A 57,671-nucleotide genomic window follows, 5' to 3' on the forward strand; every position below is an offset into this window, starting at 1 on the left:
CGATACGGCCTTCATACGGGCATCGAAATCTGCCGGACGAGTTGGGCGGCGCGCCAGAACGGCCTGGATGGTGTCGACGGTATAACCTTCGTCCTGATACCAGGCACGGAAACGGCCAAGCATAAAGTCGATAACGTCATCGACCACATTAGCGTTGGTCAGCTTATCGCCGTACAGACGCACCGCTTCTTCGGTTAGCGTTTGCAGATCGAGGTTCAGGTTCTTCTCGACGATAATACGCAACACGCCGAGTGCCGCACGACGCAGCGCAAACGGGTCTTTATCGCCTTTCGGATGCTGACCAATACCGAAGATACCAGCCAGAGTATCCATCTTGTCAGCGATCGCCAGCGCACAGGCCACCGGGTTAGACGGCAGAGAATCACCAGCAAAGCGCGGCTGATACTGCTCGTTCAGCGCGACAGCCACATCTTCCGCTTCGCCATCGTGGCGCGCGTAGTGCATACCCATCACGCCCTGAGTGTCAGTGAACTCGAAGACCATATTGGTCATCAGGTCACACTTGGACAGCAGCCCCGCACGGGTCGCGTGGTTGACGTCAGCACCAATCTGTTCAGCAATCCAGCCAGCCAGCGCCTGAATGCGGTCAGTCTTGTCGCGCAGCGTACCTAATTGTTGCTGGAACAGCACGGTTTGCAGACGCGGCAGGTTATCTTCCAGACGTTTTTTACGGTCGGTATTAAAGAAGAACTCTGCATCCGCCAGACGCGGGCGAACGACTTTTTCATTACCGGAGATAATTTGCTGCGGATCTTTTGATTCGATGTTGGCAACGAAGATAAAGTTCGGCAGCAATTTGCCGTCGTTCGCATACACCGGGAAGTATTTCTGGTCACCTTTCATGGTGTAAACCAGTGCTTCAGACGGCACCGCGAGGAATTTCTCTTCAAATTTCGCAGTCAGAACGACAGGCCATTCCACCAGCGAAGCCACTTCTTCCAGCAGGCTTTCGCTTAAGTCAGCGTTACCGCCAATCTTACGCGCGGCTTCTTCGGCATCGGCTTTAATCTTCGCCTTACGTTCTTCGTAATCAGCGATGACTTTACCGCGCTCACGCAGAATTTCCGGATATTGATCGGCATTATCGATAGTAATTTCCGGCTCGCCCATAAAGCGGTGGCCGCGAATCACGCGATCGGACTGAATACCCAGAATGGTTGCCGGAATGACTTTATCGCCCAGCAGCAAAGTCACAGTATGAACTGGACGCACGAAGTGTACGTCGCTTGCGCCCCAGCGCATCAGTTTCGGAATCGGCAATTTCGCAAGCGAAGTAGCTACCATGTTCGGTATCAGCGCTTCGGTGCTTTCGCCCTTCACGTGAGCGCGATACAGCAACCATTCACCTTTGTCAGTAGTCAGACGCTCAGCCTGGTCAACGGAGATCCCGCAACCACGCGCCCAACCTTCTGCAGCTTTGCTCGGTTTGCCTTCGGCGTCAAATGCCTGGGCAATTGCCGGGCCACGTTTTTCGATTTCACGATCAGGTTGTGCTTCCGCAAGGTTAGCCACTTTCAGCGCCAGACGACGCGGAGCAGCAAACCATTCAACAGTACCGTGTGCGAGACCGGCGTTATCCAGCTCCGCAGTAAAGTTCGCAGCAAAGGACTCTGCCAGGCTGCGCAGTGCTTTTGGTGGCAGCTCTTCAGTGCCAATTTCCACCAGAAAAGTTTTCTCAGACATGGCCGCCTCTTACTTGTCTTTGTTGCACATCGGGAAGCCGAGGGCTTCACGGGAAGCATAGTATGCTTCTGCCACTGCTTTGGTCAGGGTGCGAATGCGCAGAATGTAACGCTGACGCTCGGTGACAGAGATGGCTTTACGCGCATCCAGCAGGTTGAAGCTGTGGGCGGCTTTCAGAATACGCTCGTAGGCTGGCAACGGCAGCGGATTTTCCAGCGCCAGCAATTGCTGTGCTTCTTTCTCGTACTGCTCGAAGCAGGTGAACAGGAAGTCCACATCCGCGTATTCGAAGTTGTAGGTGGATTGCTCCACTTCGTTCTGATGGAAGACGTCACCGTAGGTGGTTTTACCCAGCGGGCCGTCGCACCAGACCAGGTCATAAACGCTATCTACGCCCTGAATATACATCGCCAGACGTTCCAGACCGTAGGTGATCTCACCGGTAACCGGTTTACACTCCAGACCACCAACCTGCTGGAAGTAAGTGAACTGCGTTACTTCCATGCCGTTCAGCCACACTTCCCAGCCCAGTCCCCAGGCACCCAGCGTCGGGTTTTCCCAGTTGTCTTCCACGAAACGGATATCGTGGATAGTCGGATCCATGCCCAGCTCTTTCAGAGAACCGAGGTACAGCTCCTGGATATTGTCCGGTGATGGCTTAATCACCACCTGGAACTGATAGTAGTGCTGTAAACGGTTGGGGTTTTCGCCGTAACGACCATCGGTCGGGCGACGAGAAGGCTGAACATAAGCAGCCGCCATCGGTTCTGGCCCCAGCGCGCGCAGACAGGTCATTGGGTGAGAGGTTCCCGCGCCGACTTCCATGTCCAATGGTTGAACAATGGTGCAGCCCTGGCGAGCCCAGTAATCCTGTAAGGTCAGGATCAAGCCCTGGAAGGTCCTGGTATCAAACTTTTGCATATTATTTCGTGCTGGATACGTGTGGATTTAAAGGAAGGGATCAGTATACCCGCTGGATGGAAGATATACAGTACGAAACGGGAAAAAGGCTGCGCTTAACGCATGGAAAGATGCAAAAAATGGCCATCCGCGTCAAAAGAACAGACAAACTGTTCTTTCCTGAAGGTATAACCGCGCATTTCATAGCTCCCCTGGAACTGTTCAAACGCGATGACGTCGTTTTTTTGCTCGCCAGTGTTATAACGTTTTGCCACCTGATCCTTGCACAAGATTTCCATATTCAACGAACGCAGCGGTTCAACCTTTACCCGTTGCGCTTTCTGTTCGGGTGGTGGTGCCGAACATCCCACTAACACAATGAGCGTCATTGCCGGAAAGAAATAGTTCATCATCGTTAAATTACCGTCTGGTTTGCAGGTGAGTCTTATTATTAATATCGGTATAGTGGCTGGATCTTATAAATTTTCTCAAGCATCTCTAAGATGTAGTGATCAAACTCAGATTATTCCAGTGCATCAGCCGAATGATTTATCGGTCAGACTTTTTTTAACCAGATACAGAGACACAGATGCAGCCCAAAATTTATTGGATTGATAACCTGCGAGGGATAGCTTGTTTAATGGTGGTGATGATTCATACCACTACCTGGTATGTGACCAATGCCCATAATGTTAGCCCTGTAACCTGGGATATCGCGAATGTTCTAAATTCGGCCTCTCGTGTCAGCGTGCCGCTATTTTTCATGATTTCCGGCTATCTCTTTTTTGGCGAACGTAGCGCCCAACCGCGTCATTTCTTGCGTATCGGCTTGTGTCTGCTGTTTTATAGCGTCGTCGCACTGCTCTACATTGCGCTGTTTACCTCCATCAATGTGGAGTTATCGCTGAAAAAACTGCTGCAAAAACCGGTGTTTTATCACTTATGGTTTTTCTTCGCGATTGCGGTGATTTATCTGGTTTCGCCACTGGTTCAGGTAAAAAACATCAGCAGTAAAATGTTGCTGGTGCTAATGGTGGTGATTGGCATCATCGCCAACCCAAACACAGTGCCCCAGAAGATCGACGGTTTTGAATGGTTACCAATTAACTTATATATCAATGGCGATACTTTTTACTACATCCTGTATGGCATGCTGGGCCGCGCCATTGGGATGATAAACACACAACATAAATCTCTATCGTGGATGAGTGCCGCACTGTTTATAGCGGGAGTATTTATTATCTCTCGTGGGACATTATATGAATTACAGTGGCGCGGAAACTTTGCCGATACCTGGTATCTTTACTGTGGACCGATGGTTTTTATCTGCGCAATCGCGTTACTGACTCTGGTAAAAAATACTCTGGATACGCACACTATTCGCGGGCTTGGGCTGATATCCCGTCATTCTTTAGGTATATACGGATTCCACGCGTTGATTATCCATGCGCTGCGTACCGGTGGTATTGAGCTTAAAAACTGGCCAATACTGGATATTATTTGGATCTTTTGCGCGACGCTGGCAGCAAGTTTGTTACTTTCTGTGCTGGTGCAACGAATCGACAAAAACAGATTAGTGAGTTAAGTAAAAACCCGGTCAGTGTGACCGGGCTTACGTGGGTTATTCGCTATATTCTTCCTGCACAGTCATCGTTTCTTTTGATGCGTTGATTCCGGCATCACGGATATTCTTCTGCACCGCTACCGTACCAAACAAGCTTAAAAAGAAGGCCAATCCATAAAAACCTTTTTCACTAAGTAATAACGTTGCATTCCACAGACCTACCATCAGTAAAGCGACAGAGATGATAAAGACCACCAGGCAGGTCATATAATAAATAGACGTAGTAGGAATGCCTTCATATTTATCCCGAACGGTCTTTTGATAGGAAGCTGCCGAAAACAGCCCTAACACCAACACGGCAAAATAATACCCTTTTTCATTTAACTGCATCTCTGCATTCCATAGCCCTAACAGATAGGTAACGATACCGCCTGCGAGAGCTATCCATGACACAATACCGAATGCTGGAGAATAGGTTGATATTTTGTTTTCCATCACAGATTTCCTTTCATTCCTGAATCATTAAGAGCTTTATGTCGATCATACCGTGCGGAACAAGCGCATTTGACCAAACAAGCAGACGAAAAAGGCGAGCGGATAGATCACCATCTCATACGCGTTAATGGGCGCATTTAAAACACCGATAAACAAAAGACCGATAGTGATTAACGCAACTAACTGGCAGACACGAATAAAGAATTCATCCAGTTGCCCAAGTTTTTCTGCGCGCAGATAGGCATAGTTGCCAAAAGTCCCCGTCATTAACACGCCAAGAAAATAGCCTTTGCCGCTTAACAATGGGCATGAGATCCATAGTCCTATCAGATAAACCAGCGCCCCGATAACAAATAATAGTTTTGCCACAGTCTTTGAGGTTTTCATAACGATCTCCATATCTACCTGCGATACATTACGAGTAACCAACAAAAGACAAAACTGAAAAACACCATTAACAAATGATTTTCAGAATAAATTCATATAAAAAATTAATAAATTATAAATATACATAGTTGTGAATTATCCCCCGTCACATAAGACAGGGGAAAATATTATGTCATCATCGGCAGAAGTTGCTGATAGAGACGACGGAAAGTTTCTCGTCGTGGCTGATAAGCAGCATAATGTTGTGCATCCGGCTGATGCGACTGTTCCAACGGCAGTTGTGGTAACAGTTCAGCGAGTGATTTATCTGGATTCATCGCAATCTGAGCCAGCCTCGCTGCGCCCAATGCAGGCCCCACATCGCCGCCTGTGCGGTAATCTAGTTGCTGACCACTGATATCCGCCAGCATCTGGCGCCAGTACTCGCTACGTGCGCCACCACCAATCAATGTAATACTTTGCGGTTGAATGCCGCAGGCATGTACGACATCCATACCATCGGCTAACGCATACCCCACGCCTTCCAGTACGGCACGCGCCAGTTCCGCGGGGCCGTGCTGATGGGTCAGACCGAAGAAAACGCCCTTTGCCTGTGGGTTATTGTGCGGCGTACGCTCGCCGGAAAGATAAGGTAAAAACCAGACAGGATCGACACTCTCATTAGCCTGCTGCGCTGCAGTAATTAAAGCGGGAACATCACCCATGCCGGTTAATTTCACCGCCCAGTCCAGACACGATGCCGCACTCAACATTACAGACATTAAATGCCAACGCTCCGGTAAAGCATGACAAAAGCTGTGTACAGCACTTTCCGGCTTGCTTAAGAACCCTTCGCTTACTGCAAAATAAACCCCCGAAGTTCCCAACGACAGCATTGCCTGGTTGGCATCCACCATACCCACACCAATCGCACCTGCCGCATTATCACCGCCGCCCGCGACAACTGGCACCGCCGCCATTCCCCACGCTTTTGCAACCTCGGGTAGCAAAGTGCCAGTAATATCGCTGCCTTCGTATAATGCTGGCATCTGATCACGAGATAGCTGGCAAGCCTCCAGCATGACATCACTCCAATCTCGCTTTGCGACATCCAACCACATGGTGCCAGCCGCATCAGACATATCACTAACAAACTCCCCCGTCATACGCAGACGCAAATAATCTTTCGGTAATAATACTTTGTCGATTTGATGGAATATCTCCGGCTCATGCCGCTGAACCCACAGCAATTTAGGCGCAGTAAATCCGGGCATCATAAGGTTGCCGGTAATCGTCCGCGATTGCGGAACTCGCGATTCCAGCAAAACGCACTCCTCTGCACAGCGCCCGTCGTTCCACAAAATGGCAGGACGTAGCACCCGCTGTTGAGCATCAAGTAAAGTTGCACCGTGCATTTGCCCGGCAATACCCAATGCTTTAACGTCTCGCAGAGAATGCTGCTCACCCAGGGTTCTCATCGCGCGATCAGTCACCTGCCACCACTGTTCCGGATCTTGCTCCGACCAGAGTGGATGCGGACGCGAAACGGTCAGTTTTTCCGTTTGCGAAGCGACCACCTCACCTTGCTCGTTGAGCAAAATAACTTTTACGCCCGATGTGCCAAGATCTATCCCGATATACATAGCGATCGTTCCTTAAAAAAATGCCCGGTATCGCTACCGATAACCGGGCTTGAGGCTGCGCAATTAGCCGTTATCTGTCGAACAGATAATGATTTACCAGGTTTTCCAACTGCTCCTGGCGTCCACTCTGATGCACCGGAGCCAGATTATGTTCCTGAGCATATTTTGCTAAATCCACCAGTGACATTTGGCCTTTCAGGATTTGCTGACCCAGTTCGCTATTCCAACCGGAATAACGTTGCGCTACGCGTTTATCCAATTCGCCGTCTTCAATCATGCGTGCTGCAATTTTCAATGCCAACGCCATCGTATCCATCGCCCCAATATGACCGTAGAACAGATCATACTTATCAGTACTCTGACGACGTACTTTGGCATCAAAGTTCAGACCGCCGGTCGTGAAACCGCCTGCTTTAAGGATTTCATACATTACCAGCGCGTTCTCTTCCACACTGTTCGGGAACTGGTCAGTATCCCAGCCAAGCTGCGCGTCGCCGCGGTTAGCATCGACTGAGCCGAACAGACCAAGCGCAATGGCGGTGGCAATTTCATGGTGGAAAGAGTGACCCGCCAGCGTCGCGTGGTTAGCTTCAATGTTCAGTTTAATTTCTTTTTCGAGACCAAACTGTTTCAGGAAGCCATAGACCGTCGCGGCATCGTAGTCATATTGATGTTTAGTCGGCTCTTGCGGTTTCGGTTCGATAAGTAATGTGCCCTGGAAGCCTATTTTATGTTTATGTTCAACAACCATCTGCATAAAGCGACCAAGCTGTTCACGTTCCTGACGCAGGTCAGTATTCAGTAAAGTTTCATAACCTTCACGACCGCCCCACAATACATAGTTTTCACCGCCCAACTTATGCGTCGCTTCCATCGCGGTAACGACCTGAGTTGCCGCCCAGCTAAAGACTTCGGGATCTGGATTCGTCGCCGCGCCCGCGCCATAGCGAGGATGAGTAAAGCAGTTAGCGGTTCCCCACAACAATTTCACACCGCTCTCTTCTTGTTTGCCAGCCAGCACATCAACCATTTGCGCAAAGTTATTGATGTACTCTTTTAACGACGCGCCTTCCGGAGAAACATCCACGTCATGGAAGCAATAAAATGGCACATGTAATTTGTGGAAGAACTCGAATGCGACATCAGCTTTACGCTTCGCCAGTGCCAATGCCTCGCCAGGTTGCTGCCACGGACGGTTAAACGCGCCTACACCAAACATATCCGCTCCGTTCCAGCAGAAGGTATGCCAGTAGCAGGCGGCAAAACGCAAGTGGTCTTCCATACGCTTGCCCAGCACCAGTTCGTCGGGGTTGTAATGACGGAATGCTAACGGGTTAGAGGATTTTGGACCTTCGTAACGAACGCGATCGAGCTGGTCAAAATAGGCTTGCATAATGAACTCCATAATCAGGTAATGCCGCGTGTGATGGTTGATGTCGTAATATTGGGCACTCCCTTTCAGTTGCTCAATTATGTTATTTCACACTGCTATTGAGATAATTCACAAGTGTGCGCTAGCTCGCAAAATAATATGGAATTATGAAACTGGGTAATTCCTCGAAGAGAAAAATGCAACAAGTACAATTAAGCAACAAAAGTAAGATCTCTGTCATAAATCAAGAAATAAACCAAAAATCGTAATCGAAAGATAAAAATCTGTAATTGTTTTCCCCTGTTTAGTTGCTAAAAATTGATTACGTTTATCGCGGTGATTGTTACTTATTAAAGCTGTCCTCTAACAAAAGAAGGCCTCTACACCATGAAAATAAAGAACATTTTACTCACCCTTTGCACCTCACTCCTGCTTACAAACGTCGCGGCGCACGCCAAAGAAGTCAAAATAGGAATGGCAATTGATGATCTCCGTCTTGAGCGCTGGCAAAAAGATCGTGATATCTTTGTGAAAAAAGCGGAATCTCTCGGTGCGAAAGTATTCGTGCAATCTGCAAATGGCAATGAAGAAACCCAAATGTCGCAGATTGAAAACATGATTAACCGGGGCGTCGATGTTCTCGTCATTATTCCATATAACGGTCAGGTATTAAGTAACGTTGTAAAAGAAGCCAAACAAGAAGGTATTAAAGTATTAGCTTACGATCGCATGATTAACGACGCGGATATCGATTTTTATATTTCTTTCGATAACGAAAAAGTCGGTGAACTGCAAGCAAAAGCCCTGGTCGATATCGTCCCGCAAGGAAATTATTTCCTGATGGGCGGCTCCCCGGTCGATAACAACGCCAAACTGTTCCGCGCCGGGCAAATGAAAGTATTAAAACCTTATGTTGATTCAGGAAAAATTAAAGTCGTTGGCGACCAATGGGTTGATGGCTGGTTACCAGAAAATGCGCTAAAAATTATGGAAAACGCGCTGACAGCTAACAATAACAAAATTGATGCAGTTGTCGCTTCAAACGATGCTACCGCCGGTGGGGCAATTCAGGCATTAAGCGCGCAAGGTTTATCAGGGAAAGTGGCTATTTCCGGCCAGGATGCGGATCTCGCGGGAGTTAAACGTATTGCCGCGGGAACGCAAACCATGACGGTGTATAAACCTATTACTTTGTTGGCAAATACCGCGGCAGAAATTGCCGTTGAGTTGGGCAATGGCCAGGAACCGAAAGCAGATACTACGTTAAATAATGGCTTGAAAGATGTTCCATCCCGCCTGCTGACACCTATCGATGTGAATAAAAACAACATCAAGGATACGGTAATTAAAGACGGATTCCACAAAGAGAGCGAGCTTTAAGCGTTACCTCCCCGGCGCTGGCCGGGGGTGTGATTTCTCTCCATGCCGCGTGAATTGATTGGCTTAGGTGGAGTCGTTATGTCTTATCTACTTGAAATGAAGAGCATTACCAAAACCTTTGGCACGGTGAAGGCAATTGATAACGTCAGTTTGCGGTTGAGCGTTGGCGAAATCGTCTCACTCTGTGGTGAGAACGGTTCGGGTAAATCAACATTAATGAAAGTGCTGTGCGGAATTTATCCTTTTGGTAGTTATGAAGGTGAAATTATTTTTGCAGGTGAAGTAATCCAGGCGAGCCATATTCGCGATACCGAACAAAAAGGTATCGCCATCATTCACCAGGAATTAGCGCTGGTGAAAGAATTGACCGTGCTGGAAAATATCTTTCTGGGCAATGAAATAACCCATAATGGTATTATGGATTATGACCTGATGACGCTACGCTGCCAGAAGCTATTAGCACAGGTCAGTTTATCCATTTCACCAGATACCCGCGTTGGCGACTTAGGGCTTGGGCAACAACAACTGGTTGAAATTGCCAAGGCGCTAAATAAACAGGTACGTTTGTTAATTCTCGATGAACCGACAGCCTCATTAACCGAGCTGGAAACTACGGTTTTACTGGATATTATTCGCGATCTGCAACAACACGGCATAGCCTGCATCTATATCTCGCACAAACTCAACGAAGTCAAAGCAATTTCCGACACGATTTGCGTTATTCGCGATGGTCAGCATATAGGAACCCGCGATGCAACAGGAATGAGCGAAGACGATATTATCACTATGATGGTAGGGCGAGAATTAACAGCGCTTTACCCTAACGAACCACATACCACTGGTGATGAAATATTACGCATTGAGCACTTGACGGCATGGCATCCGGTTAATCGTCATATTAAACGGGTTAACGATGTTTCTTTTTCTCTGAAACGCGGTGAAATACTGGGTATTGCAGGGTTAGTCGGCGCCGGGCGCACCGAGACCATCCAATGTCTGTTTGGCGTCTGGCCCGGACAGTGGGAAGGGAAAATATTTATCGATGGTGAACAGGTAGATATTCGTAATTGCCAACAAGCCATCGCTCAGGGTATTGCGATGGTGCCGGAAGACAGAAAGCGCGATGGTATCGTTCCGGTAATGGCAGTTGGCAAAAATATTACCCTCGCCGCACTCAACAAATTTACCAGTGGTATTAGCCAACTTGATGATGCTGCAGAACAAAAATGCATTCTGGAATCAATCCAGCAACTCAAAGTGAAAACGTCGTCACCGGAACTTGCTATTGGACGTTTGAGCGGCGGCAATCAACAAAAAGCGATCCTCGCACGCTGTCTGTTACTCAACCCGCGTATTCTCATTCTTGATGAACCCACCAGGGGTATCGATATTGGCGCGAAATACGAGATCTACAAATTAATTAACCAACTCGTCCAGCAAGGCATCGCCGTTATTGTCATCTCTTCTGAATTACCTGAAGTGCTTGGTCTTAGCGATCGTGTACTGGTGATGCATGAAGGAAAACTAAAAGCCAACCTGATAAATCATAACCTGACTCAGGAACAGGTGATGGAAGCCGCATTGAGGAGCGAACATCATGTCGAAAAGCAATCCGTCTGAAGTGAAATTAGCCGTACCGACATCCGGTGGCTTCTCTGTGCTGAAATCACTGAATTTACAAGTCTTCGTGATGATTGCTGCAATCATCGCCATCATGCTGTTCTTTACCTGGACTACTGACGGTGCCTATTTAAGCGCCCGTAACGTATCCAACTTGCTCCGTCAGACCGCGATTACTGGCATCCTCGCAGTAGGGATGGTGTTCGTCATTATTTCCGCTGAAATCGACCTCTCGGTCGGTTCCATGATGGGGTTGCTAGGTGGCGTCGCCGCTATCTGTGACGTCTGGTTAGGCTGGCCGCTGCCACTCACCATCATTGTTACGTTAGTACTGGGGCTGCTTCTCGGTGCCTGGAATGGTTGGTGGGTAGCTTATCGCAAAGTACCTTCTTTTATTGTCACCCTGGCGGGCATGTTGGCATTTCGCGGCATCCTTATTGGCATCACCAATGGTACGACCGTTTCACCCACCAGCGCCGCGATGTCACAAATTGGGCAAAGCTATCTACCAGCCAGCACCGGTTTCATCATCGGCGCGCTTGGCTTAATGGCTTTTGTCGGCTGGCAGTGGCGCGGAAGAATGCGCCGTCAGGCTTTGGGTTTGCAGTCCCCGGCATCTACAGCAGTAGTCGGTCGCCAGGCATTAACCGCCATTATCGTTTTAGGTGCAATCTGGATGCTGAATGATTACCGTGGCGTTCCCACACCTGTTCTGCTGCTGACGTTGCTGTTGCTCGGAGGAATGTTTATGGCAACACGAACAGCTTTTGGGAGACGCATTTACGCTATCGGTGGCAATCTGGAAGCCGCGCGACTCTCTGGAATTAACGTTGAACGCACCAAACTTGCCGTATTTGCTATCAACGGTTTGATGGTGGCCATCGCCGGGTTAATTCTTAGTTCGCGGCTTGGCGCTGGTTCACCTTCTGCGGGTAATATCGCTGAGCTGGACGCGATTGCAGCCTGCGTGATTGGCGGTACTAGTCTGGCAGGTGGTGTGGGGAGTGTTGCCGGTGCAGTAATGGGGGCATTCATCATGGCTTCACTGGATAACGGTATGAGTATGATGGATGTACCAACCTTCTGGCAGTATATCGTCAAAGGTGCGATTCTGTTGCTGGCAGTATGGATGGACTCCGCAACCAAACGCCGTTCCTGATTTTGATAAAAATTTTCTCAAAGCCGGTAACTTATTGCCGGTTTTGAGTTTTTTGCATGATTCAGCAGGAAAAGAACCATGTTTACTAAACGTCACCGCATCACATTACTGTTCAATGCTAATAAAGCCTATGATCGTCAGGTAGTAGAAGGCGTAGGGGAATATTTACAGGCGTCACAATCGGAATGGGATATTTTCATTGAAGAAGATTTCCGCGCCCGCATTGACAAAATCAAGGACTGGTTAGGAGATGGCGTCATAGCCGACTTCGATGATACACAAATCGAGCAGGCGCTGGCTGATGTCGACGTCCCTATTGTCGGAGTTGGTGGTTCGTATCACCTGGCAGAAAGTTACCCGCCCGTACATTACATTGCCACCGATAACTATGCGCTGGTTGAAAGCGCATTTTTGCATTTAAAAGAGAAAGGCGTTAACCGCTTTGCTTTTTACGGTTTGCCGGAATCTAGCGGCAAACGTTGGGCAGCCGAACGCGAATATGCGTTTCGCCAGCTTGTTGCTGAGGAAAAGTACCGCGGAGTCGTTTATCAGGGGCTGGAAACCGCGCCAGAGAACTGGCAGCACGCGCAAAACCGACTGGCCGACTGGCTACAAACGCTACCACCGCAAACAGGGATTATTGCCGTCACTGACGCCAGAGCGCGGCATATTCTGCAAGTATGCGAGCATTTGCATATTCCCGTACCGGAAAAATTATGCGTGATTGGCATCGATAACGAAGAACTGACCCGTTATCTTTCGCGTGTCGCCCTCTCTTCTGTCGCCCAGGGCGCGCGGCAAATGGGCTATCAGGCGGCAAAACTTCTGCATCGGTTATTAGATAAAGAAAAGATGCCGTTGCAGCGGATTCTGGTTCCGCCTGTACGCGTTATTGAACGGCGCTCTACGGATTACCGTTCGCTGACCGACCCCGCTGTTATTCAGGCCATGCATTACATCCGCAATCACGCCTGCAAAGGCATAAAAGTGGATCAGGTACTCGATGCAGTTGGCATATCGCGCTCCAATCTTGAGAAGCGTTTTAAAGAAGAGGTGGGGGAAACCATTCACGCCATGATTCATGCCGAGAAGCTAGAGAAAGCGCGCAGCCTGCTGATTTCTACTACCTTATCGATCAACGAGATATCGCAAATGTGCGGTTATCCATCGCTGCAATATTTCTACTCTGTATTTAAAAAAGCGTATGACACGACGCCTAAAGAGTATCGCGATGTAAATAGCGAGGTAATGCTGTAGCGAGAGTGAAAAAGCGGTCAGGCATCATGAGAAGCGTTAACGTCGCATCAGGCAATGTTGCACAGCCACCTGACGCAGAGCAAAAGCCTTATCCGACCAACAAGTCGGATAAGGCTGAAAGGAATGCAATTACATATGTGCGGCGATTAACCGCTGGTTATCCTGGTACATCGCGAACAGGTAGTTGTTATAACTCTGCCCTTTCGTTGAATAACCTTTCAGCTTATGAATCATCGCTGTAGCGGTAACTTCCTGATCCGCTTTACGCAATTGCGCGCGCGATTTACGGAACGAAGCGTAAGCCGGGTGCGTATTCAGGTTAGTGACATAGGCGCTCACCGATTCTTTGACAGAACTAAATTGTGAGTATCCCTTCACTTTACCCGGTGCATTGGTGCAACGCCCTTTCATGCATTTCATGCCGAACAGGTTGTTGTTGCTACGCGCCAGTTTTGACGTACCCCAACCGCTTTCTGCCGCAGCCATCGTCGCCACCATGCTGGTAGGAATAATATCTACACGTTCAAGCAGCGTATTCCACGGGATTTTTCGCGTATTACCAGACCACTTCACCTTGTAGCGTTTGGCGATATCTTGCAAACGCGCACGCTCTGCAGGTGACCATTGTCCCTGGTATTGTTTTGAAATCAGCCAGTTACGTTCCGCCGTAATGGCAGCATTTTGGCTGGTAATATAGGGCATCACGGTCCGGAGAAACGCTTTTTTTCTTGGTGTTCCGGAAGGGTATTTTCGCAAATCAGGAAATGAACTGCTCTTTGCACTATTGCGAGAATACTCTTGTTTACTGCTTACCTGTTTATTACTAGCTTTAGTTAAATGGGACTTCTGACTCGCTGTTGTTGTATGCGTCTTCGCTAACACCTCACTCGAAAACACCAGAGTGAGTAACATAAGAATCATCGCCCCATATCGTCGTATGGGAGTCAAAATCATCAGGTCTCCTGATCGGATTTAATCATTCAAACACCTTATACTCGTCATAGTTCAAGTTGCATGTACTGCGCAAACGCTGTTCAAAACACCATCGGTGTTTTGTCCTGCAACTCGAATTATTTAGAGCAATATTTTTCCCAAATTTGAGAGTTGAATCTCAAATCATATCAAAAATAGCGGCCAAGAGCACCCCAAGGAATAGTCCAAATCTGAAACTATGTCACGCGGTAATGGTTCAGATTGGTGCTAAATCGCAGAAAATGTGGGGGTTATCGCAAAAAATAAGCTTAAATCTCAGGTGAAATACTCCCCCTTTCGTCTCATCCTGGCGCAATCCTCATCAGGGAGGAGTTTTACCAGTATTATCACTGGCAAACTGGTGAAATTCGCAGCAACAAGGACTCATCCGTTATGAAACTTGCCGTCTGTTTTCTGACACTCATTCCCGGCTTTGCCGTTGCCGCTGGCTGGACTTCTCAGGGATTTCCCACCTTCACTGAAGAGAGCACAGGAACATTTGTCAGCCACGCACCGCTGACCAAAGGTACGCGTTCGTTGACGCTGAATTTTAATCAACAATGCTGGCAGCCTGCGAATGCAATAAAACTCAATCAGATGCTTTCTCTGCAACCTTGTAACAACACACCGCCACAATGGCGATTGTTCAGAGATGGTGAATATAAGCTGCAAATAGACACCCGCTCCGGCACGCCAACATTGATGATTTCGATCCAAAACACTGCCGAACCAATAGCAAACCAGATCCGTGAATGCCCAAAATGGGATGGACAGCCATTGACGCTTAATGTCAGCGCCACCTTCCCGGAAGGTACGGTAATCCGTGATTATTACAGCCAACAAATCGCGACGGTGAAGAACGGTCAAATAACGTTACAACCTGCCGCCACCAGTAATGGCTTGCTGCTGCTGGAACGGGCAGAAACCGACACGTCCGCCCCCTTCAACTGGCATAACGCCACGGTTTACTTTGTGCTGACAGACCGTTTCGAAAACGGTGATCCCAGCAACGACCAGAGCTATGGTCGTCATAAAGATGGCATGGAGGAAATTGGTACTTTTCACGGCGGAGATTTACGTGGCCTGACCAACAGACTGGATTATCTCCAGCAACTGGGCGTCAATGCCCTGTGGATCAGCGCCCCCTTTGAGCAAATTCATGGCTGGGTTGGCGGCGGTACAAAAGGCGATTTCCCACATTATGCCTACCACGGTTACTACACCCAGGACTGGACGAATCTTGATGCCAATATGGGCAACGAAGCCGATCTGCAAGCATTGGTTGATGGCGCGCACCAGCGAGGTATCCGTATTCTCTTTGATGTGGTGATGAACCATACCGGCTATGCCACGCTGGCGGATATGCAGGAGTATCAGTTTGGCGCATTGTATCTTTCCGGCGACGAGTTACAAAAAACGCTGGGCAACCGCTGGAGCGACTGGAAACCCGCAGCCGGGCAAACCTGGCATAGCTTCAACGATTACATTAATTTCAGCGACAAAGCCGGCTGGGATAAATGGTGGGGAAAAAACTGGATCAGAACGGATATCGGTGATTACGACAATCCAGGATTCGACGATCTCACCATGTCGTTGGCCTTTTTGCCGGATATCAAAACAGAATCTACCACTGCTTCTGGTCTGCCGGTGTTCTATAAAAACAAACCGGATACTCACGCAAAATCTGTCGACGGCTTTACCCCTCGCGATTATTTAACCCACTGGTTAAGCCAATGGGTTCACGACTACGGTATTGATGGTTTTCGGGTCGATACCGCCAAACATGTTGAGTTGCCAGCCTGGCAGCAACTGAAAACCCAGGCCAGCGCCGCCCTGAAAGAGTGGAAGAGCGCTAACCCTGGAAAAGCGTTAGATGACAATCCTTTCTGGATGACTGGCGAAGCCTGGGGTCACGGCGTGATGAAAAGTGACTACTATCACCACGGCTTCGACGCGATGATCAATTTCGATTATCAGGAGCAGGCAGCGAAAGCGGTCGGTTGCCTGGCGCAGATGGATACGACCTGGCAGCAAATGGCAGAGAAACTACAGGATTTCAACGTGCTGAGCTACCTCTCCTCACACGATACCCGCTTGTTCCGCGAAGGGGGCGATAAAGCCGCAGAGTTATTGTTACTGGCGCCAGGTGCGGTACAAATCTTTTATGGCGATGAGTCCTCGCGTCCATTCGGTGCCACTGGTTCTGATCCGCTGCAAGGCACACGTTCGGATATGAACTGGCAGGATGTTAGCGGTAAATCTGCCGCCAGCGTTGCGCACTGGCAACGCATCGGCCAGTTCCGCGCACGGCATCCAGCCATTGGTGCGGGTAAACACACCGCATTGTCACTGAAACAAGGTTATGGATTCGTCCGTGAATACGGCGACGATAAAGTGATGGTCGTCTGGGCGGGGCAACCGTAACTTTTCCGGCTTCCCGCTTGCAGTATGCCGGGAAGCCACCTTTTAGTATAAAATGCCAGCATAAATAAAAAACTCAGCATAACACGCCAACCTCTTGCAGAAGCCCGATTTGCACCCTGGCAAATGTAGCGTTATTGTTACTTTCCTTGCTTCAGAGTTCGAATGATATCCCGCTATGACATTCTCCCTTTTTGGTGACAAATTTACCCGCCACTCCGGCATTACACTGCTGATGGAAGATCTAAACGACGGTTTACGCACCCCCGGCGCAATTATGCTCGGCGGCGGAAACCCGGCGCAGATCCCGGAAATGCAGGACTACTTCCAGACACTGCTGTCCGACATGCTGGAAAGCGGTAAAGCAACGGATGCGCTATGCAATTACGACGGCCCACAAGGAAAGACGGAGCTACTGTCGCTACTTGCCGGGATGCTACGTGAGAAACTAAGTTGGGATATCGAACCACAGAATATTGCACTAACAAATGGCAGCCAGAGCGCGTTTTTCTACTTATTTAATCTGTTTGCCGGACGCCGTGCCGATGGACGGATCAAAAAAGTGCTGTTCCCGCTGGCTCCGGAATACATTGGCTACGCGGACGCCGGACTGGAAGAAGATCTGTTCGTTTCTGCGCGCCCAAATATTGAACTGCTGCCAGAAGGTCAGTTTAAATATCACGTCGATTTTGAGCATCTGCACATTGGCGAAGAAACGGGGATGATTTGCGTCTCCCGACCGACGAACCCAACAGGTAATGTAATAACCGATGAAGAGTTGCTGAAACTAGATGCGCTGGCAAATCAGCACGGCATTCCGCTGGTGATTGATAACGCTTATGGCGTCCCGTTCCCTGGCATCATCTTCAGCGAAGCGCGCCCGCTGTGGAATCCGAATATCGTGCTGTGCATGAGCCTTTCCAAGCTGGGTCTGCCGGGTTCGCGCTGCGGCATTATCATCGCCAATGAAAAAATCATTACCGCCATCACCAATATGAACGGCATTATCAGCCTCGCACCTGGCGGTATTGGCCCGGCAATGATGTGTGAAATGATTAAGCGTAACGACCTGCTGCGCCTGTCAGAAACGGTGATTAAACCGTTTTACTACCAGCGTGTTCAGGAAACTATCGCCATCATTCGCCGCTATTTACCGGAAGATCGCTGCCTGATTCATAAACCTGAAGGGGCAATCTTCCTCTGGCTATGGTTTAAGGATTTGCCGATTACCACCGAGCAGCTTTATCAGCGCCTGAAAGCGCGCGGTGTACTGATGGTGCCGGGGCATAATTTCTTCCCCGGGCTGGATAAACCGTGGCCACACACGCATCAATGTATGCGCATGAATTACGTGCCGGAACCGGAAAAAATTGAGGCGGGTGTGAAGATTCTGGCGGAAGAGATTGAACGCGCCTGGGTTGAAAGCCATTAATGAGACTGATGGCAAACGCAAAATAGCCTGATTCGCTACGCTTATCAGGCCCACACGAATTATACAACATATTGAATTTGTGTGATTTTGTAGGCCGAATAAGGTGTTCAGGCTGTATCCGGCATAAACAAAGCGCGCTTTGCCAACCCTCTGATTAATACGTTATTCCGGCGTTGAGAAGCGCCGGAATAACGTCTCAAACAGGTTGCTGCTGTAGTCGTTGACGCTGGATTTTCTCGACATCCATACATTGCAACGCCTGTGTCGGGCAGGCTTCAACACAAGCCGGTCCCGTCGCCCGATGCCAGCAGAGATCGCACTTAATCGCCCTCGCCTTTGCGCGCGATGAAACGACTTCCATCGCACCAAACGGACATGCCAGCATACAGCTTTTACAGCCAATACAACGTGATTGTTCCACGAAGATATGTCCATGTTCGCGGCGAATCGCGTCCACAGGGCAGACATTCGCGCACGGCGCATCTTCACACTGATGACAGGCTACTGCCGTGGTACAGGTATGGTCTTTGATGACACGAATACGCGAAATAAACTCGCCTGGTGACAACGCAGCGCAATCCTGATTCTCCTGATGCGACACTGCGCAGGCCACTTCACAGGTACGGCAACCGATACATTTCGTCGCATCCGCAATAATAAACCGGTTCATGATCACTCCTTTGCACTAAAACCGCAGCGTGCCAGAAAGCGCGCCATTATTGCTTTGATCCAACAAAGGGATTGTTACAGTTTTGTCACTTATCCCGGATATTATGTGATCACGCCCTGCTCCCGGACGGTAAATCCCAGCTCATTGGAGATAGCCTGGGCAGTTTCACGCAGTGGTTTCAGGAGATTCTTCTCCCCCACCTGTTTCAGACGCGACGTAGAAAGAGAGATAGATACGGCATACGGCACCCGTCCGTGAATATCAAATACTGGTGCAGCAACACAGGAAACACCGAGTTCATTCTCTTCTCTGTCCATCGCCACTCCACTTTCACGAATCTGCGCCAGTTCGTCAAACATCGCGGGCAAATCGGTAATGGTATTGCGGGTTAGCGGCTGGATCTCATTCAGATGGCTTTCCCAATACGATTTCACGTAATCCTGGTGACCAAATGCCATATAGATCTTACCCATCGCAGAGCAGTAGAGCGGCATATGCTGACCGATATAGGCGCGGGTTCGCAGCATACCGGTGGTAGGTTCGAGTTTATAAATCAAGATCGCGTGATCATCTTCGCGGCTGGAGAAGTTAATCGTTTCACCGGTGGCGATGTTCAGCGTCTCAAGATGCGGCGCAGCAATATGAATGATATTTAGCGATGACAGCGCCTTTTGCCCGACAGCAATAAATTTGGTCGTCAGGCGATAGCTGCCTGCTGCGGGCGCGGTGGTCACATAGCCACAGGACTGTAACCCCTGCAATAAGCGATGGACGGTGCTTTTATTCAGTCCAGCCAGTTCCGAGAGATGCGCCAGCGGACAACCGTTTGGGTAGTTGCTCAGGATCTCAATCAACATCAACCCCCGAAACAAGCTCTGACTTCCGGCAGGCCGCTCTTTATCCTGCGCTATCTCGTGCTCTTTTTTTCCCATCGCTTACCTCCCCTTTTTGGCGCGCCCTGATGGTAGCGCAAAGTGTGTCGCAGTTCACGATCTCAACAGATAAATTATAACTTTTTGATTTTTATGATTTTTGAAAATCATCAATCAGATTGCTTTGTTAAAAAGTGATCGATATATTTGAAATCAAATTTCGCATAGTGGAATTTTAAGCTAAAAAAGCGTTCAAAAAAACAAGGAAACCAGGGATGAAAGTGACATTTGAGCAGTTAAAAGCAGCCTTTAACCGGGTATTAGTTTCACGCGGCGTTGACAGCGAAACCGCCGATGCCTGTGCAGAAATGTTTGCCCGCACCACCGAATCCGGCGTTTATTCTCACGGCGTTAACCGTTTCCCGCGTTTTATCCAACAACTGGATAATGGCGATATCATCCCTGACGCCGGGGCCAAACGTATCACCAGCCTTGGGGCAATTGAGCAGTGGGATGCCCAGCGCTCAATCGGTAACCTGACGGCGAAAAAGATGATGGATCGCGCCATTGAACTGGCTGCACATCATGGGATTGGTCTGGTAGCGTTACGCAATGCCAACCACTGGATGCGCGGAGGCAGCTACGGCTGGCAGGCAGCGGAAAAAGGCTATATCGGCATCTGCTGGACCAACTCTATCGCGGTGATGCCACCGTGGGGTGCGAAAGAGTGTCGTATTGGCACCAACCCATTAATCGTCGCCATTCCTTCCACGCCGATCACCATGGTCGATATGTCGATGTCGATGTTCTCCTACGGCATGTTAGAGGTTAACCGTCTGGCGGGTCGTCAGTTACCGGTTGATGGTGGCTTTGACGATGAAGGCAATCTGACTAAAGAACCTGGCATAATCGAGAAAAATCGCCGCATTTTACCGATGGGTTACTGGAAAGGCTCCGGTATGTCGATTGTGCTGGATATGATCGCCACTCTGCTTTCCGACGGTGCCTCCGTTGCCGAAGTAACCGAAGATAACAGCGACGAATACGGTATCTCACAAATCTTCATCGCCATCGAAGTGGACAAACTGATCGACGGCACCACCCGCGACGCCAAATTGCAACGCATCATGGATTACGTTACCACCGCCGAGCGTGCTGACGAAAACCAGGCAATTCGTTTACCAGGCCACGAATTTACCACCCTGCTGGCAGAAAACCGCCGTAACGGCATCACGGTTGATGACAGCGTGTGGGCAAAAATCCAGGCGTTATAAGGAGACAGACCATGATATTTGGACATATCACGCAGCCTAATCCGTGCCTTTTACCCGCTGCCATCGAAAAGGTACTCGGTTTTCTGCGCACCACCGATTTCAATGCTCTGGAACCGGGCGTTGTTGAAATCGACGGTAAAAATATTTATGCGCAGATTATCGATTTAACCACTCGCGAAGCAGTAGAAAACCGCCCTGAAGTTCATCGTCGCTATTTGGACATTCAGTTCCTGGCGCGGGGCGAAGAGAAAATAGGTGTAGCCATTGATACCGGAAATAATAAAGTCAGCGAATATCTATTAGAACAGCGCGATATTATTTTTTATCACGACAGTGAGCATGAATCATTTATCGAAATGATACCGGGTAGTTACGCTATTTTCTTCCCGCAGGATGTTCACCGCCCGGCATGTAATAAAAATGCCCCAGCGGCAATACGGAAAATCGTGGTTAAAGTAGCCCTCTCTGCTTTATAAAAAAGTTATTACTGGAGCACAAAATGAAAGCGAATAATGCCGGTTATATTATCGGCGCGTATCCCTGTGCACCTTCTTTTCACCAAAGAAGTGAAGAGGAAGAGAAGGAATTCTGGCGACAATTATCAGAGACCCCTGATATTCGAGGTCTGGAACAACCCTGCCTGGAAAATTTCCATCCTCTTGGCGATCAATGGTTACTCCGTCATACGCCAGAGAGTTGGCAATTTGTCGTCACCGCAGTAATGGAAACCATGCGTCGCCGCAGCGAAAACAACGGTTTTGGTCTCGCCTCCAGCGACGAAGAACAACGCAAGGCGTGCGTGGCGTACTACCGCCACCTGTTCAATAAAATCAACTCATTACCGGCTAATAAAGTGCTCGCACTTGAGATCCAGGCTGCACCATTAGCAACCAATCCCAATGTTATGCAAGCGACAGACGCTTTTGCCCGCTCGTTGAAAGAAATCGCCAACTGGGACTGGCCGTGCAAACTGGTGCTGGAACACTGCGACGCCATGACCTCCCCCGCTCCGCGTAAAGGTTTTTTGCCGTTAGAAAATGTTCTGGATGTCATTGCTGATTATGACATCAGCGTCTGTATCAACTGGGCACGTTCGGCCATTGAAGGACGCAATACCACATTACCGCTTACCCATGCCCTGATGGCAAAACAGGCCGGGAAACTCGGTGCGCTGATGTTCTCAGGAACCACACTCAACGGAGAATATGGTGAATGGCAAGACTTACACGCGCCATTCGCTCCTTTCTGCCCGCAAAGCCTGATGACCACAAAACATGTTAGCGAGTTATTTAATGTGGCAGAACCATCAACATTGCAATTTTCTGGCATCAAGTTATTAGAAATCCATGCTACTGCTGATGTTCATCACCGTATCGAAATATTACGTAACGGCATTCACTCTATGAATGAATGTCGTTAAATCGTTTCACTCATATATCGCATTAAATCTCTAATTAGTCGTTTCCAATAATTATTACGAATACCTACAACATTAATTAATGAAAACATATGACATAACAAGAAGGACTCGTTATGAAACGGATGCTCGAAGGCATTCTTGCGGTCATCATCGCAATACTGTCTTGTATTATTTTTATTAATATAATTCTTCGATATGGATTTCACACAAGCATATTATCGATTGATGAATTATCCCGACTTTTATTTGTCTGGTTAACATTTATTGGCGCTATCGTGGCGTTTATGGACAACAGCCATGTACAGGTTACTTTCTTAGTCGAAAAACTCTCACCCACTAATCAACAACGTGTTTCGCTGCTAACCCATACGCTTATTTTATTGCTTTGCCTGGGCCTGGCCTGGGGGGCAATAGAAAAAACAGCGCAAGACTGGAGTAACTTATCGCCCATTCTCGGCGTACCTGTTGGCTTAATGTATGCCGCCGCAATCCCCACTAGCCTGATTATCGCATTGCTGGAATTGCGCCATTTATACCGGCAGTTAACAAGTGCCCCCAGCCGAAACCAACAAGGAGCCTGACGATGACAATCCTTATATTTATTGTCAGTTTGTTAGGGGCTATCGCCATTGGTATTCCCATCGCCTGGGCATTATTACTGTGTGGCATTTCATTGATGTTCTGGATGGATATCTTTGATGTGCAAATTCTGGCGCAAACACTGGTCAATGGTGCAGACAGCTTCTCCCTGTTAGCCATCCCCTTCTTTGTACTGGCGGGTGAGATCATGAACGCGGGCGGCCTGTCGCAACGTATTGTCGACTTGCCGATGAAACTGGTAGGCCACAGACCGGGAGGTCTGGGTTACGTCGGCGTTCTTGCTGCGATGATCATGGCAAGCCTTTCTGGTTCTGCGGTTGCCGATACCGCTGCCGTCGCGGCACTGTTGGTGCCGATGATGCGTCAGGCCAACTATCCGGTAAACCGCGCCGCCGGGCTTATCGGATCGGGCGGTATTATCGCGGCCATTATTCCGCCATCTATTCCACTCATTATCTTCGGTGTCTCCAGTGGGTTATCCATCAGCAAACTGTTTATGGCTGGCATTGCGCCGGGCATCATGATGGGCATCACGCTGATGATTACCTGGTGGTGGCAGGCAAAACGGCTAAACCTGCCTTGCCAGCCGAAAGCCTCGCTGCGGGAAGTCTGGCAATCTTTAGTTTCCGGTATTTGGGCGCTCTTTTTGCCAATAATTATTATTGGCGGTTTCCGTTCGGGATTATTCACACCAACAGAAGCTGGCGCGGTTGCGGCATTCTACGCCTTGTTTGTCTCGGTGGTGGTCTATCGCGAAATGACGTTCGCCACGCTTTACCATGTTTTGGTTAACGCGGCGAAAACCACTTCCGTGGTGATGTTCCTGGTGGCTTCCGCTGCGGTATCCGCATGGCTAATCACCATTGCTGAACTGCCGATGATGGTATCGGAGTTATTACAACCGTTGGTTGACTCGCCTCGCTTATTATTCATCGTAATTATGCTCGCCATTATGGTGATCAGTACAGTCATGGATTTAACTCCTACCGTATTAATTCTTACGCCGGTATTAATGCCATTAGTAAAAGAAGCGGGAATAGATCCTGTCTATTTTGGCATTATGTTTATTATTAACTGCTCAATTTCGCTAATTACGCCCCCGGTTGGTAACGTACTTAACGTCATATGCGGTGTTGCGAAGCTTAAATTTGACGATGCTGTAAAAGGCGTTGCGCCTTACGTCATGGTTTTATTCATGTTGTTAGCATTATTTATTTTTATCCCAGAATTAATTACCGCCCCACTAAAATGGATGAGCTAAAAGGAAAATATTATGAAATTACGTTCTGTAACCTACGCTTTATTAATTGCTGGAGTGGCTACATTCAGTACATCTTCTCTGGCGGCACAATCATTACGTTTCGGTTATGAAACATCACAAACCGATTCGCAACATATTGCGGCAAAAAAATTCAATGAATTATTGCAAGAGAAAACCAAAGGTGAGCTGAAATTAAAACTGTTCCCGGACAGTACCCTCGGCAATGCACAGGCGATGATCAGTGGTGTGCGCGGTGGCACCATTGATATGGAGATGTCCGGCTCGAATAACTTTGCGGGACTCTCACCCGTGATAAACCTGCTGGATGTACCTTTCCTGTTCCGCGATACCGCCCACGCGCATAAAACCCTCGATGGCAAAGTGGGCGACGAGTTGAAAGCCTCCCTCGAAGGCAAAGGACTGAAAGTACTGGCGTACTGGGAAAACGGCTGGCGTGATGTGACTAACTCTCGCGCGCCGGTAAAAACCCCTGCAGACCTGAAAGGACTGAAGATTCGCACCAACAACAGCCCGATGAATATCGCCGCATTTAAAGTGTTCGGTGCCAACCCAATCCCGATGCCATTTGCTGAAGTCTATACCGGCCTGGAAACTCGCACCATCGACGCGCAAGAGCATCCGATCAACGTCGTCTGGTCAGCAAAATTTTACGAAGTACAAAAGCACCTTTCTCTGACACATCACGCTTATTCACCGCTTCTGGTGGTGATCAACAAAGCGAAGTTTGATGGCTTAAGCCCGCAGATGCAGGAAGCTCTGGTCTCCTCCGCGCAAGAAGCGGGTAGCTACCAGCGCAAACTGGTTGCTGAAGATCAGCAAAAAATCATCGACGGTATGAAAGACGCCGGTGTAGAAGTCATCACCGATCTTGACCGCAAAGCCTTTAGCGACGCCCTGGGTACTCAGATCCGCGACATGTTTGTTAAAGATGTTCCGCAGGGTGCTGATCTGCTGAAAGCCGTGGATGAGGTGCAATAAACCATGACGCAATACTGGCTGGGGTTAGATTGTGGCGGTAGCTGGCTAAAAGCCGGACTGTATGACCGCGAAGGCCGGGAGGCGGGCGTGCAGCGCCTGCCGCTGTGCGCATTAAGCCCGCAGCCAGGTTGGGTAGAGCGCGATATGGCAGAACTGTGGCAATGCTGCACTTCCGTCATTCGCGATCTGCTTGCAAATACCGGTGTCAGTGGTGCTCAAATTGTCGGCATCGGCATTTCAGCACAAGGTAAGGGATTGTTTCTACTAGATAAAAACAACAACCCGCTCGGTAACGCCATTTTATCCTCTGACCGCCGGGCGATGGCAATCGTTCGTCGCTGGCAGGAAGAAGACGTACCGGAAAAGCTCTACCCACTGACCCGACAAACGCTGTGGACCGGGCATCCTGTGTCGCTGCTACGTTGGCTGAAAGAGCACGAACCAGAACGCTATGCACAAATTGGCTGCGTGATGATGACACATGACTACCTGCGCTGGTGTTTAACCGGCGTAAAAGGCTGCGAAGAGAGCAATATTTCGGAGTCCAATCTCTACAACATGAGCAGCGGGCAATATGACCCACGCCTCACCGACTGGCTGGGGATCAGTGAAATCAATCACGCCCTGCCGCCTGTTGTCGGTTCAGCCGAAATTTGCGGGGAAATCACCGCTCAGACAGCCGCATTGACCGGTCTGGAAGCGGGTACGCCCGTTGTCGGCGGTCTGTTTGATGTGGTTTCCACCGCGCTCTGCGCCGGGATCGACGACGAATTTACCCTCAACGCAGTGATGGGCACCTGGGCGGTGACCAGCGGTATTACATCAGGTCTGCGTGACGGCGAAGCGCATCCGTATGTCTATGGCCGCTACGTCAACGACGGTGAGTTCATCGTTCACGAAGCCAGCCCGACCTCCTCCGGCAATCTCGAATGGTTTACCGCGCAGTGGGGAGGAATCTCATTTGATGAAATCAACCAGGCCGTTGCCAGCTTGCCAAAAGCCGATGGCACTCTCTTTTTTCTGCCATTCCTGTACGGCAGCAACGCCGGACTCGAGATGACCAGCGGTTTCTACGGTATGCAGGCGATACACACCCGCGCACATCTGTTGCAGGCCATTTATGAAGGTGTGGTGTTCAGTCACATGACGCATCTCAACAGGATGCGTGAACGTTTTACCGATGTGCATACCCTTCGCGTCACTGGTGGCCCTGCGCATTCTGATGTCTGGATGCAAATGCTGGCAGATGTCAGCGGCTTACGCATTGAACTGCCGCAGGTAGAAGAAACCGGATGTTTTGGCGCGGCGCTTGCCGCCCGCGTCGGTACGGGGGTTTATCGCAATTTCAATGAAGCCCAGCGCAACTTGCAGCATCCGGTACGCACACTGCTACCGGACATGACCGCACATCAGCATTACCAACAAAAATATCAACGCTATCAACATTTAATTGCCGCAATTCAGGGCTATCACGTCCATATCAAGGAGCATCATTTATGAGCCAACCTTTTCTACAACTGGCCCTCGACCACTCATCGCTTGAAGCCGCACAGCGCGACGTGACGCTGTTAAAAGACAGCGTCGATATCGTCGAAGCGGGCACTATTCTCTGCTTAAACGAAGGGCTTGGCGCGGTGAGAGCCTTGCGTGAACAGTGCCCGAACAAAATCATCGTCGCTGACTGGAAAGTTGCCGACGCCGGTGAAACGCTCGCTCAACAGGCGTTTAGCGCGGGAGCCAACTGGATGACCATTATCTGCGCCGCACCGCTCGCCACGGTAGAAAAAGGCCATGCGATGGCGCAACGCTACGGCGGTGAAATTCAGATTGAACTATTCGGCAACTGGACGCTGGACGACGCCTGCGACTGGTATCGAATTGGCGTGCGACAAGCGATTTATCATCGTGGTCGCGACGCGCAGGCCAGCGGGCAGCAGTGGGGCGAGACCGATCTGGCACGTATGAAGGCACTTTCTGATATCGGCCTCGAACTTTCTATTACCGGCGGAATTACCCCTGCCGACCTGCCGCTATTTAAAGATATCCGCGTGAAGGCGTTTATTGCCGGGCGAGCGCTGACGGGCGCAGCAAATCCGACACAGGTTGCTGCCGATTTCCATGCGCAAATCGATACTATCTGGGGAGGCGCGCGTGCGTAATCATCCGTTAGGTATTTATGAAAAAGCACTGGCAAAAAATCTCTCCTGGCCAGAGCGGTTGGTGCTGACAAAAAGCTGCGGTTTTGATTTTGTCGAAATGTCGGTGGATGAAACTGATGAGCGTCTGGCGCGCCTTGACTGGAGCGCCGCACAAAGGGCTTCGCTGGCCACCGCGATGATCGAAACAGGCGTTGCCATTCCATCAATGTGCCTTTCTGCCCATCGCCGTTTTCCTTTTGGCAGCCGTGACGAGGCGGTACGCCAGCGGGCGCGGGAAATCATGAGTAAAGCGATTCGCCTGGCGCGCGATCTCGGCATTCGTACTATTCAACTGGCGGGTTACGACGTCTATTACGAAGACCATGACGAAGGCACGCAGCAACGTTTTGCTGAAGGGCTGGCGTGGGCGGTTGAACAGGCGGCGGCATCGCAAGTGATGCTGGCGGTGGAGATTATGGACACCGCGTTTATGAACTCCATCAGCAAGTGGAAAAAATGGGATGAAATGCTCGCCTCGCCGTGGTTCACCGTCTACCCGGACGTCGGCAACCTTAGCGCCTGGGGCAATGATGTTCCCGCTGAACTGAAATTGGGGATTGACCGTATCGCGGCTATTCACCTGAAAGACACTCAACCAGTCACAGAGCAAAGCCCTGGTCAGTTTCGTGATGTGCCGTTTGGCGAAGGCTGTGTCGATTTTGTTGGCATTTTCAAAACGCTGCATGAGCTGAACTATCGCGGATCATTTCTGATTGAGATGTGGACCGAAAAAGCCAACGAGCCGGTGCTGGAGATTATTCAGGCGCGGCGGTGGATTGAAGCGCGTATGCAGGAGGCCGGATTTATATGTTAGAGCAACTAAAAGCCGAAGTGTTGGCGGCGAACCTGGCGCTTCCCGCTCATCATCTGGTGACGTTCACCTGGGGCAATGTCAGCGCGGTAGACGAAACGCGACAATGGATGGTGATCAAGCCTTCCGGTGTCGAGTACGACGTGATGACCGCCGATGATATGGTGGTGATTGAAATAGCCAGCGGTAAGGTGGTGGAAGGCAGCAAAAAGCCCTCTTCCGACACGCCAACGCATCTGGCACTCTACCGTCGCTATGCAGAAATCAGCGGTATTGTGCATACCCACTCGCGCCACGCCACTATCTGGTCGCAGGCCGGGCTGGATCTCCCCGCCTGGGGCACCACGCACGCCGATTACTTCTATGGTGCCATCCCCTGCACGCGCCTGATGACCGCAGAGGAGATCAACGGCGAGTATGAATACCAGACCGGCGAAGTGATCATTGAAACTTTCGAAGAACGCGGCAGGAGTCCGGCACAAATCCCGGCGGTGCTGGTGCATTCTCACGGTCCGTTCGCCTGGGGTAAAAACGCTGCCGATGCGGTGCATAATGCCGTAGTACTGGAAGAATGCGCCTATATGGGCCTGTTCTCACGCCAACTCGCGCCGCAGCTTCCTGCCATGCAAAACGAACTGCTGGATAAACACTACCTGCGTAAGCATGGGGCCAATGCCTATTACGGACAATAATCTCTCACGCCGGGGCTTCATCGCCCCGGAACGATGAATTGATATGCTTCCGATTACATTGCGCACAAAAATCAGAAACGTTTAACGCAGGCGATTATAGTTACCGACCAGTTCATTATAAGCTTGTAATGATTTCGGATATGAGTCCTCGACCATCCAGCTTGTGTTTGCGTCCTGAAGTTTCTTTTTATCCCAGTCAGAATACGGGACTTTATCTCTGATACGACGAACATATTTTTTAGATGCAATTTGATATCGGTCTGCTGCCCCTGTGAAGAGAGAATTCATACTGTCTTTACTCACTTCTTTGGCTTGCGCCACCAGCGTTTCAAGTTCAGCCACTTTCTTCATTGCCGCTTCTGCATCAAACTTCTCTTGCGATATCAGGTTATTAATTTGTTTCGCTGAAATCATGGCAGCCAGAGAGTAGTAGTGGAATGTTTTGCCTTCTCTTTGTTCAATATTTTTCAGTTCTACAAGCTGACGCTTATCATTAATTTCCTGAATTGCCGCATGATAAGATTCTGCTACAGGTTCAAAGGCTTCAAGATTTTTTAAGAATGTCTGGTGCAGCGTTTTCCCTTTGGCAAACGCATCGTCTTTATAATTTTCCTGGGTGTAATATTTATCCATTTCATTAATAGTATTCCCCAGCGCGACTGCGGTATTAATATAATTCAACGCTACGCCATCAATAGGTTGCAGCTCAGGCGTTAACGCCACAACACTTTTCACGCCTTTTTCGCACTCAGAAAGACTGGATTCACTAATGCCGTAGATGCCATAAACATGACTCTCTTTGCCCGTTGGTCCCTGTTTAAAATCTTTCAGCCAGTCGGCATAACGCGCCAGACTGCGCTGTACCGGGATCTGTAACTTGTTGTAGCACTTGATATAGATATCCATTTTTTCGTCGAAAACCGCTTGTTCATCGACCACCGGTTGCGCAGGTGTTTCAGGTTTAGCTTCTGCTTTTGCAACGGGGGCTTCTGTAGGTTTCGCTTCAGGAGCAGGTGCGGCAGGTTGACTATTGGCGGGCGGGGGAGTTTCTGTTTCGGCTTTTTTATCATCACAGCCAGTGATACCGAGGGCCATTATGGCGGCTATAATAGCGGAAGATAATAAATTCCTTTTCATTTAATTGCCTTATAAATAGATAAATAAGAGAGTGAATATAATAAAGGAAAAAAGAAAGCGTCACTACACGCGTTTTGTTTATAAATAAATAGATACAATTCACAAAATGAATAAGCTCTGCAATTTAATATATAAATCGCAGAACTTAATTTAATTAACAGTTCAGCCGTTGCGGAGGGGGAGTTTCCTGCTCCCCATTATTTAAGCCCCGATTACATCCCATAACGTTCAGAAATAGCAGCATGCTTCTCTTCATTCGCACCGGCTTCTTTGGCAAGACGCCACCAGCACAACGGATGTTCCCAGTCAGCGGTCAATTCACTCAGGCTCTTATCGATATCACCTTTAGAAACTGAACGCGGTGCACTGATGACAAAGTAGAACGCAGACAGCGGCTGTGCATCTTCTCCCTGATGACTGTCCGTTAACGTATAGTCATCATTACTGTTGCTCCAGTAGTACCAGTTTCGTTCACGGAGCGCCTCACGGAAGGTATTAAACTGTTCTTCACCAGGCATAACACCTTCGCAGAACCAGGACTCGCCGTACCCGGTCGGGATAATGGTTTGCAGGCACCCATAGAGCGGAGTGAAATTCTTCTGCTCTTCTTCGTCTTCTGGTCGGGTATTCAACATTTCCGCATCGAAAACGACAATTTCATCAACATGTTGCGGGAAATCGGTCCGGTAAGTCGGCTCTATAATCCTTGCCGTTACCGGCCCAATCCGCTGGGCATAGTAATAGCGGTATTCGAAGTTTTCCCGGAAACGGATGTTCAATACCCCCCATTTTTCGTCGATAAAACCTTCGCCTTCCGTAAGTTCTATTTCCAGCTCGGCTGCAATAACACGCACCAGATCCCATTGTTGTAAGATGCTGGCGGTCGCCATGATATCCCACTGGAGATTGCGAATATCTTCTTCACGGCTAATCAAAAGCTGCTGTAATTGCTGTAAATAATCCAGTTGCCGATCCCAGGCATCCTGTTTTTGCGCCGCCCAGGAGCACATACGATAAACGCCTGGCCACTCGCGCCCTTTTGCGTTTTCCAGCAATTGTTGACCAATTGTCTCCAGTTCACTCCAGTCTTCCTGTTGGTTGATCACTCGCGCGCGGAACCACAGCGCCATATGTAGCAGCCCCGCCTGTTCATACAGCTTCGCCAGGTGCTCAATGGTTTGCTGATCGCCACGGTTAAGCAACAAATCCAGCAGGTCGAAACAGAGACCGTTATCTTCCTCAATATGACTTTCAACGTAACATTGCAAAAGTTCGATCGACTCATTGATCGCATTACAGGCGTTTAATGCATTGACCAGTTTGCCCAGCAATTCAGCATCATCTGGCGTGTTCAGGTAAGCACGGCGGAATACCTCTACGTCTTTTTCTGGGTCTGGCTGCGTTTCTTCATCGCTATTTTCAGATGCTTCCACTATCGGGCGAGCAAGCAACTCCGCCTCTTTGGCGGCGATTTTTTCGCTGAGTTCGAGAAATTCACGATCGACACCTAATAACGCGCGTAATTTCGGCATGTGCCGCTGGGCCAGTTTCATCGCCATTTTAGCAACCCAGACAGATTCACGTTCCAGCGCGAGGGTGATTTGCAGTTTTGCCAGCTCAACCACTTTGCGGTGCGCCCCAGCCTGCGAACGATGCTCCAGCATTTGTTGGATAATGCGCGCCAGTTGCCAGTGGTTTCTCTGCGGATGGCGAGGAAGCAGTACGGTAATAATCTTTACCCACATGCCCCATGAATAGGGAGTCAGATCTGACCAACGCGGCAATTCCTTCCAGACTTCTTCGTCCTGTCCGCATAACGCCATGATGTACAGTTTTTTCAACTGATAACTGATACGGTCGCGTCCCCAGTAATCATTTTCTTCTGCCAGTTCATCAATCAATTTGCGTGCTTCATCGTAACGCTGAAGGGCAACCAAAATATCGGCACGGGTCGCCAGCAGCGCTTCTAAATATTCACTCCCCGCTGCGTTTACCGCGTCGATTTGCCTGTCGATATAAACCAACGCCTCTTCTGTTTTGTTGGAGTCCACCAGTGCGCTGGCATATTCGCAGGATAAACACATAAAACAGCTCCAGGTCGGATCAATGCGCGCGATGGTCTCTTCACATACCGCCATGCGTTCATTAGCCCAGCCTGGGGCATCTATATTCTCGTAGCAGGCGGATAAATCCTGCGTAACGCAGATAGATTGCGGGCAATCTTTCGCCTCTTCCCGATGTGCTTTTTCAAACAGCGCCACCACATCAGGCAGCACTTTTTCGCCTTCTTCGTGGTTAGTCAGACGATGGCGCATTTCCCAGTGTCCGATAAATATTTCCAGCCACGGATTTTTTGCCACCTGATTAAGTGCTTTCATTTCCGGTAATAATGAATCGCACTTTTCCATTTGCAGATGCAAAACACCTTCTGAAAAATCATCAATAAGTTGCGGAATATATTCTTGCCCGGCATCGCGCAACTCCTGACTATATTTATTGTACCACTCCCATGTATCCATTTTATTTTCCTTGATTAATTAAAACAGGAATAACCTGAGTAAAATCTTCCAGTGCCTGGTGTAAATCCCACTGCTGCTCTTTATTACCGCTGGAACACAAAATCACTTTTAGCGATTTTAATAACCGTAATGCCGCCGCTGGTTGCTGTTGATGTTGTAATGCTGTCACCAGTTGCATGACGCAGGGATTATTAAGGTTGATATACAGACTTGATGTTTTGGTCTTTTGAATTTGCGAGGTAAATTGCCGCGCCAGCATTAACGCCGCGGTGCTGATGCGCTTATCGGCATCATCCTGCTCAAGAATTTGTTTTAATTCCGCTTCCCGGTCTGGCGTGACGACTAACGGTAAAACGGCCGGTTCGAAGCGGGAAATAATTAATTGCTCACCATCGCAGAGCTGCTCTTCCAGATACGCAACCTGCTCTTCGGGCAACTCCGCCAGGCTGAACAACTGCTCATTACCCGTTTGCGTACCGACTTCGATAATCCGGCAGTGATATAACAGCGCCCAACGGCGTAAAAATGGCACCACGGCATAGCGATCGCCACGCGCAACGGGTCGTTGCAGAATGTGGAACAACATCTCTTCAAAACCGCCGTCGCGGCTTAACAGAATATGAATGCTGTTATTGATGCGTAAATCTTTCGCCAGCAACGCTCCTTTTGAGGTTGGCACCTGCAAACGGTCTTTCAGCAAATCAAACAGACGATCATCACACAATGCCGCACCCAGTAACGCCTCGTTATGGCGCATTAATACCCGTCGCCATATTTCTGGCTGGTTTTGTGCGAGATCGGACAAACCAGAGATCAGCGACTCTTTTAACGCCTCCTGCACCGCAACCCAGGTTTCATCTCGCTGAAGATCTTCCCGGCTCGCCGTCGGCGTCAGTTTCGATGATTCAATCACACCGCCAATAAAACCGGCCCAGGGCGGTAACAGCTCACGCGCTTCGTCATCGAGTAACATGCCGCGCAAAAACAACGACAGGTTGCGGTTATCGCTGGTGCCGTAAGTTGCACCATCCTGAATCCATAAAATCCCGACGGCATCGCTCATCCCCGCCGGTACTACCGGAATGGTACAAATCGGTTCGAAGGAGGATTCAAACTGGGCGGCAAAGGCGAGATTTTTACGCTGCACCAACGCGCGGTGCATGGTTACGCCTTCGGGGGCAACTTCACGCCACGGCGGCTGGAGTTTATTCACCGGCTCGCTGGCATCGCCCACATAGACCGGCTCGTGCAGCAATATGCAGTAGCGGGAAAGAACGCGGTTCAGCAAATTGTTACTCGCCAGATGGCTGTACTCTTCTTTGAGCGTCAGAATGACCTGCGTACCCGGAGCCGAGTTTTGATGCGGGGTAACGGTGTATTTTTGCCCGTCGGTAGAGTGGTATTTCCAGCTCTGATCCGGCGTTTGCCAGGATGTGGTCAACACCGTGACCTCTTTTGCCAGCACAAAGGCCGACAAAAAGCCGAGGCCGAACATGCCAATGAGTCCCGTATCGTCATCCTGCTGGCGTAACATTCGGGTATAACCCACACCAACCGTTGCCAGAAAGCCATGAATTTCACTTTCCGTCAGGCCTGCGCCGGTATCGCTAATGGTGATGGTGGACTTCGCCACGTCAGCTACCACACGGATTAGATTGTCCTTTGGTGCATCAGGTTGCTCAATCCTGCGACGCACAATTGCATCATGCCCGTTCTGCACCAGTTCGCGCACGGCAACCACAGGTGTGGAGTAAAGATGCTTGCTGAGCACCTCAATTAAGCCGTTTAAATTAACTTCTGTTGAATATGAACTGCCTGGTAACTGTAATGTACTCATTTTTCAATACTCATAATCCATCACCCACTATTGAAAATACATTGAGGTTGACAACAAACACGAAATTGCCTGATGCGCTGCGCTTATCAGGCCTACGGAATTCATTAAATCTGTACGATTTACAGGTCGGATGAGGCGTTTTCGCCGCATCCGACAAAAATATTTTGCATTTTGTCAGTAATACTTATTGCTGTTTTTAATGCTGGAATAAAATTGTTGTTTCCCTTTACTCATTAGTTACACGTTTTTATTTATTGATACGATGATTAGTTCAAAACGTCCATATAAATAATATCATTAATTCATCACGTAACGTGAGAGAAGTATATCTTTAACCGCCGGAGTTAACGAGGATATTTACTACAAATAAACAGTAATTATATTTAAATGCTGAATAATATGTTGAGGATTATTTAATAAAAAAATAAAACCGCAACCCGTAATCAGAATTGCGGTATTTTTTAATGATGAATTAAACGCTGAGGATGGGTATAAACCGTTGCCCTGCCTGGCTTACAAAAGCCCACTAATGTCAGGTTACAACGCTTAGCAACTTCCACCGCCAGCGTTGTCGCGGCAGACACCGCAAACAAAATCTCTACGCCGCACATCGCTGACTTTTGTACCATTTCATAACTGGCACGACTGGAAACCAGCACCGCACCTTGCAGCCAGCTTTCGCCTTCCCGCGCCCGGCGACCCAGCAGTTTATCCAACGCTACATGGCGACCCACGTCTTCATGTCCGCCCACCAGTTCACCAGAAGGCAGCATCCAGGCAGCGGCGTGCGTACAACCAGTCAATTGCCCCACGGGCTGGAAGTCATTGAGATGACGTAATGCGTCATCCAGTTTGTTGAGATCAAAGGTCTGGGTGAACGGCAGTGGCTGCACCGGTTTACCAATGTCATTAAGTTGCTCTACGCCACAGACACCACAGCCCGTGCGCCCGGCCAGCGCCCGGCGGCGCTCTTTCAGCCCCATAAAGCGGCGGCTGGAAAGCTCGATTTGCACTTCAAGACCGTTACAGGAAGGAACAACGTCCATACCGAAGATATCACGCGGGTTTTCGATAATTCCTTCTGAAAGCGAAAAACCGAGCGCAAAGAGCTCAAGGTCTTTTGGCGAGGCCATCATCACCACATGCGAAATACCGTTGTAGACCAACGCAACGGGAACTTCTTCCGCGACTTCATCAAGCCGGGAATGTTGTAAATCATCACGCCGCCATAACTCAATTTGACGCATCCCTGTGATATTTGTCACATTTTCGATTTCTTTTTGCTGTGTTTTTTTCACTTTCTCTTAACCAGATAAGAACACACACACCAAGATTATGGTATTCTGTTACAAACCCTTCCTGGATGGAGGGAAATTGAGCCAATTCTGGACCTTTGCGGCCTCTTCCGCAAAGAAAAATAACTCCCACTCCCTGCACGCGCAGCAAGCGAATGTAAATGGGACGTGACAATGTCGAAACAAGGAGCAATCCATGCAGGTCAGCAGAAGGCAGTTCTTTAAGATCTGCGCTGGCGGTATGGCAGGCACCACGGCAGCGGCACTGGGTTTTGCACCCAGCGTAGCACTCGCGGAGACAAGGCAGTATAAACTGCTGCGCACCCGCGAAACCCGTAATACCTGCACCTATTGTTCTGTTGGTTGTGGGCTGCTGATGTACAGCCTCGGTGACGGAGCAAAAAACGCCAAAGCATCTATCTTCCATATCGAAGGTGACCCGGATCACCCGGTCAACCGCGGTGCGCTTTGTCCGAAAGGCGCTGGCCTGGTGGATTTCATCCACTCCGAAAGCCGTCTGAAGTTCCCGGAATACCGTGCACCTGGTTCTGATAAATGGCAGCAAATCAGTTGGGAAGAGGCGTTTGATCGCATCGCCAAACTGATGAAAGAAGACCGCGATGCTAACTACATTGCGCAAAACGCCGAAGGCGTGACTGTTAACCGCTGGCTCTCCACCGGGATGCTGTGTGCTTCCGCGTCGAGTAACGAAACCGGCTATTTAACGCAAAAATTCTCGCGCGCGCTGGGTATGCTCGCGGTCGACAACCAGGCGCGTGTCTGACACGGACCAACGGTAGCAAGTCTTGCTCCAACATTTGGTCGCGGTGCGATGACCAACCACTGGGTCGACATCAAGAACGCCAACCTTGTCGTGGTGATGGGCGGTAATGCCGCTGAAGCTCACCCGGTCGGATTCCGCTGGGCGATGGAAGCCAAAATTCACAACGGCGCGAAGCTGATTGTGATCGATCCTCGCTTTACGCGTACGGCAGCGGTGGCTGACTACTATGCCCCTATTCGTTCCGGTACTGACATTGCTTTCCTGTCAGGCGTATTGCTGTACCTGCTGAACAATGAAAAATTCAACCGCGAATACACCGAAGCCTATACCAACGCCAGCCTGATCGTGCGTGAGGATTACGGCTTTGAAGATGGCCTGTTCACCGGCTACGACGCGGAAAAACGCAAGTACGATAAGTCTAGCTGGACTTATGAACTGGACGAAAACGGCTTTGCCAAACGCGATACCACGTTGCAACACCCACGTTGCGTATGGAACCTGCTGAAACAGCACGTTTCCCGTTATACGCCAGATGTGGTTGAAAACATTTGTGGTACGCCAAAAGACGCGTTCCTGAAAGTCTGCGAATACATCGCAGAAACCAGTGCTCACGATAAAACCGCCTCGTTCCTCTACGCGCTCGGCTGGACGCAACACTCCGTTGGTGCACAGAACATCCGCACGATGGCGATGATCCAGTTGCTGCTCGGCAATATGGGGATGGCAGGCGGTGGCGTTAACGCCCTGCGCGGTCACTCCAACATTCAGGGGCTGACGGATCTGGGGCTGCTGTCGCAGAGCCTGCCGGGTTACATGACGCTACCGAGCGAGAAGCAAACCGATTTGCAAACCTACCTCGCCGCCAGCACGCCGAAACCGCTGCTGGAAGGTCAGGTCAACTACTGGAGCAACTACCCGAAATTCTTCGTCTCGATGATGAAAGCATTCTTTGGCGATAAAGCAACGGCGGAAAATAGCTGGGGCTTTGACTGGTTGCCGAAGTGGGATAAAGGTTACGACGTCCTGCAATACTTCGAGATGATGAAAGAGGGCAAGGTCAATGGCTATATCTGCCAGGGCTTTAACCCGGTTGCCTCATTCCCGAACAAAAACAAAGTGATCGGTTGTCTGTCGAAACTGAAGTTCCTCGTGACCATCGACCCGCTGAACACTGAAACCTCTAACTTCTGGCAGAACCACGGTGAGCTGAACGAAGTCGATTCTTCGAAGATCCAGACCGAAGTGTTCCGTCTGCCATCGACCTGCTTCGCGGAAGAAAACGGTTCTATCGTTAACTCCGGTCGCTGGTTGCAGTGGCACTGGAAAGGCGCGGATGCCCCGGGGATTGCGCTGACTGATGGCGAAATCCTTTCCGGTATCTTCCTGCGCTTGCGCAAGATGTATGCCGAACAGGGCGGCGCTAATCCGGATCAGGTGCTGAACATGACCTGGAACTACGCCATTCCGCATGAGCCATCTTCAGAAGAAGTGGCGATGGAGAGCAACGGTAAGGCGCTGGCCGATATTACCGACCCGGCAACCGGAGCGGTCATTGTTAAAAAAGGCCAACAACTTAGCTCGTTTGCCCAACTGCGTGATGACGGAACAACCTCCTGTGGCTGCTGGATTTTCGCCGGTAGCTGGACGCCGGAAGGCAACCAGATGGCGCGTCGTGATAACGCCGATCCGTCTGGCCTCGGTAACACGTTGGGCTGGGCATGGGCATGGCCGCTTAACCGCCGCATTCTGTATAACCGCGCCTCCGCAGACCCGCAGGGTAACCCGTGGGATCCGAAGCGTCAGTTGCTGAAATGGGACGGCACCAAGTGGACCGGCTGGGATATTCCAGACTACAGCGCAGCGCCTCCGGGCAGCGGCGTCGGGCCGTTTATCATGCAGCAGGAAGGCATGGGTCGTCTGTTTGCCCTCGATAAAATGGCGGAGGGTCCGTTCCCGGAACACTACGAGCCGTTTGAAACGCCGCTGGGGACTAACCCGCTGCATCCAAACGTTATCTCAAACCCGGCTGCGCGTATCTTTAAAGATGACGCTGAAGCATTAGGTAAAGCTGATAAGTTCCCGTATGTCGGAACCACCTATCGTCTGACCGAGCATTTCCACTACTGGACTAAACACGCGCTGTTGAACGCGATTTTGCAGCCAGAGCAGTTTGTGGAAATCGGTGAGTCGCTGGCGAACAAACTTGGCATTGCCCAGGGCGATACCGTGAAAGTCTCCTCCAACCGCGGCTATATCAAAGCCAAAGCAGTGGTGACCAAACGTATTCGCACGCTGAAAGCGAACGGCAAAGATATCGATACCATCGGTATTCCGATTCACTGGGGCTATGAAGGCGTAGCGAAAAAAGGCTTTATTGCCAATACGTTGACGCCATTCGTCGGTGATGCGAACACGCAGACGCCGGAGTTTAAATCCTTCCTCGTGAATGTGGAAAAGGTGGATACCTAATAGATTTCAGATTGCAGGGAGCTGGCAACGCCATGAAGACCGGGAGCATAGAAACACTATGTGACCGGGATGAATAAGGAAGCCAGCGAACCTGCAAGCTGAAAGATGAAGGGTACGGAGACGAAATATGGCTTACCAATCTCAAGATATCATTCGTCGTTCCGCGACTAACGGTCTGACCCCCGCCCCTCAGGCGCGGGATTTCCAGGAAGAAGTGGCGAAACTCATCGACGTCACCACCTGTATCGGCTGTAAAGCCTGTCAGGTGGCGTGTTCAGAGTGGAACGACATTCGCGATACCGTCGGCAATAACATTGGGGTGTATGACAACCCTAATGATTTAAGCGCCAAATCGTGGACGGTGATGCGCTTCTCGGAAGTGGAGCAAAACGACAAACTGGAATGGCTGATCCGCAAAGACGGCTGTATGCACTGTTCCGATCCAGGCTGCCTGAAAGCGTGCCCGGCGGAAGGGGCAATTATTCAGTATGCCAACGGTATCGTCGACTTCCAGTCCGAGCAGTGCATTGGCTGCGGTTATTGTATCGCGGGCTGTCCATTCGATATTCCTCGCCTCAATCCGGAAGACAACCGCGTCTACAAATGCACGCTGTGCGTAGACCGTGTAGTGGTTGGGCAAGAACCGGCCTGCGTGAAGACCTGCCCGACAGGCGCGATTCACTTCGGTACGAAAGAGTCGATGAAAACGCTGGCGAGCGAGCGCGTGGCTGAGCTGAAAACCCGCGGTTACGACAATGCGGGTCTGTACGATCCGGCTGGCGTCGGTGGTACACACGTGATGTATGTGTTGCACCATGCTGACAAGCCGAATCTGTATCATGGCTTGCCGGAAAATCCGGAAATCAGCCAAACCGTAAAATTCTGGAAAGGCATCTGGAAACCGCTCGCGGCTGTTGGCTTTGCGGCTACCTTTGCGGCCAGTATCTTCCACTACGTGGGTGTCGGTCCGAACCGTGCGGATGAGGAAGAGAATAATCTGCACGAAGAGAAAGACGAGGAGCGCAAATGAAACGACGTGACACCATCGTGCGCTACACCGCACCGGAACGTATCAACCACTGGATCACAGCCTTCTGCTTCATCCTGGCGGCGGTAAGCGGGATGGGATTTTTGTTCCCCTCTTTCAACTGGTTGATGCAAATCATGGGCACGCCGCAACTGGCGCGAATTCTGCACCCGTTTGTTGGCGTGGTTATGTTTGCCTCGTTCATCATCATGTTTTTCCGTTACTGGCATCACAACCTAATCAATCGGGATGATATCTTTTGGGCGAAGAATATTCGTAAGATCGTCGTCAACGAGGAAGTAGGTGACACCGGGCGTTATAACTTCGGTCAGAAATGCGTTTTCTGGGCGGCAATTATTTTCCTGGTCCTGCTGCTGGTGAGCGGTGTGATTATCTGGCGTCCTTATTTTGCGCCTGCTTTCTCAATCCCGGTGATCCGATTCGCGTTAATGCTGCATTCATTTGCCGCAGTGGCGTTAATTGTGGTTATCATGGTGCATATCTACGCCGCCCTTTGGGTGAAAGGCACGATTACCGCCATGGTGGAAGGATGGGTTACCAGCGCATGGGCGAAGAAACACCATCCACGCTGGTATCGTGAAGTCCGCAAGACAACGGAAAAGAAAGCTGAATGAGTATTCGCATAATCCCGCAAGATGAGCTGGGTTCGAGCGAGAAACGTACGGCGGATATGATTCCGCCGTTATTGTTCCCTCGGCTCAAAAATTTATACAACCGCCGCGCCGAGCGTCTGCGCGAGCTGGCAGAAAATAATCCGCTGGGTGATTACCTGCGCTTTGCTGCGCTTATCGCCCACGCCCAGGAAGTGGTGCTGTACGACCATCCGCTGGAGATGGATCTGACCACACGCATAAAAGAAGCAAGCGCACAGGGCAAGCCACCGCTGGATATTCACGTACTGCCGCGTGATAAGCACTGGCAAAAACTGCTGATGGCGCTGATTGCTGAACTGAAACCTGAAATGAGCGGTCCGGCGCTGGCTGTGATTGAGAATCTGGAGAAGGCATCGACCCAGGAACTGGAAGATATGGCCAACGCGCTGTTTACCTCTGATTTCTCGTCAGTCAGCAGTGATAAAGCGCCGTTTATCTGGGCCGCGTTGTCGCTCTATTGGGCACAGATGGCTAATCTGATCCCTGGCAAAGCCCGTGCAGAATATGGCGAACAACGTCAGTACTGCCCGGTTTGTGGTTCGATGCCGGTTTCCAGCATGGTGCAAATCGGCACGACTCAGGGCCTGCGTTATCTGCACTGCAACCTGTGCGAAACCGAATGGCACGTGGTGCGCGTAAAATGCAGCAACTGCGAACAGAGCGGCAAACTGCACTACTGGTCGCTGGATGACGAACAGGCTGCAATTAAAGCCGAAAGCTGTGATGACTGCGGCACTTACCTGAAGATTCTTTATCAGGAAAAAGATCCAAAAGTTGAAGCTGTGGCGGATGACCTCGCCTCTCTGGTACTGGACGCGCGAATGGAGCAAGAAGGCTACGCCCGCAGTTCCATCAACCCGTTCCTGTTCCCGGGTGAAGGGGAGTAATCTCTGACGTTTTCCGGGGGGCACAGGTCGCCCGGATTACAGTTCATAGGGTGTGACAACACCTGCTATTCCCGCAAAATCTCTCGTATTTCGCGTTACCAGTTCGCAGCCATAAATCTGTGCCGTTGCCAGAATAATGGCATCTGGCTTTTTGATTTTATATTCAAGAATGAAAAAGTCTTTTTGTCATTCCTCATGCACCTTACACGGATTCTTCAACACCTGGCGCCTCCCCCTTTTGCCTGCCTCCCTTTGCCTTACGTACCGGAAATTGCTGCCGCTCCAGATATTGCTCCACCGCTTCGCGTAAAATTGCAGATCGTGAAACTTTACGCCAGCCCCTGAGTTTGTTCAGTCTTTTAATTGCCTCTTCTGACAAATGAAGAAAAACCGTATTCATCGCCATCGTTACCACCTAACATATACTGTTAATTAATGTATGAAACTTACACTGGAAAATTAATTAACGAAAGCTGGTTTCCGCATGTGGTTTTGTTTTTGCGAGACACTTTCCAGAAACAATGCAACAGTTACAGTTATTTTAATTATTATTAAAAAATCGTTTAGCATCGCCCATGATTGTTTATTTCTCTTAATTAGGTCGGATCGCATCCACAGAAAAGCGACAACAAATAATAAGGACGAGTTATGGTGCTATGAATATATTATATTCAAGGATATTTGTTTTTTGACTGGGTCTTCATTTACATCATCAGGATAGTGTACCCGAAAAAGTCAGCGTATTTACCGCATCAGGCTTAAGATAAAATTTATCGCCCATCGCAGACCGGTCAGTGCCGCCACCAACCGGTATTTAATTAAAACGGCCGCCCTACTCTTCTTCGTTCCCGCCCTCTTCATACGGGCCAAATGGCTTCGCGGGCAGAACGATATATGTGCCTTCAAACACCGCGCCTGGCGTATCGTCGCCAAAGATTTCGACCTGCATTTGCACCCGCGCTTTACGCCCGCGCGCCAGACGGTCGAGATCGCCGCTTAACGCACCGAGGTCGGCCACCGCATGAGGTTTGCCGCTAATCGGCTTGCTGTAGCGGATATGCGCATCGGCAAGAATAATCGTTCCGCCGAGGTGGCGTTCGCGCAGCATCAGCCAGATAAGCCCCCAACCGGTGAGCGTTGCCAGAGAGAATAAACTCCCGGCAAACAACGTGTGGTGCGGATTCTGATTGCCGGTTTCCGGCATGGTGGTGATAAATTTTTGCCCGGTATATTGCTGAATGCGCACGCCCATTTTTTCGCTTAACGGGATGTGTTCATACCACGCCTGCTGGAGCTGGGCGCACCAGTCGCCGCGATGCAAAATGTCATCCAGAGTAGCGACGGGTTTAATCATCAGAAAATGGCGAATCGGCGTGGTGGTTGGGGTGGTGATCTCCCCCTGATTCACAAACCCCAGCTTAGCGAAAAACTCCACCGCGTCTTCACGGGCGCTACAGGTCACGCGCTTAACGCCTTCCTGACGCGCTACCGACTCCAGGGTCATCGCCATCAGCGTGCCCAGGCCTTTGTCCTGCACGTCGGGATGAACGGCCATAAAGCGAATGGAGGCTTCATTGTCGGCATTAATATACAGTCGGCCTACCGCTACCAGATTACCCTGCTCGTCGACGACCATCTGGTGATGCGCCATCGCATCCCACGCGTCGCGTTCCGAACCTTTTGGTTGATGCAGGGGCTTACGCAACATCTCCCAGCGGAATTGATAGTAGCGCTCTAATTCTTCTTCTGTTTGTGGAACCCGAAGGTGATACATAGCGATACTCTCTCTTGTTTCCCGTGACACACCTGGAAGCTGGCTCATACCTGCAACCAGAATGTCACGGGGCCATCATTGACCAGCGATACCTGCATATCGGCAGCGAAGCGTCCTGTTTGCGTGTTCATTTCCTGCTGACGGCAGCGTTCGACGAAATAGTCATATAACGCCTCTGCGCGATCCGGTGAAGCGCCTTTGGAGAAACTTGGGCGCATCCCCCGTTCGGTATCTGCGGCAAGGGTAAACTGGGAAACCACCAGTACACTGCCGCCCGCCTGTTGCACGTTGAGATTCATCTTGCCTTCGGCATCGCTAAAGATGCGGTAGCCGAGCACACGCTCGCACAGACGGTTTGCTTTCTGTTCGTCGTCATCCTTTTCGACACCCAATAACACCAAAAGTCCCGCGCCAATTTCGCCCGTCACTTCTCCCTCCACGGTGACGCTGGCTCGGGTTACGCGTTGAATTAATGCAATCATGGTTCGTCGTCTTCTTCTTGTTCAGCAGCTTGTTTAAGTTTGCGGTATTCCCCGAGAGTGACAGTAATTTCTGCACCAAGCAAGACGATACACCATGTCCAGTAGACCCAGACAAAGAGGATGGGGATCACCGCCAGCACACCGTAAATGAGCTGATATGACGGGAACATGGTGATATAAAGCGCGAAACCTTTCTTTCCTGCTTCGAACAGGAGTGCGGCGACAAACGCGCCGACAATCGCGTCGCGGTTAGGTACGCGAATGGTAGGAACAATGCTGTACAGCAGCCAGAAGGAGATCCACGACAACAACAGCGGAAAAATACGCAGCACATTGTCGATGACAGTATTGAGATCGCTCGCCCAGCGCAGGGAGAGTAGATAGGAGCTGATCGCCAGACTGGCCCCCGCCAGCAGCGGCCCCAGCGTCAGGATCATCCAGTACACAGCAAACGAATAAATTTTGGGGCGTACCCGTTTACTGCGCCAGATGGCATTCAGCGCGCTATCGATGGAGTACATCAACAATAATGCCGTGACGATCAGACCACACGCCCCGACGGCGGTCATCTTGTTGGAGTTGGCAACAAACTGTTCGATATATTGCTGGATAACATCGCCTGTGGCAGGAAGAAAGTTGGCGAAGATAAAATGACGCAACTGAATGCTGACGTCAGAAAACATGGGAAACGCGGCGAAAAGTGCAAAAACAACGGCAACCAGCGGCACTAATGAGAGCAATGACACGTAGGCAAGGTTACCTGCCAGGGTTGTCATGTTGTCCTCATTAATGCGTTGCCAGAGTAGTTTCAGCCAGGCCCATAGCGGACGGGTACGATGCCTGGCTTTTTCATGGATGGTTTTTAGCATAACACCTTCGCGAAATAGTCCGGGATGGTGGTTTTATCTTTCACCAGAATGCTGGTAATACCTAGCTGATTAGCTCCTTCTATATTATCGGCGTTATCGTCGAAAAAGACCGTCTCGTCTGGTGAAAAACCTTCTGCCCGCAAAACATGCTGGTAAATTCGCGCTTCCGGTTTGCGCATACCTAAATCTTGCGACAAGTAGATATGGTCGGCAGCGCTACGGATTTCCGGGTATTCCTCTGGCCAAAAGGTAGTATGCAGGCGGTTAGTATTGGAAAGCACCACCACGCGATGCCCCTGCTCACGCAGTTTATGCATAATGGCGATCACTTCCGGGCGTAGCGCGACAAACACCGCCTGCCAGCCGTGGGAGAACTGTTCGTAACTTAACGGTAAGGCCATCTCATGACACAGCGCCTCAGCGAACTCTTCATCACTAATTTCCCCGCGCTCATGCTGATGAAACGCCTCACCCATATGAAAACTCTTCTTAAGCGACGCCAGCGGAATACGCGTTAAATCGCTCCAGGTTCCCAGCACACGGTTAAAGTCGATATCGACAATCACATTACCTAAATCAAAGATATAGAGCATTTTTGCCTCCTTTCACACCACAGGAAATTAACTGTAGCGGGAAAGGATGGGTTTGGCTATGTGGCAATAAGGGTAATCTTGTGACGCTGATTGCGAAAAAGCAGAGTAATTTCACTGACTTTTTCGCATTAGATGAATGGTTAAGATTCAGGCGTAAATTGCCAACGGGTTTCGATGACCAGCGGCTTATCTGGTGTCACAAATTCCGGCGTTAGATTTATTGCGTTAGGTGCCTGAGTAAGCGGGTTAACACAGGTGGCATCAGGCTGTTTATCAAATACAACCAGACTGTTTGCTGAAGAAGTCATGGTCATCGCGAGTTTACCTGGCCACAGTAACTTAACCTTTAACCCGTCATAAAAACCAAAACAGTCATCCCAGGGGCCGACTTGAGGAGAGATGCGATTTCCTGTTGGCAGTTCATCACTACCCGCTTCTTCTTGCCAGTCCGCATCAAAAAGCACCTGCAACGACGCTGTACTTTGCGGAGCCAGCTTTTTCGCAAACCACGGATGCCAGCCCGCAGAGGCCGGGAATGTATCGGCATGTGAATGGATTTCCAGTTGTAAAACCAGCGCATCGTTCTCCAGCAAAAAAGTCTGAATCACTTCCCCTTGCCATGGCCACGGTGAAGCCAGAGGCATACGTAAAGTCAGGGAATCTGTTGTTTTGGCGATAATTTCCCATGTTGAATAGCACGCCATACCATGTAACGCATGTGGTGGTTTATTGGCGGGTAAAGAATAACATTGCCCACCAGCATTCAGCGTCGCGTTCCCCAATCGCCCTGCCCACGGCACCATTGGGAAACAGCCGTACTGAAAAGCTCTGCGTTGCGGCTGCCATTGGCGTAATACTTCACAACCAAATGCCTGTAATGAGGTGATCCTGGCACCATCATGCGGATAAATCTGCAGGCGAATACTGCCTTTTTCCAGCGTCACAGACTCTCCCACAGGCCCAGGCCAGGGCGCGTCAAACGCCTGTTGTAGCGCCAGATAATGCTCGTTATTCCGTTCAGTTTTCATGAGATTGTTCCCTGATGTAGCGGTAAGAAGCGGTTTCTTGTTCATCGGTCGGCTCAATCAGCCAGACGCAAACAAAGGAAAGAACTGAGACAGCAAATAAAAACAGAGCGACATACCACGGTTTTCCCCCTCCCAGCGCCAGCAAACTTGAGGCGATAAGGGGGCTTAGTCCGCCAAGTATTGCGGAAAATTGATAGGCAAAAGAAAGACCGGTATATCGTACTTTGGTGCCGAACATGCGGGTGAAAAGTGTCGGCTGCACGGCAAACATCATCGTCGGGCCTAAGTTATAGCCGAGGATCATACTGCACCAGATGATGAGCGTACTTTTACTATCCAGTAATAAGAAGAAAGGAAACGCGAACAGGACACAAAATCCCGCACCTGACAAATACAGACATTTTTGACCTATACGGTCTGATAACCACCCGACCAACGGACAACTGAAAATACCGATCGCCGAGGCAATCAACATGCCCGTCAGAGGAATATCTCGCGATAATGCTAATTGGCTGGAAATATAAACGATACCAAAGGCGTTAATAATATTGGAGGAGACACTCTCTGCCAGCCTCGCGCCCAGCGCTAATAAAATATTTCGCGGATGTTTTTTGAATAATTCAATCAACGGAGGAACGGACTTTTCTTTATTATTCGTCGTTTTTTGCTTTTGAAAATCCAGTGTCTCCTCAGTATGCAGGCGGATAAATAACCCAACGATCAACATCACCGCAGAAAGCCAGAACGGAATACGCCATCCCCAGGAGAGAAACTGTTCCTGAGTCAGTAAATGGTTACAGAGCGCAAAAATACCGGTTGCCAGCATAATCCCCACTGATGCAGCCGTTTGTGGGAGCGAACCTAAAAAACCGCGCCGGGATTCGGGCGCAGATTCAATGGTCATCAATGCCGCTCCGCCATACTCGCCACCAAGACCAAAGCCCTGAATTAAGCGCAGCGCCATTAATATGAGCGGTGCCCAGATCCCAATTTCCTGATACGTCGGAATAAAACCAATCAAAAATGTGGAGCAACCGACAATAGCCAGTGTCCAGATAAGCGTTATTTTTCGCCCAATTTTATCGCCAAAATGGCCAAAGACGATGCCACCTAAGGGACGAGTCAAAAAACCGACACCAAAGGTAGCAAAGGCGGCTATAAGACCTATAAAAGGATCGCTGTTCGGGAAAAAAAGCGGAGCAAATACCAGCCCTGCTGCCGTGCCAAAAATAAAGAAGTCATACCATTCCATCAACGCGCCCGCGAAACTGCCCATTACGACACGTCTCATGGCTTTACCGGAAAGTCCTTCTTGCGGTGTAGGTAACGTTTCAGACATCATTTTCCTCTCCTGGTCGGCGAGAAATTGGGGAATAACCCACTACAAAGTGGGCAGTCTGATAAATACGCGCATCGACCTGATGCCGATACGCGTTATGTTTATTTGTTCAATTCCGCCAGAACTTCCGCGTCTTCGGCATCCACATTCGCCCCCAACGGTTCCCAATTAATCAATACGCAGGTCAGGAATCCCAGGAATGGCACAATTGCCAACCAGTAAAACGCTTCAGTTTTCAACGCACCCCACAGCATCGGCCAGAAAATAAGCCCGGCAATCGCACCGGTGCGCATAATCGCACGGGCAAATCCCACCCCAGTAGGGCGAATAGCAGGAGGATATGAGAGTGTGGCAATGGTCATGCCCAACCCACCAGGCCCCGCTGAATGGAAGAAAATAATTGATCCCAACAACCCTAAAGACAGCCAGGGATTAGTCGTCGCCAGTGCGCCTAACGACAGCAATGCTAAGGTCACAACGGCAAATCCATACATGGACTGTCGGCGGGTGCCTAATCGTTGGAGAATAAACGAGCCGATCATCCCGCCGGTTACCCCACAAAGGGCATTCACGACGGCAGAACCCGTCAACGCGCCAGTAAGCCCGCCACTTATTATTCCCGCCAGGGTAAGAGGAAGATAAACACCTACAGCGTTATATTGCCACGCCTGCATGGTTGCCACGACACAGCCGAGGATGGTGCGTTTGCGGTAACGATCATTAAATAAGATGCCATATCCACCTCTGTATTTATTCTCTACCTTTTCCGCAGATCTGGCTTCTGCTGTACCCGGTGTCGCAACACGAGCCTGAACACCGTAACGTTTTCCCAGGATGTCGCACGCTTCCTGGTAACGCCCGACGCGTGCGGCCCACATTGCGGATTCACCGATAAAGACGTAACGCAAAATCATGAAGATGACTGCGAAAATAGCCCCGATGAATATTCCGTAACGCCACAACTGTTCTTCAGCAATACCAGACAGAAGCAGAGGCAAAAGCACCAGATAGACAACGGTAGTTGAAACATACCAGGCCATTTGCCAGAGATTGACCGACGTTCCGGTTTTCTTCGACGTTGAACCACGAAGCTCTGCCACGGCATTGGTTGCCAAAGGGAAGTCGATGCCTAAGCCAAAGCCCATGATGACGCGACACACCAGCACCCACCAGATACTGGGCGCAATAGCCACCGCAGCAGCACCGATGGTGCATAACCCCATGCCAATAATAAATGCTCGCTTTTGCCCAAAGCGGTTGATGACCCGATTCGCTAATAAACCACCTATTAATGCGGCGATTAATACTGAAGCATTAACGGTTGCGGCAAGCCCAGGAGAAATACCAAATTGAGCGGCAATATATTTATTACCAAACCCCACCATCGCCGCCTGATAGGCATCAATCAATATGCCGCCCAAAGCAATAAAAATAACGCCGATACTGGTGTTGATCGCAGAGTTCTTATTAACAATATCAATTACGTCCTGTGGACGACTAATTGAATAAATTGCAGGACTGGTGATTTGACTCATCGCAGTGTCCTTTTTAATTGTTGTAGGGTGGCGCTGACGTAGCGCAGCGCCAGACAGAGATTTAGAAAATCATTCCGGCGCAAATTGCAGCATGACTTTTATGGAGTCATTTTGCTGCGCGCGTTCGAATGCTGCCGCTGCGTCATCAATGGCAAATAAATCAGTAACCAGCTCACTGGTATCAAACCGCCCATCCGCCAGCCATTCGATAACGGCATCGAAATCTTCAGGGATGTACATGCCAGAGTTGAGCAAGTCACGCTCGAAACGTTGCATCATCGGTAGTGGTATTTCACGCGGCCCACTCGGTACGCCCATACACACAATGGTGCCTCCGGCATACACACGGGTACAGGCATCATTAAGCGTGGCCTGCGCTGCAACGACATCAATCGCTCCCGTAAATCGCACATCTGCGGCCAGTTCTCCCGGTGCCCAAACCTCTGCAGCACCCAATTTTAACGCCAGTGCACGTTTGGCCGCGTCAGGTTCAATCACGGTAATCTTTCCTGCCCCCATAATGCGCAGTGCCTGCACAATGGATAAGCCAATTGTTCCAGCACCAATCACCAGTACGCTCTCCAGAGAAGCCTTCGGCATTCGGTTAACACAGTGACGAGCACACGCTGCCGGTTCGGCAAAGGCCAACACTTTTAGCGGTAAAGAGGCTGGTGCGACATGGCAATTACGCGCAGGAACAATGTGCTGTGAGCGAGCAAAGCCCGGCGCGCGAAAACCGGCAACCTGCGGTGGTTCACAAAGATTAAAACGCCCTGCTTTGCAGGCCCGGCATTCCATGCAAGCCATGATGGGATCGACAACCACATGATCGCCCGGCTGTACATGTTTGACGTCGCTACCCACTTCCGTAACACGCGCTGCAATTTCATGACCGGGAACGACTGGCGGTTTGGCAAACGGATGACCGCCTTTCAAAACATGCAGATCCGATCCGCATATCCCGTAGAACACAGGCGCAATCCGTACTTCGTGCGATTTAAGTTGCTGGTGTGGTACTTCAACATATTGAGTGGTGACTTTCCCAATATCTGAAAATAAAACCTGGGTAATTTTATCCATCATTATTCTCCAGAATCGTTATCCATAGGGAATTAGCGTTGCGCGATACCTTCATCGACAATTTCAGCCAATCGTTGTAAGCGTGGAACGGAGACATCGCGCAGCATAGTTTGTGGATCTTGTGCACCAACAACCGACGCCCAAACCGCTCGTCCTGCCAGGAAGCCAGACGCGCCGCTTTTCATCGCAATACTTACCGCGCGTCCAAAAATATCGGCATCGACGCCAGAAGAAAGAATTACCCACGGCATCTTCATCTGATCGTTAAGTTTCTGGCAGGCGGAAAGTAAGGTTTTTTCATCGCCTTTGCCTCCTAATGGCATCTCGGCTTTGTAAAGATCAGCCTCTGTTCCACCAAGCTCTGCGGCGGCGGCAACAATGGCGCTTTCACGATCAAAGTCCCAACCACGACGAGGTGGACGCACCACAGGCTCAATAATGCTGACCAGCCCGGCACTACGGCAGCGACGAACAAACTTATCGACCATTGCCAGACGTTCCTCTGCAGGTTCATCTTCACGCCAGAGCACAAGTAATTTCATCGCCTTCGCCCCCATTTCACGGGCTTTATGCGGGTCGACGGACATATCTATTTCAACGCTATCAACCGGGATGCCATTACCTGGGATAAAAAGATCGGCAGCGACAATCAGACCGCAAGAATTAGCAACAGCGCCCTGCTCGACAATTTGATCAAGACAAAATTGTTTATCCGCCAGAACGGCAGAAGCATAAGGAGAAAGGATGCGGGTCGCGGCGACTTTAAAATCGGTGAGTACACTGTCGGAGACGGGTTTTGGCTGTCCTGCTGCCGCAAACATCAGACGCATAGCTTCACGCTGATCGACAGCTAACATGGCAAATCCACCACCTGGGCGGGAGATATCTTTCAGCGTAAATGGGGTGAAGTGGGATGACATAGAAACTCCTGTTAATAGATAAAATTAAAGACCAGCCTGCTGACGAACCTGATTTAGCAGGGCGCTCCAGTCCTGCCGCCCTTTACCGTCTTGACTTGCTGCGGCGTAATAACTTTCTGCTGCAATCCCCATATTGAGCGGCGCCCCCGTCTCCTGAGCGACATCAACAGCAATACGCAGATCTTTCAACGCCAGATCCACCATGAAGGCGGGAGAAAGATCGCCTTTCAGCACTTTGCCAGGCCAGGTGGTCGTAAAATGCCCTTTCCCTGCTGCCGTACCACTCATCACCTTAATTGCGATATCAAGATTTAATCCCAGTGACTCACATAACACAGCGGCTTCGGAGGACAGCGCATTAAGCGCAATGCTCATATAGTTGTTAATTAGCTTCACGCGGATCCCCATTCCCGGGCCGCCAGCTTCGACCAGCTCATTACCCATGCACATGAGAATCGGGCGTGCGCGCACAATCTGCTCATCAGTGCCACCCGCTAAAATCAGCAATGTGCCATCAATCGCATTCACAGACGTTCTGCCCACGGGGGCGTCCATCATACTGATGCCTTTTTCTTGTAATTCCCGTATTAATGCATCGGTCTGTAAGGGATGAATAGTCGACATATCAATCACTAACGCGTCAGATGAAACAGTTTCACAGACACCTTTTTCCCCCAACAACACCTGCCGAACAATGTCACCATTGGGAAGCATAGTGATGATAAATTCAGCGCCTACTGCCGCTTCCGCTGGGGTTTGTGCCGCAGTGGCCCCCTGCGTGACTAGCGCATCGACAGCCTGTGTATTGACATCAAATACCTGCAATAAATGCCCTTTTTGCAATAGATTGTTAGCCATTGGGCTACCCATCTGCCCCAGCCCGAGAAATGCAATGGTTGCCATGAACGCTCTCCTGTCTGACATTGACAAAATAATGACAATTGAAAATTCGTTTTCGTCTGTTTTTGAGCATATTTGTAATTTATGTTCAAAAACACGACACACATCACTAATTTGATCATTTGTGTCATTTAAATTGACCAAAGACGACAAAATTAAACAGGACAAGACAAATATGACCAGAATTGCATGTGTAGGTATCACTGTTCAGGACAGGATTTATTCTTTGCCCTGTCTGCCAGAGGGCGGCGGGAAATATCAGGCAAATCATTATCTTGAGATTGGTGGTGGCCCGGCGGCAACAGCCGCTGTCGCAATAGCAAAACTCGGCGTGGAGGTTGATTTCATCGGTCGCGTCGGCGATGACAGTTGTGGAAATACCTTACTTGCAGAACTTGAGAGTTGGGGCGTCAATACGGCATTTTGCCGCCGATATCTTAATGCCCGTTCGTCGCAATCAGCGATCCTCGTTGATCAGCATGGCGAACGGATTATCGTTAATTATCCAAGCCCCGATCTCGATACTGATGCCGAATGGTTAGAAGCGATCGATTTCTCTCGTTATGATCTGGTTCTGGCCGATGTTCGCTGGCATAGCGGCACTGAAAAAGCATTCTCGCAAGCGCGCCTTGCGGGCGTGACAACGCTTTTAGACGCCGATATGACACCGCAGGATATTTCTCCACTTGTCGCGCTTGCCGACCATGCTGTGTTCTCAACGCCAGGGCTGAAACGTATGACCGGCCTTCAGTCACCTGAAGAAGGCTTGTACCAGGCTGCCACACAAACAGCAGGTAAAGTGTATGTCACGCTGGGTTCTGAAGGTTCGTTGTGGATTGAAGATGATCATTTGTGTCAACAGGAGGCATTTTCTGTCAATGTGGTTGATACCACTGGAGCAGGCGATGTTTTTCACGGCGCACTCGCGGTAGCGTTAGCAGAAAAAATGCCCACAAAAGAGGCTATTCGTTTTGCCAGTGCGGTTGCCGCGATGAAATGTACCCAGGCTGGCGGTCGGGCTGGCATTCCTAATCGTGAGCAAACCGAATCATTTTTGTCACTTTATGCGTAAAATGGTAAACATCTACCGAGGAGGGGCAAGGGAGTATTCATGAGTATCATCGAAGTGACAGGTAATCCACGCCATGACCAACTCGTTCATCTAATCGCAGAACGCGGTTATATGAATATTGAAGAACTGGCACAACTGCTGGATGTTTCAACGCAAACCGTGCGCCGGGATATCCGAAAACTAAGCGAGCAGGGGTTGATCACCCGTCATCATGGAGGGGCTGGGCGCGTCTCCAGCGTCATGAATACCGCTTTTGAGCAACGGGAACTTTCGCTCACCGCCGAGAAACGGGCGATCGCTGAGGCGGTCGCTGATTACCTTCCCGAACGCTGTACCGTCTTTATCACCATCGGTACTACGGTCGAAGCCGTTGCCAGGGCATTACTCAACCGCCGTGATTTACGCATTATCACTAACAGCCTACGTGTAGCACAGATTCTTTATAAGAATCAGGATATTGAGGTGATGGTGCCGGGAGGCACTTTACGCGCCCATAACGGCGGGATCATCGGCCCCGGAGCTGTGGATTTTATTGAAGGTTTCCGCGCAGACTATTTAATCACCAGTATTGGTGCCATTGAGCATGATGGCACCCTGCTGGAATTTGATGTCAATGAAGCGTTAGTCGCGAGAACGATGATTAAACATGCGCGGAATACATTGCTAGTGGCAGATCATACTAAGTTTGCCGCGTCTGCTGCCGTTTCAATTGGCAATGCACGAAATGTCAGAGCATTTTTTACTGATGCTCCACCGCCCAATTCTTTCTGCCAGTTATTAAGCGAAGAGAATGTCGAACTGGTGGTTGCCGAGCAAGAAGTATTCTGAAATTGAAATTTCGAAAAATCCGCTGGAGATTTCAGCGGATTTTGTTTTGCCGGATGCGATGGTTGATACGGTTTTCATTGGCCGGATTAAACACATCCGGCCATTAATTAAGCTTCAGTCGCCAGCATCTCTTTCTTACATTGGCTAATACGCTTAACCAGCATTACGGAAACCACCGCACCACAGAATGCGAAGCAGGCCATAATGCCAAACACGATTTTGTAGCCAATAATCCCCGGATTTAAATCCAGAATGTAGCCATACAGACTGAAGCAGAACATCGCCGGGGCGTAACCAATAAAGCTACCCAACGCCATCGCCGCGCCTGTTTTATTTTCAGCAATTTTTGCTTCGCCGATAGGTGCAAAAAATACGGCTCGCTGTGTAAAGACTATCGCACCAAAGCCCAGCGTACATGCCATCCCTAAATATACCGGCATACTTTCGTGCGGCAGCATAATCAACATTATGAGTGCCGCGGTGCTGATGATAAAGGTGTAGCACAGATATTTACTCGGTGATTTCAGGATCTTATCTGAAATCATGCCGCCAATAGGCCCACCGATCATCTTCAGACAATATTGATTTATGATGCCGTAAGCCCCCACCAGCGCAACGGGCAGCAGATAGATGTTTTTCAGGAATGGGATGAAGAACGTCAGGCCACAGTAAACCGCGTAAACGAAGAAGACGTTGAAAGCGATAAGCCAGATTGTTTTGTCTTTCAGCACCGAGCTCATACTGGTATTTTGCGATGCTTCGTCTTCTTTTTTCACCTCAACGGAAGGTGCCTCTTCTTTGTCATTCAGTACAAAGAAAATGATAATGCCCACGGCAATCACAATAAGGGAATAAAACCAGATACCCGCTTTAAAGCCCAATAAGCCACTACCAAACCAGGTAAATACTGCCAGCGCAGAAAATGCCACCACGGTATCGACAATGCCACGTCCTGTTTCGAAGAAACCAAACAACCGGCCTTGTTGTTCGCTATTGCCCAGCCGACTTACCGACTTGAGCAAAACAGGCCAGTTCATCATGTCGCAAGTAACGCCAAATAGCGCCCAGACAAAGAGGATGCCCCAATACCCCGGCATTGTCGTCAAATAAACTCCCAGTAATCCCGTAGCAATGAGTGAGAATGACATGGTGTATCTGCGCGGTAGTTTATCGGCAAAATAAATAGACAGAAAAAAACCCACTGTCGTGACAAATGAGTTTACTGACATGGCATTACCAATTTGGCCATTGGTCAAATTGAAATACTCCTGCATCGGGATATAAAACGCATCTTTTAACGACGGTAATTTATAAATTGTACCGCCACACAGTGTTAATAGACTAAATAACGCCCATTTCTTTTTTGTGAGCATAACATCCCCTAAGCGATTTTTAAAATCACTGTTTTAAAGGCAATAAGATACCGACCATTCTTATAGAATGGTTTTTATTAACTGCGGATGAGTTAAAACTTATTAGTGGTTCAGAAGATGGCTTGCCTCTTGCTTGATTTGTTGTAGTACGTTACGCACATGATATATCTGATTAATTGCATCTTCTTTTTCTTTACGTAACCGCGCATCCAGCAAATGCTTTTCTGGCAATGGTGTTTCACTCATCTGGCGATATGGGATCCACGGATTATCATCTTCGTCTTCAAAGCGGAACGCCGGAGCATAATAATCAACCTCTTCTTCCAGGCCATATGCCGTCACCTGCGGTTCATCATCACCCAGGCAGATAAGGTGCGTTAATAACTCTTTGAACGGCATATCTCCCTGACCTGAAATACAGGCTTTATGCCCCAGACCACTCTGTTCTTTAACGATCAATGCATCTTTGATATGCACCTGAGTAATATGCGGTGCCATCGTTTTTAAGGCGTCCATGGGATGCTCATTTGCATTGATCATGTTCGCAAAATCAAACAGTAAGGAAAGAGACTCCATCTCACTTTCTTTGACCAACGATACCAGCTCATGGCTTTTCAAATCTTCATGCTGTTCGATCGTAAAGGTCAGGCCGCTGTCCTGATACGCTTCCCGCACATAAGCAATATCGTTAGCGATGATCGATAATACATCGCGCAAATTACCTTCATAACGCGGATAAAAACGCACGGACGATGCCCCGGTTTTCAGTGCGATGGCGACGGCTTCGTCAATAGATGCTTTATCTGAGGCACTGGTTTCAATATGAATATCAAGGTTCAGACGGCGAGCTTTATCGCCAAAGGCAGAGAGTTCTTTATCTGCCATATTACCCAGAGAAAAACGTTCTCCATCCAGAACATGAATTTTGACGCCTCGCAGATTATTTTCACTCGCTATATCAAGTAAATCAGTCGGCAATACTCTTTCCAGCCGCATATTTAAATGAAAAGCATAGGCATGTAAATAAAGAGGAAGAGTATCGACACGTTGTAGAATCTTTCTTGCGTTATTTATTGTCACCATAAAACACCTACAGATTAATGATGAGGTCTACAGCCTCAAATCGCCAATATTCAATATCTATCTGGACAATATTCCCTTGCTGGTCGGCGCGATGTTTTTCAATTAAGATCGCTGGCATACCCGCAGAACCGCCAAGATATTTGCTGATATCGCCAGGCATTCTGACGGGTTTGAAAATCAATTTTTTTACTACCGTCTCTTTTTGGTAGCATTTTTCCCAGACTGAAGAAAATGAATGGTTTTCAAGTTGCTCAATAAAACCAGGGGCAACTTCAGGATTAATATACGTCTCGTGATAGAAAACTTTATGCCCTTCCAGCGCCCCCCAACCGGTAATGCGATAGAGTTCGGTTGACGGCGTTACTGTAATCAGTGGCATGAGCGTCTCGGGAATATCGCTGATACGACTTTTCTCGGTAAATCCCCAGGAAGGTTCCCGCCCTTGTTCAATTGCAGCCCGTTGAAAGCTAGCCGACAGTTCCGGGCTGTAATTAAAACGCGGCTGAGTAACGAACCAACCTTTACGATCCTTACGGAAGATTTTGGATTCTGCCTCGAGGTTCAGCAACGCCTGGCGCAGCGTCATACGTTTAATACCCAGCAACTCTCCCAACTCTCTTTCTGAAGGGAGTTTTCCACCCGGCGTGGTGATGCCATCTTTTAACCACCGATCCAGTTTCTCTTTTGCATTTTCTACGGTGGATTGGTTTCCGGCCATTGTTTAATCCTTTTGGTTTAAACCAGATGAAGCATCTTACGCTTACGCCAAAAAAGAAAGCAATTAACGGCGTGTGACTTTGCAGATAATTGTGACAAAGCTCTCTATTGCTGTAGTCACAGACTTACAAGGGAGATACTCGCACTGGTGAGAACTTACAACAGGCAAAAAAAAACCTGCCATCGCTGGCAGGTTTTTCACGACTAAAAAGAGAAATTAATCTTCTTTCGGACCACGGTTAGCGCGGCGACGATCGTTTTCCGTCAGGTGACGTTTACGAATACGGATAGAGGTCGGAGTGACTTCTACCAGTTCGTCATCATCGATGAACTCCAGTGCTTGTTCCAGAGTCATGCGGATAGGCGG

Annotated in this window: 51 protein-coding genes and 2 pseudogenes (2 of these 53 only partly in view); 23 read left to right on the forward strand and 30 right to left on the reverse strand. The window is 49.6% G+C overall.

Going from position 1 to position 57,671, the window contains the following annotated elements; translation table 11 throughout:
- The 3 genes from glyS to A31E_RS05350 all read right to left on the reverse strand — a co-directional run.
- On the reverse strand, positions 1–1,704 hold the 5' portion of the coding sequence (gene glyS, locus A31E_RS05360; RefSeq protein ID WP_001291753.1) for a glycine--tRNA ligase subunit beta. Its footprint begins 366 nt before the window's first position; only the first 1,704 of its 2,070 coding nucleotides appear in the window; it begins with the start codon at positions 1,702–1,704; its stop codon lies off the left edge, out of view.
- Between the two features lie 9 nt (positions 1,705–1,713).
- Positions 1,714–2,625 carry a glycine--tRNA ligase subunit alpha gene (gene glyQ / locus A31E_RS05355; RefSeq protein ID WP_001168542.1) on the reverse strand — a complete coding sequence of 304 codons (912 nt, stop codon included), beginning with the start codon at positions 2,623–2,625 and terminating at the stop codon, positions 1,714–1,716.
- A gap of 95 nt (positions 2,626–2,720) precedes the next feature.
- A complete protein-coding gene (locus A31E_RS05350; protein ID WP_000982350.1) occupies positions 2,721–3,017 on the reverse strand; it encodes a YsaB family lipoprotein in 297 nt (98 codons plus the stop codon).
- Between the two features lie 176 nt (positions 3,018–3,193).
- Here A31E_RS05350 and A31E_RS05345 point away from each other — a divergent pair, with 176 nt between their 5' ends.
- Complete coding sequence (locus A31E_RS05345) at positions 3,194–4,189, forward strand: acyltransferase (RefSeq protein WP_016249341.1); 996 nt, start codon at positions 3,194–3,196, stop codon at positions 4,187–4,189.
- A 36-nt stretch (positions 4,190–4,225) separates the two neighbouring features.
- Here the strand turns inward: A31E_RS05345 and yiaA are convergent, their stop codons facing one another.
- The 4 genes from yiaA to xylA all read right to left on the reverse strand — a co-directional run bounded on the left by yiaA (position 4,226) and on the right by xylA (position 8,065).
- Complete coding sequence (gene yiaA / locus A31E_RS05340) at positions 4,226–4,663, reverse strand: inner membrane protein YiaA (RefSeq protein WP_001517324.1); 438 nt, start codon at positions 4,661–4,663, stop codon at positions 4,226–4,228.
- Between the two features lie 45 nt (positions 4,664–4,708).
- On the reverse strand, positions 4,709–5,050 hold the full coding sequence (yiaB, locus tag A31E_RS05335; RefSeq protein ID WP_001517325.1) for an inner membrane protein YiaB: 342 nt from the start codon (positions 5,048–5,050) through the stop codon (positions 4,709–4,711).
- A 167-nt stretch (positions 5,051–5,217) separates the two neighbouring features.
- Complete coding sequence (xylB, locus tag A31E_RS05330) at positions 5,218–6,672, reverse strand: xylulokinase (RefSeq protein ID WP_001517326.1); 1,455 nt, start codon at positions 6,670–6,672, stop codon at positions 5,218–5,220.
- Positions 6,673–6,742: 70 nt separating this feature from the next.
- On the reverse strand, positions 6,743–8,065 hold the full coding sequence (gene xylA / locus A31E_RS05325; RefSeq protein ID WP_001517327.1) for a xylose isomerase: 1,323 nt from the start codon (positions 8,063–8,065) through the stop codon (positions 6,743–6,745).
- A gap of 366 nt (positions 8,066–8,431) precedes the next feature.
- Between xylA and xylF the strand changes: the two genes are divergently transcribed.
- The 4 genes from xylF to xylR all read left to right on the forward strand — a co-directional run bounded on the left by xylF (position 8,432) and on the right by xylR (position 13,460).
- Entirely contained in the window at positions 8,432–9,424 is a 993-nt protein-coding gene (gene xylF / locus A31E_RS05320; RefSeq protein ID WP_000694882.1) for a D-xylose ABC transporter substrate-binding protein, read from the forward strand.
- 78 nt (positions 9,425–9,502) lie between these two features.
- Entirely contained in the window at positions 9,503–11,044 is a 1,542-nt protein-coding gene (xylG, locus tag A31E_RS05315; RefSeq protein WP_016249342.1) for a D-xylose ABC transporter ATP-binding protein, read from the forward strand.
- Positions 11,022–12,203 carry a xylose ABC transporter permease XylH gene (gene xylH / locus A31E_RS05310; RefSeq protein ID WP_016249343.1) on the forward strand — a complete coding sequence of 394 codons (1,182 nt, stop codon included), beginning with the start codon at positions 11,022–11,024 and terminating at the stop codon, positions 12,201–12,203. Before xylG ends, xylH begins: the two co-directional genes overlap by 23 nt.
- Positions 12,204–12,281: 78 nt before the next feature.
- Positions 12,282–13,460, forward strand: a complete 1,179-nt coding sequence (gene xylR, locus A31E_RS05305; protein WP_001517328.1) for a D-xylose utilization transcriptional activator XylR — start codon at positions 12,282–12,284, stop codon at positions 13,458–13,460.
- A 129-nt stretch (positions 13,461–13,589) separates the two neighbouring features.
- On the opposite strand, the gene A31E_RS05300 is transcribed toward xylR, so the two are convergent.
- Positions 13,590–14,414 (reverse strand): protein bax, encoded by an 825-nt coding sequence (locus tag A31E_RS05300; RefSeq protein ID WP_016249344.1) that lies wholly within the window; start codon positions 14,412–14,414, stop codon positions 13,590–13,592.
- Between the two features lie 411 nt (positions 14,415–14,825).
- On the opposite strand from A31E_RS05300, the gene malS reads away from it, so the two are divergent.
- Together malS and avtA are read left to right on the forward strand one after the other, a co-directional pair.
- Positions 14,826–16,856, forward strand: a complete 2,031-nt coding sequence (gene malS / locus A31E_RS05295) for an alpha-amylase (RefSeq protein ID WP_000762036.1) — start codon at positions 14,826–14,828, stop codon at positions 16,854–16,856.
- Between the two features lie 175 nt (positions 16,857–17,031).
- A complete protein-coding gene (gene avtA, locus A31E_RS05290; RefSeq protein WP_000144329.1) occupies positions 17,032–18,285 on the forward strand; it encodes a valine--pyruvate transaminase in 1,254 nt (417 codons plus the stop codon).
- A 196-nt stretch (positions 18,286–18,481) separates the two neighbouring features.
- Here avtA and A31E_RS05285 read toward each other — a convergent pair whose 3' ends face one another.
- Together A31E_RS05285 and yiaJ are read right to left on the reverse strand one after the other, a co-directional pair.
- Positions 18,482–18,955 (reverse strand): 4Fe-4S dicluster domain-containing protein, encoded by a 474-nt coding sequence (locus A31E_RS05285; protein WP_001517331.1) that lies wholly within the window; start codon positions 18,953–18,955, stop codon positions 18,482–18,484.
- A gap of 101 nt (positions 18,956–19,056) precedes the next feature.
- Positions 19,057–19,887, reverse strand: coding sequence for an IclR family transcriptional regulator YiaJ (gene yiaJ, locus A31E_RS05280; RefSeq protein ID WP_000516596.1), 831 nt, complete (start codon positions 19,885–19,887; stop codon positions 19,057–19,059).
- Between the two features lie 215 nt (positions 19,888–20,102).
- On the opposite strand from yiaJ, the gene yiaK reads away from it, so the two are divergent.
- The 10 genes from yiaK (at position 20,103) to araD (ending at position 29,082) form a co-directional block, all read left to right on the forward strand.
- Positions 20,103–21,101: a 3-dehydro-L-gulonate 2-dehydrogenase gene (gene yiaK, locus A31E_RS05275; protein ID WP_000869057.1), complete on the forward strand. Its 999-nt coding sequence runs from the start codon at positions 20,103–20,105 to the stop codon at positions 21,099–21,101.
- Positions 21,102–21,112: 11 nt separating this feature from the next.
- Positions 21,113–21,577 (forward strand): NanQ anomerase/TabA/YiaL family protein, encoded by a 465-nt coding sequence (locus A31E_RS05270; protein WP_016249345.1) that lies wholly within the window; start codon positions 21,113–21,115, stop codon positions 21,575–21,577.
- Between the two features lie 23 nt (positions 21,578–21,600).
- Positions 21,601–22,521 carry a DUF4862 family protein gene (locus A31E_RS05265; RefSeq protein WP_001517332.1) on the forward strand — a complete coding sequence of 307 codons (921 nt, stop codon included), beginning with the start codon at positions 21,601–21,603 and terminating at the stop codon, positions 22,519–22,521.
- Positions 22,522–22,634: 113 nt separating this feature from the next.
- Entirely contained in the window at positions 22,635–23,102 is a 468-nt protein-coding gene (gene yiaM, locus A31E_RS05260; RefSeq protein ID WP_000827290.1) for a 2,3-diketo-L-gulonate TRAP transporter small permease YiaM, read from the forward strand.
- Positions 23,103–23,104: 2 nt separating this feature from the next.
- Entirely contained in the window at positions 23,105–24,382 is a 1,278-nt protein-coding gene (yiaN, locus tag A31E_RS05255) for a 2,3-diketo-L-gulonate TRAP transporter large permease YiaN (RefSeq protein WP_000153834.1), read from the forward strand.
- 12 nt (positions 24,383–24,394) lie between these two features.
- Positions 24,395–25,381, forward strand: a complete 987-nt coding sequence (gene yiaO / locus A31E_RS05250; RefSeq protein WP_000776924.1) for a 2,3-diketo-L-gulonate TRAP transporter substrate-binding protein YiaO — start codon at positions 24,395–24,397, stop codon at positions 25,379–25,381.
- 3 nt (positions 25,382–25,384) lie between these two features.
- Positions 25,385–26,881, forward strand: coding sequence for an FGGY-family carbohydrate kinase (locus A31E_RS05245; RefSeq protein WP_016249346.1), 1,497 nt, complete (start codon positions 25,385–25,387; stop codon positions 26,879–26,881).
- On the forward strand, positions 26,878–27,540 hold the full coding sequence (gene ulaD / locus A31E_RS05240; RefSeq protein ID WP_001517334.1) for a 3-keto-L-gulonate-6-phosphate decarboxylase UlaD: 663 nt from the start codon (positions 26,878–26,880) through the stop codon (positions 27,538–27,540). Before A31E_RS05245 ends, ulaD begins: the two co-directional genes overlap by 4 nt.
- Positions 27,533–28,393: an L-ribulose-5-phosphate 3-epimerase gene (locus A31E_RS05235; RefSeq protein ID WP_016249347.1), complete on the forward strand. Its 861-nt coding sequence runs from the start codon at positions 27,533–27,535 to the stop codon at positions 28,391–28,393. Before ulaD ends, A31E_RS05235 begins: the two co-directional genes overlap by 8 nt.
- Complete coding sequence (araD, locus tag A31E_RS05230) at positions 28,387–29,082, forward strand: L-ribulose-5-phosphate 4-epimerase (protein WP_000893178.1); 696 nt, start codon at positions 28,387–28,389, stop codon at positions 29,080–29,082. Before A31E_RS05235 ends, araD begins: the two co-directional genes overlap by 7 nt.
- 81 nt (positions 29,083–29,163) lie before the next feature.
- Here araD and A31E_RS05225 read toward each other — a convergent pair whose 3' ends face one another.
- The 4 genes from A31E_RS05225 to fdhD all read right to left on the reverse strand — a co-directional run bounded on the left by A31E_RS05225 (position 29,164) and on the right by fdhD (position 35,873).
- Positions 29,164–30,219 (reverse strand): YiiG family protein, encoded by a 1,056-nt coding sequence (locus A31E_RS05225; RefSeq protein ID WP_001517337.1) that lies wholly within the window; start codon positions 30,217–30,219, stop codon positions 29,164–29,166.
- Positions 30,220–30,431: 212 nt separating this feature from the next.
- Complete coding sequence (locus tag A31E_RS05220; RefSeq protein ID WP_016249348.1) at positions 30,432–32,738, reverse strand: hypothetical protein; 2,307 nt, start codon at positions 32,736–32,738, stop codon at positions 30,432–30,434.
- A 1-nt stretch (position 32,739) separates the two neighbouring features.
- Positions 32,740–34,575 carry an ATP-binding protein gene (locus A31E_RS05215; RefSeq protein ID WP_001517339.1) on the reverse strand — a complete coding sequence of 612 codons (1,836 nt, stop codon included), beginning with the start codon at positions 34,573–34,575 and terminating at the stop codon, positions 32,740–32,742.
- Between the two features lie 461 nt (positions 34,576–35,036).
- On the reverse strand, positions 35,037–35,873 hold the full coding sequence (gene fdhD / locus A31E_RS05210) for a formate dehydrogenase accessory sulfurtransferase FdhD (protein ID WP_016249349.1): 837 nt from the start codon (positions 35,871–35,873) through the stop codon (positions 35,037–35,039).
- Between the two features lie 193 nt (positions 35,874–36,066).
- On the opposite strand from fdhD, the gene fdnG reads away from it, so the two are divergent.
- The 4 genes from fdnG (at position 36,067) to fdhE (ending at position 41,711) form a co-directional block, all read left to right on the forward strand.
- A complete protein-coding gene (fdnG, locus tag A31E_RS05200; protein ID WP_077688246.1) occupies positions 36,067–39,123 on the forward strand; it encodes a formate dehydrogenase-N subunit alpha in 3,057 nt (1,018 codons plus the stop codon).
- A 127-nt stretch (positions 39,124–39,250) separates the two neighbouring features.
- Positions 39,251–40,153: a formate dehydrogenase O subunit beta gene (gene fdoH, locus A31E_RS05195; protein WP_000331381.1), complete on the forward strand. Its 903-nt coding sequence runs from the start codon at positions 39,251–39,253 to the stop codon at positions 40,151–40,153.
- Positions 40,150–40,785 carry a formate dehydrogenase cytochrome b556 subunit gene (fdoI, locus tag A31E_RS05190; RefSeq protein ID WP_000829020.1) on the forward strand — a complete coding sequence of 212 codons (636 nt, stop codon included), beginning with the start codon at positions 40,150–40,152 and terminating at the stop codon, positions 40,783–40,785. The genes fdoH and fdoI overlap by 4 nt, the downstream gene beginning before the upstream one ends.
- Complete coding sequence (gene fdhE / locus A31E_RS05185; RefSeq protein WP_000027717.1) at positions 40,782–41,711, forward strand: formate dehydrogenase accessory protein FdhE; 930 nt, start codon at positions 40,782–40,784, stop codon at positions 41,709–41,711. The genes fdoI and fdhE overlap by 4 nt, the downstream gene beginning before the upstream one ends.
- A 36-nt stretch (positions 41,712–41,747) precedes the next feature.
- On the opposite strand, the pseudogene A31E_RS24690 reads toward fdhE, so the two are convergent.
- From A31E_RS24690 to yihU, 12 genes and pseudogenes are all read right to left on the reverse strand, one after another.
- Positions 41,748–41,876 (reverse strand): annotated as a pseudogene (locus tag A31E_RS24690) (PIN domain-containing protein); the annotation flags it as partial.
- Positions 41,877–41,897: 21 nt separating this feature from the next.
- Positions 41,898–42,117: pseudogene (locus A31E_RS05180) on the reverse strand (CopG family transcriptional regulator).
- A 426-nt stretch (positions 42,118–42,543) separates the two neighbouring features.
- Positions 42,544–43,485, reverse strand: a complete 942-nt coding sequence (gene fabY, locus A31E_RS05175) for a fatty acid biosynthesis protein FabY (RefSeq protein WP_001517342.1) — start codon at positions 43,483–43,485, stop codon at positions 42,544–42,546.
- A 44-nt stretch (positions 43,486–43,529) separates the two neighbouring features.
- Positions 43,530–43,967, reverse strand: a complete 438-nt coding sequence (gene dtd, locus A31E_RS05170; protein ID WP_000560983.1) for a D-aminoacyl-tRNA deacylase — start codon at positions 43,965–43,967, stop codon at positions 43,530–43,532.
- The gene (locus A31E_RS05165) at positions 43,964–44,836 is read right to left on the reverse strand and encodes a virulence factor BrkB family protein (RefSeq protein WP_000920721.1); all 873 of its coding nucleotides are present in this window, start codon (positions 44,834–44,836) and stop codon (positions 43,964–43,966) included. The genes dtd and A31E_RS05165 overlap by 4 nt, the downstream gene beginning before the upstream one ends.
- A complete protein-coding gene (yihX, locus tag A31E_RS05160; protein WP_000965690.1) occupies positions 44,830–45,429 on the reverse strand; it encodes a glucose-1-phosphatase in 600 nt (199 codons plus the stop codon). Before yihX ends, A31E_RS05165 begins: the two co-directional genes overlap by 7 nt.
- Before the next feature lie 140 nt (positions 45,430–45,569).
- Entirely contained in the window at positions 45,570–46,457 is an 888-nt protein-coding gene (locus tag A31E_RS05155) for an aldose 1-epimerase (protein ID WP_001517343.1), read from the reverse strand.
- The gene (locus tag A31E_RS05150) at positions 46,447–47,796 is read right to left on the reverse strand and encodes an MFS transporter (RefSeq protein ID WP_010376781.1); all 1,350 of its coding nucleotides are present in this window, start codon (positions 47,794–47,796) and stop codon (positions 46,447–46,449) included. Before A31E_RS05150 ends, A31E_RS05155 begins: the two co-directional genes overlap by 11 nt.
- A 101-nt stretch (positions 47,797–47,897) precedes the next feature.
- Positions 47,898–49,331: an MFS transporter gene (locus A31E_RS05145; RefSeq protein ID WP_000078427.1), complete on the reverse strand. Its 1,434-nt coding sequence runs from the start codon at positions 49,329–49,331 to the stop codon at positions 47,898–47,900.
- Between the two features lie 69 nt (positions 49,332–49,400).
- Positions 49,401–50,411, reverse strand: a complete 1,011-nt coding sequence (locus A31E_RS05140) for a zinc-dependent alcohol dehydrogenase (protein ID WP_016249350.1) — start codon at positions 50,409–50,411, stop codon at positions 49,401–49,403.
- Between the two features lie 32 nt (positions 50,412–50,443).
- The gene (locus A31E_RS05135; protein ID WP_000094553.1) at positions 50,444–51,331 is read right to left on the reverse strand and encodes an aldolase; all 888 of its coding nucleotides are present in this window, start codon (positions 51,329–51,331) and stop codon (positions 50,444–50,446) included.
- Positions 51,332–51,355: 24 nt separating this feature from the next.
- On the reverse strand, positions 51,356–52,234 hold the full coding sequence (yihU, locus tag A31E_RS05130) for a sulfolactaldehyde 3-reductase (protein WP_016249351.1): 879 nt from the start codon (positions 52,232–52,234) through the stop codon (positions 51,356–51,358).
- A gap of 172 nt (positions 52,235–52,406) precedes the next feature.
- Here yihU and A31E_RS05125 point away from each other — a divergent pair, with 172 nt between their 5' ends.
- Positions 52,407–53,303: a sugar kinase gene (locus tag A31E_RS05125; RefSeq protein ID WP_001517346.1), complete on the forward strand. Its 897-nt coding sequence runs from the start codon at positions 52,407–52,409 to the stop codon at positions 53,301–53,303.
- 39 nt (positions 53,304–53,342) lie between these two features.
- Positions 53,343–54,131: a DeoR/GlpR family DNA-binding transcription regulator gene (locus tag A31E_RS05120; RefSeq protein WP_016249352.1), complete on the forward strand. Its 789-nt coding sequence runs from the start codon at positions 53,343–53,345 to the stop codon at positions 54,129–54,131.
- A gap of 107 nt (positions 54,132–54,238) precedes the next feature.
- Here A31E_RS05120 and A31E_RS05115 read toward each other — a convergent pair whose 3' ends face one another.
- The 4 genes from A31E_RS05115 to typA all read right to left on the reverse strand — a co-directional run.
- The gene (locus A31E_RS05115; protein WP_016249353.1) at positions 54,239–55,504 is read right to left on the reverse strand and encodes an MFS transporter; all 1,266 of its coding nucleotides are present in this window, start codon (positions 55,502–55,504) and stop codon (positions 54,239–54,241) included.
- 102 nt (positions 55,505–55,606) lie between these two features.
- Entirely contained in the window at positions 55,607–56,587 is a 981-nt protein-coding gene (locus A31E_RS05110; protein ID WP_000256415.1) for a sugar phosphate isomerase/epimerase family protein, read from the reverse strand.
- Positions 56,588–56,594: 7 nt separating this feature from the next.
- Positions 56,595–57,305, reverse strand: a complete 711-nt coding sequence (locus tag A31E_RS05105) for a GntR family transcriptional regulator (protein ID WP_000918406.1) — start codon at positions 57,303–57,305, stop codon at positions 56,595–56,597.
- Between the two features lie 216 nt (positions 57,306–57,521).
- Positions 57,522–57,671: the 3' end of a ribosome-dependent GTPase TypA gene (typA, locus tag A31E_RS05100; RefSeq protein ID WP_000570678.1), read on the reverse strand. 1,674 nt of this gene lie beyond the right edge of the window; 150 of the gene's 1,824 nt are visible here — the last part of the coding sequence; the start codon falls outside the window, past its right edge — the gene reads right to left on this strand; the stop codon is at positions 57,522–57,524.

It is taken from the genome of Escherichia sp. KTE159, from assembly GCF_000408805.1.
Lineage (GTDB): Bacteria > Pseudomonadota > Gammaproteobacteria > Enterobacterales > Enterobacteriaceae > Escherichia > Escherichia marmotae.

What these genes read in the sequence shown, in the direction of transcription:
- A31E_RS05135 (WP_000094553.1), bottom strand. Translation starts at nt 51,331, where the DNA reads ATGTCATCCCACTTCACCCCATTTACGCTGAAAGATATCTCCCGCCCA.
- ulaD (WP_001517334.1), top strand. Translation starts at nt 26,878, where the DNA reads ATGAGCCAACCTTTTCTACAACTGGCCCTCGACCACTCATCGCTTGAA.
- A31E_RS05150 (WP_010376781.1), bottom strand. Translation starts at nt 47,796, where the DNA reads ATGTCTGAAACGTTACCTACACCGCAAGAAGGACTTTCCGGTAAAGCC.
- yiaM (WP_000827290.1), top strand. Translation starts at nt 22,635, where the DNA reads ATGAAACGGATGCTCGAAGGCATTCTTGCGGTCATCATCGCAATACTG.
- araD (WP_000893178.1), top strand. Translation starts at nt 28,387, where the DNA reads ATGTTAGAGCAACTAAAAGCCGAAGTGTTGGCGGCGAACCTGGCGCTT.
- A31E_RS05350 (WP_000982350.1), bottom strand. Translation starts at nt 3,017, where the DNA reads ATGATGAACTATTTCTTTCCGGCAATGACGCTCATTGTGTTAGTGGGA.
- yiaN (WP_000153834.1), top strand. Translation starts at nt 23,105, where the DNA reads ATGACAATCCTTATATTTATTGTCAGTTTGTTAGGGGCTATCGCCATT.
- A31E_RS05285 (WP_001517331.1), bottom strand. Translation starts at nt 18,955, where the DNA reads ATGAACCGGTTTATTATTGCGGATGCGACGAAATGTATCGGTTGCCGT.
- A31E_RS05225 (WP_001517337.1), bottom strand. Translation starts at nt 30,219, where the DNA reads ATGAAAAGGAATTTATTATCTTCCGCTATTATAGCCGCCATAATGGCC.
- malS (WP_000762036.1), top strand. Translation starts at nt 14,826, where the DNA reads ATGAAACTTGCCGTCTGTTTTCTGACACTCATTCCCGGCTTTGCCGTT.
- A31E_RS05125 (WP_001517346.1), top strand. Translation starts at nt 52,407, where the DNA reads ATGACCAGAATTGCATGTGTAGGTATCACTGTTCAGGACAGGATTTAT.
- xylF (WP_000694882.1), top strand. Translation starts at nt 8,432, where the DNA reads ATGAAAATAAAGAACATTTTACTCACCCTTTGCACCTCACTCCTGCTT.
- A31E_RS05120 (WP_016249352.1), top strand. Translation starts at nt 53,343, where the DNA reads ATGAGTATCATCGAAGTGACAGGTAATCCACGCCATGACCAACTCGTT.
- xylR (WP_001517328.1), top strand. Translation starts at nt 12,282, where the DNA reads ATGTTTACTAAACGTCACCGCATCACATTACTGTTCAATGCTAATAAA.
- A31E_RS05105 (WP_000918406.1), bottom strand. Translation starts at nt 57,305, where the DNA reads ATGGCCGGAAACCAATCCACCGTAGAAAATGCAAAAGAGAAACTGGAT.
- A31E_RS05140 (WP_016249350.1), bottom strand. Translation starts at nt 50,411, where the DNA reads ATGGATAAAATTACCCAGGTTTTATTTTCAGATATTGGGAAAGTCACC.
- A31E_RS05215 (WP_001517339.1), bottom strand. Translation starts at nt 34,575, where the DNA reads ATGAGTACATTACAGTTACCAGGCAGTTCATATTCAACAGAAGTTAAT.
- xylA (WP_001517327.1), bottom strand. Translation starts at nt 8,065, where the DNA reads ATGCAAGCCTATTTTGACCAGCTCGATCGCGTTCGTTACGAAGGTCCA.
- A31E_RS05155 (WP_001517343.1), bottom strand. Translation starts at nt 46,457, where the DNA reads ATGAAAACTGAACGGAATAACGAGCATTATCTGGCGCTACAACAGGCG.
- glyQ (WP_001168542.1), bottom strand. Translation starts at nt 2,625, where the DNA reads ATGCAAAAGTTTGATACCAGGACCTTCCAGGGCTTGATCCTGACCTTA.
- A31E_RS05165 (WP_000920721.1), bottom strand. Translation starts at nt 44,836, where the DNA reads ATGCTAAAAACCATCCATGAAAAAGCCAGGCATCGTACCCGTCCGCTA.
- A31E_RS05300 (WP_016249344.1), bottom strand. Translation starts at nt 14,414, where the DNA reads ATGATTTTGACTCCCATACGACGATATGGGGCGATGATTCTTATGTTA.
- fabY (WP_001517342.1), bottom strand. Translation starts at nt 43,485, where the DNA reads ATGTATCACCTTCGGGTTCCACAAACAGAAGAAGAATTAGAGCGCTAC.
- yihU (WP_016249351.1), bottom strand. Translation starts at nt 52,234, where the DNA reads ATGGCAACCATTGCATTTCTCGGGCTGGGGCAGATGGGTAGCCCAATG.
- fdoI (WP_000829020.1), top strand. Translation starts at nt 40,150, where the DNA reads ATGAAACGACGTGACACCATCGTGCGCTACACCGCACCGGAACGTATC.
- yihX (WP_000965690.1), bottom strand. Translation starts at nt 45,429, where the DNA reads ATGCTCTATATCTTTGATTTAGGTAATGTGATTGTCGATATCGACTTT.
- A31E_RS05145 (WP_000078427.1), bottom strand. Translation starts at nt 49,331, where the DNA reads ATGAGTCAAATCACCAGTCCTGCAATTTATTCAATTAGTCGTCCACAG.
- fdhE (WP_000027717.1), top strand. Translation starts at nt 40,782, where the DNA reads ATGAGTATTCGCATAATCCCGCAAGATGAGCTGGGTTCGAGCGAGAAA.
- A31E_RS05265 (WP_001517332.1), top strand. Translation starts at nt 21,601, where the DNA reads ATGAAAGCGAATAATGCCGGTTATATTATCGGCGCGTATCCCTGTGCA.
- A31E_RS05110 (WP_000256415.1), bottom strand. Translation starts at nt 56,587, where the DNA reads ATGGTGACAATAAATAACGCAAGAAAGATTCTACAACGTGTCGATACT.
- fdoH (WP_000331381.1), top strand. Translation starts at nt 39,251, where the DNA reads ATGGCTTACCAATCTCAAGATATCATTCGTCGTTCCGCGACTAACGGT.
- dtd (WP_000560983.1), bottom strand. Translation starts at nt 43,967, where the DNA reads ATGATTGCATTAATTCAACGCGTAACCCGAGCCAGCGTCACCGTGGAG.
- xylB (WP_001517326.1), bottom strand. Translation starts at nt 6,672, where the DNA reads ATGTATATCGGGATAGATCTTGGCACATCGGGCGTAAAAGTTATTTTG.
- A31E_RS05270 (WP_016249345.1), top strand. Translation starts at nt 21,113, where the DNA reads ATGATATTTGGACATATCACGCAGCCTAATCCGTGCCTTTTACCCGCT.
- yiaJ (WP_000516596.1), bottom strand. Translation starts at nt 19,887, where the DNA reads ATGGGAAAAAAAGAGCACGAGATAGCGCAGGATAAAGAGCGGCCTGCC.
- yiaK (WP_000869057.1), top strand. Translation starts at nt 20,103, where the DNA reads ATGAAAGTGACATTTGAGCAGTTAAAAGCAGCCTTTAACCGGGTATTA.
- yiaO (WP_000776924.1), top strand. Translation starts at nt 24,395, where the DNA reads ATGAAATTACGTTCTGTAACCTACGCTTTATTAATTGCTGGAGTGGCT.
- yiaB (WP_001517325.1), bottom strand. Translation starts at nt 5,050, where the DNA reads ATGAAAACCTCAAAGACTGTGGCAAAACTATTATTTGTTATCGGGGCG.
- yiaA (WP_001517324.1), bottom strand. Translation starts at nt 4,663, where the DNA reads ATGGAAAACAAAATATCAACCTATTCTCCAGCATTCGGTATTGTGTCA.
- A31E_RS05220 (WP_016249348.1), bottom strand. Translation starts at nt 32,738, where the DNA reads ATGGATACATGGGAGTGGTACAATAAATATAGTCAGGAGTTGCGCGAT.
- A31E_RS05115 (WP_016249353.1), bottom strand. Translation starts at nt 55,504, where the DNA reads ATGCTCACAAAAAAGAAATGGGCGTTATTTAGTCTATTAACACTGTGT.
- avtA (WP_000144329.1), top strand. Translation starts at nt 17,032, where the DNA reads ATGACATTCTCCCTTTTTGGTGACAAATTTACCCGCCACTCCGGCATT.
- A31E_RS05345 (WP_016249341.1), top strand. Translation starts at nt 3,194, where the DNA reads ATGCAGCCCAAAATTTATTGGATTGATAACCTGCGAGGGATAGCTTGT.
- xylG (WP_016249342.1), top strand. Translation starts at nt 9,503, where the DNA reads ATGTCTTATCTACTTGAAATGAAGAGCATTACCAAAACCTTTGGCACG.
- A31E_RS05245 (WP_016249346.1), top strand. Translation starts at nt 25,385, where the DNA reads ATGACGCAATACTGGCTGGGGTTAGATTGTGGCGGTAGCTGGCTAAAA.
- xylH (WP_016249343.1), top strand. Translation starts at nt 11,022, where the DNA reads ATGTCGAAAAGCAATCCGTCTGAAGTGAAATTAGCCGTACCGACATCC.